This window comes from Cupriavidus sp. OTU4054 (assembly GCF_038440175.1).
Taxonomy (GTDB): Bacteria; Pseudomonadota; Gammaproteobacteria; order Burkholderiales; family Burkholderiaceae; genus Cupriavidus; species Cupriavidus pauculus_D.
In genome coordinates, this window is record NZ_JASATF010000034.1 from 1 (window position 1) to 56,132 (window position 56,132).

Annotated in this window: 50 protein-coding genes and 1 tRNA gene (1 of these 51 running past the window's edge); 11 read left to right on the forward strand and 40 right to left on the reverse strand. The window is 66.0% G+C overall.

The genetic code is table 11. From position 1 onward, the window contains the following. The 5 genes from AAHB16_RS28385 to ugpB all read right to left on the reverse strand — a co-directional run. On the reverse strand, positions 1 to 279 hold a 279-nt coding region (locus tag AAHB16_RS28385), incomplete at its 3' end, for a glycerophosphodiester phosphodiesterase family protein (RefSeq protein WP_342052570.1). After that, the gene (locus tag AAHB16_RS28390; RefSeq protein ID WP_342052571.1) at positions 276 to 1,397 is read right to left on the reverse strand and encodes a sn-glycerol-3-phosphate import ATP-binding protein UgpC; all 1,122 of its coding nucleotides are present in this window, start codon (positions 1,395 to 1,397) and stop codon (positions 276 to 278) included. The genes AAHB16_RS28385 and AAHB16_RS28390, both read right to left, overlap by 4 nt. Positions 1,398 to 1,418: 21 nt before the next feature. Beyond that, positions 1,419 to 2,267 (reverse strand): sn-glycerol-3-phosphate ABC transporter permease UgpE, encoded by an 849-nt coding sequence (gene ugpE, locus AAHB16_RS28395; RefSeq protein ID WP_150371354.1) that lies wholly within the window; start codon positions 2,265 to 2,267, stop codon positions 1,419 to 1,421. 7 nt (positions 2,268 to 2,274) lie between these two features. Beyond that, positions 2,275 to 3,156 carry a sn-glycerol-3-phosphate ABC transporter permease UgpA gene (ugpA, locus tag AAHB16_RS28400; RefSeq protein WP_109580759.1) on the reverse strand — a complete coding sequence of 294 codons (882 nt, stop codon included), beginning with the start codon at positions 3,154 to 3,156 and terminating at the stop codon, positions 2,275 to 2,277. An 86-nt stretch (positions 3,157 to 3,242) separates the two neighbouring features. Then, entirely contained in the window at positions 3,243 to 4,553 is a 1,311-nt protein-coding gene (gene ugpB, locus AAHB16_RS28405; protein WP_150371353.1) for a sn-glycerol-3-phosphate ABC transporter substrate-binding protein UgpB, read from the reverse strand. Positions 4,554 to 4,768: 215 nt separating this feature from the next. Between ugpB and AAHB16_RS28410 the strand changes: the two genes are divergently transcribed. Continuing rightward, entirely contained in the window at positions 4,769 to 5,557 is a 789-nt protein-coding gene (locus tag AAHB16_RS28410) for an HAD-IIB family hydrolase (protein ID WP_150371352.1), read from the forward strand. A gap of 30 nt (positions 5,558 to 5,587) precedes the next feature. On the opposite strand, the gene ntrC is transcribed toward AAHB16_RS28410, so the two are convergent. From ntrC to AAHB16_RS28430, 4 genes are all read right to left on the reverse strand, one after another. Continuing rightward, a complete protein-coding gene (gene ntrC / locus AAHB16_RS28415; RefSeq protein ID WP_150371351.1) occupies positions 5,588 to 7,135 on the reverse strand; it encodes a nitrogen regulation protein NR(I) in 1,548 nt (515 codons plus the stop codon). A 119-nt stretch (positions 7,136 to 7,254) separates the two neighbouring features. Beyond that, positions 7,255 to 8,442 carry a nitrogen regulation protein NR(II) gene (glnL, locus tag AAHB16_RS28420; protein ID WP_342052572.1) on the reverse strand — a complete coding sequence of 396 codons (1,188 nt, stop codon included), beginning with the start codon at positions 8,440 to 8,442 and terminating at the stop codon, positions 7,255 to 7,257. 4 nt (positions 8,443 to 8,446) lie between these two features. Further along, positions 8,447 to 8,899 (reverse strand): DUF4124 domain-containing protein, encoded by a 453-nt coding sequence (locus tag AAHB16_RS28425; RefSeq protein WP_342052584.1) that lies wholly within the window; start codon positions 8,897 to 8,899, stop codon positions 8,447 to 8,449. 279 nt (positions 8,900 to 9,178) lie between these two features. Beyond that, positions 9,179 to 10,594: a 3-hydroxylaminophenol mutase gene (locus AAHB16_RS28430; RefSeq protein WP_109580754.1), complete on the reverse strand. Its 1,416-nt coding sequence runs from the start codon at positions 10,592 to 10,594 to the stop codon at positions 9,179 to 9,181. 433 nt (positions 10,595 to 11,027) lie between these two features. Between AAHB16_RS28430 and AAHB16_RS28435 the strand changes: the two genes are divergently transcribed. Next, on the forward strand, positions 11,028 to 11,492 hold the full coding sequence (locus AAHB16_RS28435; RefSeq protein WP_150371349.1) for a rhodanese-like domain-containing protein: 465 nt from the start codon (positions 11,028 to 11,030) through the stop codon (positions 11,490 to 11,492). Here AAHB16_RS28435 and AAHB16_RS28440 read toward each other — a convergent pair whose 3' ends face one another. The 6 genes from AAHB16_RS28440 to hrpA form a co-directional block, all read right to left on the reverse strand. Beyond that, positions 11,493 to 12,296, reverse strand: a complete 804-nt coding sequence (locus tag AAHB16_RS28440; protein ID WP_150371348.1) for a competence/damage-inducible protein A — start codon at positions 12,294 to 12,296, stop codon at positions 11,493 to 11,495. 13 nt (positions 12,297 to 12,309) lie between these two features. Further along, positions 12,310 to 13,185, reverse strand: coding sequence for an EI24 domain-containing protein (locus tag AAHB16_RS28445; RefSeq protein ID WP_150371347.1), 876 nt, complete (start codon positions 13,183 to 13,185; stop codon positions 12,310 to 12,312). 27 nt (positions 13,186 to 13,212) lie between these two features. Next, positions 13,213 to 14,208 (reverse strand): sterol desaturase family protein, encoded by a 996-nt coding sequence (locus AAHB16_RS28450; RefSeq protein ID WP_150371346.1) that lies wholly within the window; start codon positions 14,206 to 14,208, stop codon positions 13,213 to 13,215. Next, positions 14,208 to 15,044 (reverse strand): polysaccharide deacetylase family protein, encoded by an 837-nt coding sequence (locus AAHB16_RS28455; protein ID WP_342052573.1) that lies wholly within the window; start codon positions 15,042 to 15,044, stop codon positions 14,208 to 14,210. The genes AAHB16_RS28450 and AAHB16_RS28455 overlap by 1 nt, the downstream gene beginning before the upstream one ends. A 10-nt stretch (positions 15,045 to 15,054) precedes the next feature. After that, positions 15,055 to 16,059: a YVTN family beta-propeller repeat protein gene (locus tag AAHB16_RS28460; RefSeq protein WP_150371344.1), complete on the reverse strand. Its 1,005-nt coding sequence runs from the start codon at positions 16,057 to 16,059 to the stop codon at positions 15,055 to 15,057. A gap of 112 nt (positions 16,060 to 16,171) precedes the next feature. Continuing rightward, positions 16,172 to 19,993 (reverse strand): ATP-dependent RNA helicase HrpA, encoded by a 3,822-nt coding sequence (hrpA, locus tag AAHB16_RS28465; protein WP_342052585.1) that lies wholly within the window; start codon positions 19,991 to 19,993, stop codon positions 16,172 to 16,174. 875 nt (positions 19,994 to 20,868) lie between these two features. Here hrpA and argA point away from each other — a divergent pair. The 3 genes from argA to AAHB16_RS28480 all read left to right on the forward strand — a co-directional run bounded on the left by argA (position 20,869) and on the right by AAHB16_RS28480 (position 24,181). Then, positions 20,869 to 22,320: an amino-acid N-acetyltransferase gene (gene argA, locus AAHB16_RS28470; protein WP_150371343.1), complete on the forward strand. Its 1,452-nt coding sequence runs from the start codon at positions 20,869 to 20,871 to the stop codon at positions 22,318 to 22,320. A 74-nt stretch (positions 22,321 to 22,394) separates the two neighbouring features. Further along, positions 22,395 to 22,670 carry an oxidative damage protection protein gene (locus AAHB16_RS28475; RefSeq protein ID WP_150371342.1) on the forward strand — a complete coding sequence of 92 codons (276 nt, stop codon included), beginning with the start codon at positions 22,395 to 22,397 and terminating at the stop codon, positions 22,668 to 22,670. Between the two features lie 218 nt (positions 22,671 to 22,888). Beyond that, complete coding sequence (locus AAHB16_RS28480; RefSeq protein ID WP_150371341.1) at positions 22,889 to 24,181, forward strand: hypothetical protein; 1,293 nt, start codon at positions 22,889 to 22,891, stop codon at positions 24,179 to 24,181. Between the two features lie 37 nt (positions 24,182 to 24,218). On the opposite strand, the gene rpiA is transcribed toward AAHB16_RS28480, so the two are convergent. Continuing rightward, on the reverse strand, positions 24,219 to 24,905 hold the full coding sequence (rpiA, locus tag AAHB16_RS28485) for a ribose-5-phosphate isomerase RpiA (protein ID WP_150371340.1): 687 nt from the start codon (positions 24,903 to 24,905) through the stop codon (positions 24,219 to 24,221). A 175-nt stretch (positions 24,906 to 25,080) separates the two neighbouring features. On the opposite strand from rpiA, the gene tal reads away from it, so the two are divergent. Then, the gene (gene tal, locus AAHB16_RS28490; protein ID WP_150371339.1) at positions 25,081 to 26,037 is read left to right on the forward strand and encodes a transaldolase; all 957 of its coding nucleotides are present in this window, start codon (positions 25,081 to 25,083) and stop codon (positions 26,035 to 26,037) included. 4 nt (positions 26,038 to 26,041) lie between these two features. On the opposite strand, the gene AAHB16_RS28495 is transcribed toward tal, so the two are convergent. The 3 genes from AAHB16_RS28495 to rnr all read right to left on the reverse strand — a co-directional run bounded on the left by AAHB16_RS28495 (position 26,042) and on the right by rnr (position 30,273). Continuing rightward, complete coding sequence (locus AAHB16_RS28495) at positions 26,042 to 26,770, reverse strand: SIR2 family NAD-dependent protein deacylase (RefSeq protein WP_150371338.1); 729 nt, start codon at positions 26,768 to 26,770, stop codon at positions 26,042 to 26,044. Positions 26,771 to 26,784: 14 nt separating this feature from the next. Further along, complete coding sequence (rlmB, locus tag AAHB16_RS28500; RefSeq protein ID WP_150371337.1) at positions 26,785 to 27,528, reverse strand: 23S rRNA (guanosine(2251)-2'-O)-methyltransferase RlmB; 744 nt, start codon at positions 27,526 to 27,528, stop codon at positions 26,785 to 26,787. 126 nt (positions 27,529 to 27,654) lie between these two features. After that, on the reverse strand, positions 27,655 to 30,273 hold the full coding sequence (gene rnr / locus AAHB16_RS28505; RefSeq protein ID WP_150371336.1) for a ribonuclease R: 2,619 nt from the start codon (positions 30,271 to 30,273) through the stop codon (positions 27,655 to 27,657). A 67-nt stretch (positions 30,274 to 30,340) separates the two neighbouring features. On the opposite strand from rnr, the gene AAHB16_RS28510 reads away from it, so the two are divergent. The 3 genes from AAHB16_RS28510 to AAHB16_RS28520 all read left to right on the forward strand — a co-directional run bounded on the left by AAHB16_RS28510 (position 30,341) and on the right by AAHB16_RS28520 (position 31,826). Continuing rightward, a tRNA-Leu gene (locus AAHB16_RS28510) sits at positions 30,341 to 30,427 on the forward strand. Positions 30,428 to 30,699: 272 nt separating this feature from the next. Next, positions 30,700 to 31,134 (forward strand): Rrf2 family transcriptional regulator, encoded by a 435-nt coding sequence (locus AAHB16_RS28515; protein ID WP_150371335.1) that lies wholly within the window; start codon positions 30,700 to 30,702, stop codon positions 31,132 to 31,134. A 62-nt stretch (positions 31,135 to 31,196) separates the two neighbouring features. Then, positions 31,197 to 31,826, forward strand: a complete 630-nt coding sequence (locus AAHB16_RS28520; protein WP_342052574.1) for an NAD(P)-dependent oxidoreductase — start codon at positions 31,197 to 31,199, stop codon at positions 31,824 to 31,826. A 5-nt stretch (positions 31,827 to 31,831) separates the two neighbouring features. Here AAHB16_RS28520 and AAHB16_RS28525 read toward each other — a convergent pair whose 3' ends face one another. From AAHB16_RS28525 to ndk, 16 genes are all read right to left on the reverse strand, one after another. Next, the gene (locus AAHB16_RS28525; protein WP_150371333.1) at positions 31,832 to 32,401 is read right to left on the reverse strand and encodes a phosphoribosyltransferase; all 570 of its coding nucleotides are present in this window, start codon (positions 32,399 to 32,401) and stop codon (positions 31,832 to 31,834) included. 151 nt (positions 32,402 to 32,552) lie between these two features. Then, on the reverse strand, positions 32,553 to 33,896 hold the full coding sequence (locus tag AAHB16_RS28530) for an adenylosuccinate synthase (RefSeq protein ID WP_150371332.1): 1,344 nt from the start codon (positions 33,894 to 33,896) through the stop codon (positions 32,553 to 32,555). 172 nt (positions 33,897 to 34,068) lie between these two features. Next, the gene (locus tag AAHB16_RS28535; RefSeq protein ID WP_342052575.1) at positions 34,069 to 35,220 is read right to left on the reverse strand and encodes an ATP phosphoribosyltransferase regulatory subunit; all 1,152 of its coding nucleotides are present in this window, start codon (positions 35,218 to 35,220) and stop codon (positions 34,069 to 34,071) included. Positions 35,221 to 35,330: 110 nt separating this feature from the next. Then, positions 35,331 to 36,233, reverse strand: a complete 903-nt coding sequence (gene hflC / locus AAHB16_RS28540) for a protease modulator HflC (protein ID WP_150371330.1) — start codon at positions 36,231 to 36,233, stop codon at positions 35,331 to 35,333. 14 nt (positions 36,234 to 36,247) lie between these two features. Beyond that, positions 36,248 to 37,606: an FtsH protease activity modulator HflK gene (hflK, locus tag AAHB16_RS28545; RefSeq protein WP_150371329.1), complete on the reverse strand. Its 1,359-nt coding sequence runs from the start codon at positions 37,604 to 37,606 to the stop codon at positions 36,248 to 36,250. A gap of 60 nt (positions 37,607 to 37,666) precedes the next feature. Continuing rightward, positions 37,667 to 38,890 (reverse strand): GTPase HflX, encoded by a 1,224-nt coding sequence (gene hflX, locus AAHB16_RS28550; RefSeq protein WP_150371328.1) that lies wholly within the window; start codon positions 38,888 to 38,890, stop codon positions 37,667 to 37,669. A gap of 129 nt (positions 38,891 to 39,019) precedes the next feature. Next, on the reverse strand, positions 39,020 to 39,259 hold the full coding sequence (gene hfq, locus AAHB16_RS28555) for an RNA chaperone Hfq (RefSeq protein WP_109580730.1): 240 nt from the start codon (positions 39,257 to 39,259) through the stop codon (positions 39,020 to 39,022). 240 nt (positions 39,260 to 39,499) lie between these two features. Next, on the reverse strand, positions 39,500 to 40,843 hold the full coding sequence (gene der, locus AAHB16_RS28560) for a ribosome biogenesis GTPase Der (protein WP_150371327.1): 1,344 nt from the start codon (positions 40,841 to 40,843) through the stop codon (positions 39,500 to 39,502). A 255-nt stretch (positions 40,844 to 41,098) separates the two neighbouring features. Further along, positions 41,099 to 42,280 carry an outer membrane protein assembly factor BamB gene (gene bamB, locus AAHB16_RS28565; protein ID WP_342052586.1) on the reverse strand — a complete coding sequence of 394 codons (1,182 nt, stop codon included), beginning with the start codon at positions 42,278 to 42,280 and terminating at the stop codon, positions 41,099 to 41,101. A gap of 83 nt (positions 42,281 to 42,363) precedes the next feature. Beyond that, a complete protein-coding gene (locus tag AAHB16_RS28570) occupies positions 42,364 to 42,996 on the reverse strand; it encodes a YfgM family protein (RefSeq protein WP_150371326.1) in 633 nt (210 codons plus the stop codon). An 11-nt stretch (positions 42,997 to 43,007) separates the two neighbouring features. Continuing rightward, positions 43,008 to 44,363, reverse strand: a complete 1,356-nt coding sequence (hisS, locus tag AAHB16_RS28575) for a histidine--tRNA ligase (RefSeq protein ID WP_342052576.1) — start codon at positions 44,361 to 44,363, stop codon at positions 43,008 to 43,010. Positions 44,364 to 44,391: 28 nt separating this feature from the next. After that, positions 44,392 to 45,693: a flavodoxin-dependent (E)-4-hydroxy-3-methylbut-2-enyl-diphosphate synthase gene (gene ispG / locus AAHB16_RS28580; protein WP_150371324.1), complete on the reverse strand. Its 1,302-nt coding sequence runs from the start codon at positions 45,691 to 45,693 to the stop codon at positions 44,392 to 44,394. 59 nt (positions 45,694 to 45,752) lie between these two features. Beyond that, positions 45,753 to 46,853, reverse strand: coding sequence for a RodZ domain-containing protein (locus tag AAHB16_RS28585; protein ID WP_342052577.1), 1,101 nt, complete (start codon positions 46,851 to 46,853; stop codon positions 45,753 to 45,755). Then, a complete protein-coding gene (gene pilW, locus AAHB16_RS28590) occupies positions 46,846 to 47,625 on the reverse strand; it encodes a type IV pilus biogenesis/stability protein PilW (protein WP_150371322.1) in 780 nt (259 codons plus the stop codon). Before pilW ends, AAHB16_RS28585 begins: the two co-directional genes overlap by 8 nt. Further along, on the reverse strand, positions 47,622 to 48,776 hold the full coding sequence (gene rlmN, locus AAHB16_RS28595; RefSeq protein ID WP_342052578.1) for a 23S rRNA (adenine(2503)-C(2))-methyltransferase RlmN: 1,155 nt from the start codon (positions 48,774 to 48,776) through the stop codon (positions 47,622 to 47,624). Before rlmN ends, pilW begins: the two co-directional genes overlap by 4 nt. A gap of 46 nt (positions 48,777 to 48,822) precedes the next feature. After that, entirely contained in the window at positions 48,823 to 49,248 is a 426-nt protein-coding gene (gene ndk / locus AAHB16_RS28600; protein WP_150371320.1) for a nucleoside-diphosphate kinase, read from the reverse strand. Between the two features lie 356 nt (positions 49,249 to 49,604). Here ndk and AAHB16_RS28605 point away from each other — a divergent pair, with 356 nt between their 5' ends. Continuing rightward, positions 49,605 to 50,312, forward strand: coding sequence for a Bax inhibitor-1/YccA family protein (locus AAHB16_RS28605; protein WP_342052579.1), 708 nt, complete (start codon positions 49,605 to 49,607; stop codon positions 50,310 to 50,312). Between the two features lie 55 nt (positions 50,313 to 50,367). Here AAHB16_RS28605 and rlmD read toward each other — a convergent pair whose 3' ends face one another. Continuing rightward, complete coding sequence (rlmD, locus tag AAHB16_RS28610; RefSeq protein ID WP_263364771.1) at positions 50,368 to 51,672, reverse strand: 23S rRNA (uracil(1939)-C(5))-methyltransferase RlmD; 1,305 nt, start codon at positions 51,670 to 51,672, stop codon at positions 50,368 to 50,370. Between the two features lie 192 nt (positions 51,673 to 51,864). On the opposite strand from rlmD, the gene AAHB16_RS28615 reads away from it, so the two are divergent. Next, positions 51,865 to 52,731 (forward strand): endonuclease/exonuclease/phosphatase family protein, encoded by an 867-nt coding sequence (locus AAHB16_RS28615; RefSeq protein ID WP_150371317.1) that lies wholly within the window; start codon positions 51,865 to 51,867, stop codon positions 52,729 to 52,731. A gap of 10 nt (positions 52,732 to 52,741) precedes the next feature. Here AAHB16_RS28615 and AAHB16_RS28620 read toward each other — a convergent pair whose 3' ends face one another. The 4 genes in view from AAHB16_RS28620 to AAHB16_RS28635 are tightly spaced (at most 8 nt apart) and all read right to left on the reverse strand, a layout consistent with a single transcriptional unit that may run on beyond the window. Next, positions 52,742 to 53,584: a 3'-5' exonuclease gene (locus tag AAHB16_RS28620; protein WP_150371316.1), complete on the reverse strand. Its 843-nt coding sequence runs from the start codon at positions 53,582 to 53,584 to the stop codon at positions 52,742 to 52,744. After that, entirely contained in the window at positions 53,581 to 54,750 is a 1,170-nt protein-coding gene (gene rpoS, locus AAHB16_RS28625) for an RNA polymerase sigma factor RpoS (protein WP_150371315.1), read from the reverse strand. The genes AAHB16_RS28620 and rpoS overlap by 4 nt, the downstream gene beginning before the upstream one ends. A 6-nt stretch (positions 54,751 to 54,756) precedes the next feature. Next, positions 54,757 to 55,662, reverse strand: coding sequence for a peptidoglycan DD-metalloendopeptidase family protein (locus AAHB16_RS28630; protein WP_150371314.1), 906 nt, complete (start codon positions 55,660 to 55,662; stop codon positions 54,757 to 54,759). Positions 55,663 to 55,670: 8 nt separating this feature from the next. After that, a protein-coding gene (locus AAHB16_RS28635) for a protein-L-isoaspartate(D-aspartate) O-methyltransferase (RefSeq protein WP_150371313.1) crosses the window boundary here: on the reverse strand, positions 55,671 to 56,132 show its final stretch. It continues 504 nt past the right edge of the window; the window shows 462 of its 966 coding nt (coding positions 505-966); its start codon lies off the right edge, out of view; it ends in the stop codon at positions 55,671 to 55,673.

A 56,132-nucleotide genomic window follows, 5' to 3' on the forward strand; every position in this document is an offset into this window, starting at 1 on the left:
GCTGTGCCAGCTGCCGGCGTCCAGGGCGGCGATCTCGCCCAGCGTCAGCGCATCGACGCGACCGTGGCCCGAGGTCGTGCGGTCCAGCGTGGCGTCGTGCATGAGCACGGGCTTGCCGTCGCCGGACAGCTTGACGTCGAACTCGAACATCCGGTAGCCGAACGAGGCGCCGTGACGAAACGCGGCCAGCGTGTTCTCGGGCGCGAGCTTGCCCGCGCCGCGATGCGCGACGTGGCGCGGATACGGCCAGTTGGCGAAGTCGACCTTGGGCGTGCTCATGCCAGCGCCTCGATGCGCTTGCCCGACGCGATATCGAAGAAGTGCAGATGCTCGGCCGATGCCGTGATCGGCAGCTTGTCGCCGGCGCGCACGGGCATGTGACTCTCCAGCCGCACGACGAGCGGCTGACCGCCAAGCGAGCCGTACGCGAACGAATCCGCACCGAGCGCTTCCACCACGCGCACGTCCACCTCGGCAATCGCCTCGTGGGCCGCGCAGGGCTCGATATGCTCGGGACGCAGGCCCATCAGCGCCTGCTCGGGCAGGTGCAGGCCCATCGGCAGGTGGCCCAGCGTGGCCGTGCCCTGCCCCGCGCCTTCCTTCGGCGTGACGCGCATCTGCGCCTCGCCGTCGTTGGTGCCGGCGCCCGTGCCGTTGCGCGTGACCGGAATCAGGTTCATCGGCGGCGAACCGATAAAGCCGGCCACGAACGTGCTCGCCGGCTTCGCATATACCTCGAGCGGCGTACCGATCTGCTCCACCTTGCCGCCGCTCAGCACCATCATGCGGTCGGCCAGCGTCATGGCCTCCACCTGATCGTGCGTCACGTACATGCTCGTGGTGCCGAGGCGGCGATGCAGGTCCTTGAGTTCCAGGCGCATCTGCACGCGCAGCTTGGCATCGAGGTTCGAGAGCGGTTCGTCGAACAGGAACACGGCCGGCTCGCGCACGATCGCGCGGCCCATCGCCACACGCTGGCGCTGGCCGCCGGACAGCTGGCGCGGCTTGCGATCGAGCAGCGACGCGAGTTCGAGAATGCCCGCGGCGTGCTTGACGCGCTGGTCGATCTCGGCCTGGCTCATCTTGCGAATGCGCAGGCCGTAGGCCATGTTCTCGTACACGCTCATATGCGGGTACAGCGCGTAGTTCTGGAACACCATCGCGATATCGCGCTCGGCCGGTTCCAGGTCGTTCACGACCTTGCTGCCGATGTGGATCTCGCCACCGGTCACCGTCTCCAGCCCCGCCACCATGCGCAGCAGCGTGGACTTGCCGCAGCCCGACGGGCCGACGATCACGATGAACTCGCCGTCGGCGATTTCCATGTCGATGCCATGCACGACCTGCGTGCCGCCGGCATAGGTTTTCTGAACGTTACGAAGGGACAGACTTGCCATGAGTAATTTCCTGCCGCGATGTTATTTCTCGGTTTCCACGAGGCCCTTGACGAACCAGCGCTGCATCAGCAGCACCACCAGTGCCGGCGGCACCATGGCGAGCATCACGGTCGCCATCACGAGATTCCAGTCGGTTGCCGCGTCGCCCGAGCGCGAGATCATCTGCGTGACGCCCACCACCACCGGCGTCATCGACTTCTGCGTGGTGATCAGCAGCGGCCACAGATACTGATTCCAGCCGTAGATGAACTGGATGACGAACAGCGCCGCGATGCTCGTGCGCGAAAGCGGCAGCACCACGTCCCAGAAGAAACGCAGCGGGCCCGCGCCGTCGATGCGCGCGGCCTCGGCCAGCTCGTCCGGAATGGTCAGGAAGAACTGGCGGAACAGGAACGTCGCGGTCGCCGAGGCGATGATCGGAATCGTCAGGCCGAAGTAGCTGTCGAGCATGCCGAGGTCCGACACGACCTTGTAGGTCGGCAGGATCCGCACTTCCACCGGCAGCATCAGCGTGATGAAGATGAGCCAGAAGAACAGCTTTCGCATCGGAAAGCGGAAGTACACGATCGCGAACGCCGAGATGATCGAGATGGCGATCTTGCCGAGCGCGATGCCGAGCGCCATGATCAGGCTGTTCTTCATCATGGTCGTGACCGGCGAAGCGGACTCGCCCACGCCGGAGAACAGGACCGTGCGGTAGTTGTCGAAGAAGTGGCTGCCTGGCAGCAGCGTCATCGGTGCGTCCAGCACCTGTTCCGGCGTGAGCGTCGATGCGACGAACGTCACGTAGACCGGGAACGCGACCACCGCGATGCCGAGGATCAGCACCACGTGGGTCAGGATATCGAGAATGGGGCGTCTTTCTACCATGGCGACCTCAATACTGAACCTTGCGCTCGACGTAGCGGAACTGCACTACCGTCAGCGCGATCACGATCACCATCAGCACCACCGACTGCGCGGCGGAGCCACCGATGTCCATGCCGCGGAAGCCGTCGTGGAACACCTTGTACACGAGCGTGTTCGTCGAGTTGAACGGACCGCCGTGCGTCACCGCGTCGATGATCGCGAACGTGTCGAAGAACGCGTACACGACGTTGATCACGAGCAGGAAGAACGTGGTCGGCGAGAGCAGCGGGAAGATGATGGACCAGAAACGCTTCCACGGACCGGCGCCGTCGATCGCGGCCGCCTCGATCAGCGAGCGCGGAATGCTCTGCAGGCCGGCCAGGAAGAACAGGAAGTTGTAGCTCACCTGCTTCCACGCGGCGGCGAGCACCACGAGCAGCAGCGCCTGATGGCCGTCGAGCAGGAAGTTCCAGTTCACGCCCATCGCGCGCAGGCCGTACGACACGATGCCGAGCGTGGGATTGAACATGAACATCCACAGCACGCCGGCCACGGCGGGGGCTACCGCGTACGGCCAGATCAGCAGTGTCTTGTAGGCCGTGGCGCCGCGCAGCACGCGATCGGCGAAGTACGCGAGCAGCAGTGCCGTGGAGAGACCCACCAGCGTCACGCCGATCGCGAATACGGCGGTGATCTCGAACGACTCGATATAGAGCGGGTCGTTCCAGAGCACCATGAAGTTGTCGAGCCCGACGAACTCCAGGTTGATGCCGAAGGCATCCTGCTGCAGCATGGACTGGTACAGCGCCTGGCCGGCGGGGAGGAAGAAGAAGATCAGCGTGATGGCGATCTGCGGCAACACCAGCAGATACGGCAGCCACGGCGAGCGGAAAACGACGCGTTTTTCCATCGGGAGTCTGAATCTGAAACCGAAACTAACAGGGCGAATCGGGCCGCGCGAGGCGGCCCGACCGTACAGCGAGGACGACGGGAACCTTATTCCTTGACCGTCTTCTGGAAGCGTTCGAGGAGCTCGTTGCCGCGCTTGACGGCATTGTCGAGCGCCGCCTGCGGTTCCTTCTTGCCCGCCCAGACGGCTTCCAGTTCCTCGTCGACCACCGTGCGGATCTGCACGAGGTTGCCGAGGCGCACGCCGCGCGACTTGTCGGTGGTCTTCACGACCATCTGCTGCACGGACACGTCGGCACCCGGGTTCTTGTCATAGAAGCCCGACTTCTTCGTCAGCTCGTAGGCGGCCATCGTCACCGGCAGGTAGCCCGTGGCCTGGTGCCAGTCCGACTGGATTTCCGGACGCGACAGGTACGTGAAGAACTTCGCCACGCCCTTGTACTCTTCCGCCTTCTTGCCGCCCATCACCCACAGCGAGGCGCCGCCGATGATCGTGTTCTGCGGCGCGCCCTGGACGTCCGGGTAGTACGGGAGCGTGGAGACGCCGAACTGGAACTTCGCGTTGCGGCGGATGTTGGCCAGCGATGCCGACGAACCCGTGAACATCGCGCACTCGCCGTTATAGAACTTGGCCTGCGACTCCGCCTTGCGGCCGCCGTAGCTGAAGTAGCCCTTCTTGACCATGTCCTGCAGGTTCGTGATGTGCTTCACGTGCAGCGGGCTGTTGAAGGCCAGGCGTGCATCGGTGCCACCGAAACCGTTGTTCTTGGTCGCGTACAGCGTGTTGTGCCAGGCCGAGAACGACTCCAGGTGTACCCAGCCCTGCCAGTCGGTCGTATACGCGCAATTCACGCCCGAAGCCTTGAGCTTGGCCGAGAACTGCATGACTTCCGGCCACGTCTTGGGCGGATGGTCGAGGCCGGCCTTCTTGAAGGCGTCCTTGTTGTAGTAGAACACCGTCGTCGAGCTGTTGAACGGGAACGACAGCATCTCGCCCTTCGACGAGGTGTAGTAACCGGCCACGGCCGGGATGTAGGCGGACTGGTCGAACTTCTCGCCCGCATCCTTCATCACTGCCGATACGGGCTTGATCGCGCCCTTGGCGCTCATCATCGTGGCGGTGCCCACTTCGAACACCTGCAGGATCGCGGGCGCGCTGCCGGCACGGAACGCTGCGATCCCCGCGGCCATCGTCTCGTCGTAGTTGCCCTTGTTCACAGGGACGACCTTGTACTCGGACTGGCTCGCGTTGAACTTGTTGGCGATATCGTTCACCTTTTCATTGAGGGCACCCTCCATGGCGTGCCACCACTGGATTTCCACGGCGGCATGGGCGGTGCCTGCCACAGCCATTGCGGCCACGGCAGCGAACTTCAAGATATTGCGCGGGAAGGACATCTGCGACTCTCCTAAGGCTGTCATCAATCGGCGAAAAGCGACTGAATCTATGCATTTTTTATGTCAGCGGGATGTTACGCCGGTCGCCTCGCGGGGGAAACCGGACAAACCCGGTTTGTGACGGAAATATTGCAGCTTTTTTGCGACACGGCACGCTTGACGCCGCAGAAAAACGGTCGCGCCATGCGCGCACGGTTTGCGTACAATGCGCGGCCATGCAACCAATCGCCTCCCTGTCTGCCGCGGCCCTGCGCCGCGTTCGTGGCGTGCTGACCGATATCGACGGCACGCTGACCACCGATGGCGCCCTGCCCGCCGCCACCTACGCCGCGCTCGACCGCCTGAAACGGGCCGGCCTCCACGTGATTCCGGTCACGGGACGCTGTATCGCGTGGGCCGAGATCCTGACCCGGCTATGGCCCGTGGACGCGATCATCGGCGAGAACGGCGCGTTCTACTGTCATCTGCGCGCGGGCAAGCTGGTCACGCGCTATCTCGACGACCCCGAGACCCGGGCGCGCAATCTCGCGCGCATCCGCGCGTTGGGGGAAGCGATCGTGCGCGAGGTGCCCGGCTGCGCGCTGGCCTCGGACCAGGCCTGGCACGCGGCGGACCTCGCCGTGGATCATGCGGAGGACGTGCCGAAGCTGCCGCCGGAGGCGGTGGCCCGGATTGCGGCGATGATGACCGAGGCCGGCATGACCGCGACGGTCAGCTCGATCCATGTGAATGGCTGGTTCGGCGCGCACGACAAGCTGTCGATGAGCCGGACCTGCGTGCGGGAATTGCTGGGCGGGGATATCGACGACGGCCGCGACGAGTGGCTGTTCATCGGCGATTCGGCCAATGACGCCGCGATGTTCGGGCACTTTCCGCTGTCGGTGGGCGTGGCGAACGTGCGCGAGGTCCTGCCGTCGCTGCCCGTCGCACCGGCCTACGTGACCGATGCCGCGGGCGGCGAGGGATTCGCGGAAATGGCGGAGCGGCTGCTGGCGGCACGCTGAGCGCGCCGCCGATCGCCCTCCCGCCCGCGATCAATCGAAGCCCAGTTCCTGCAGCTTGCGCGTGATCGTGTTGCGCCCGATGCCAAGGCGCGTCGCCGCTTCCACGCGGCGGCCGCGGGTGACGCCGAGCGCGGCTTCCAGTACGGACTTCTCGAACCGGCGCGTGAGCGCGTCCATCACGTCCGGCTGGCCGGCCTCGAGCATGGCCTTGGCTTCGGCGGCCAGCAGCGTTTCCCAGCTGGCCGAGACCGCCGCGGCCGACGCCGGCACGACGAGGCCCGGCATGACATTGACGGGACGCGTGGCCACCATCGTGTCGCCGTCGCCCGACAGGCCCATGGCATAGTCGCCGGACTCGATCGCCTCGTACTCGCCCCCACCCACGCGCTCCGGCGTGCGCGCCGGCGCGCCGCTCTCGGGCAGGCCGCCGCCGATCATCTCGCGCGGCAGGTCCTTGACCTCGATGGTCTGCGCGGGCGCCATCACGGTCAGCCAGTTGCAGAGGTTTTCCAGCTGGCGCACGTTGCCGGGGAACGGCAGCGTGCTGACATAGGCCAGCGCCTCGTCCGACATGCGCTTCGGCTCCACACCGAGTTCCTTCGCGCTCTTCTGCAGGAAATGGCGCGCCAGCAGCGTGATGTCTTCCGGCCGTTCGCGCAGCGGCGGCAGGCGCAGGCGAATCACGTTCAGGCGGTGGAACAAGTCCTCGCGGAACAGCCCCTCCTTGACGCGCGTCTCCAGGTTCTGGTGGGTGGCCGCGATCACGCGCACGTTCGCGCGCAGCGGGTTGTGGCCGCCCACGCGATAGAAGTTGCCGTCCGACAGCACGCGCAGCAGGCGCGTCTGGAGGTCGAACGGCATATCGCCGATTTCATCGAGGAACAGCGTGCCGCCCTCGGCCTGCTCGAAGCGGCCGCGGCGCATGGTCTGCGCGCCCGTGAACGCGCCACGCTCGTGGCCGAACAGTTCGGACTCGAGCAGGTCCTTCGGAATCGCGGCCGTGTTCAGCGCGATAAAGGGACCGCTCGCGCGCGGGCTGTGCTTGTGCAGCGCGCGGGCAACGAGTTCCTTACCCGTGCCCGACTCGCCGGTGATCATCACCGTGACGTTCGATTGCGAAAGACGGCCGATCGCGCGGAACACGTCCTGCATCGCCGGTGCCTGCCCGAGGATCTCGGGTGCATCGACGAGGCGGTCGTCCATCTCTTCCTCGCGCAGGCTCTCTTCGAGCGCGCGGCGAATCAGCTCGACGGCCTTGTCCACATCGAACGGCTTCGCGAGATATTCGAACGCGCCGCCCTGGAACGCCGCCACCGCGCTGTCGAGATCCGAGTACGCGGTCATGACGATCACGGGCAGGCCCGGATGACGCGCCTTGATGGCCTGCAGCAGGTCGAGGCCGGAGCCGCCCGGCATGCGGATATCGGAGATGAGGACCTGCGGCTCGTCGTCCTCCAGCGCCGCGAGCACGTCGCGCACGTTGGTAAAACTGCGGGAGAGCAGGCTTTCACGGGCAAGGGCCTTTTCCAGGACCCAGCGGATTGATTGATCGTCGTCGACTATCCAGATCGGCTTCATGTGCGTCGCTTGTCTGCTCGGTGTCATGTGGTCTCCCGTATCCCCGCTGGTAGCGGGCCCCTGCTGGCGAGCCCCTGTTGTTGGACCCGCTCTGCCCGCACGACACGCCGAACGGGCGACTAATGCAGCGGCAGCAGAATACGGAAGTCGGTAAAGCCCGGCCGGCTCTCGCATTCGATCAAGCCCTCGTGCTGCTGCACGAAGGTTTGAGCGAGTGTGAGACCGAGTCCGCTGCCGCCATCCCGTCCCGATACCAGCGGATAGAAGATGCGTTCGCGTATGTCCTCGGGAATGCCCGGGCCGTTGTCTGTCACATGCAAGTCCAATGCCAGCTTGTACAGACGCTTGGCAATCGTGACCTGGCGCGCCACACGCGTTCGCAAAATGATCTGTGCATCGCCGCGCGCAATGCGCTCGTGGAGCGCCTGCGCCGCGTTATGAACGATGTTCAGCACGGCCTGGATCAGTTGCTCCATGTCGCCACGCAACTCGGGCAGGCTCGCGTCGTAGTCCCGCACGATATCGAGCCCGTTCGGAAACTCGGCCAGCACCACCGAGCGCACGCGCTCGAGCACCTCGTGGATATTGAGCTCGGACACGATATGCGGATGGCGATGCGGCTCCAGCAGCCGATCGACGAGCGTCTGCAGCCGGTCCGACTCCTTGATGATCACCTGCGTGTACTCGCGCAGCGAACGCTCCGGCAGCTCGAACTCGAGCAACTGCGCCGCGCCGCGAATGCCGCCCAGCGGGTTCTTGATCTCGTGCGCGAGATTGCGGATGAGCTCCTTGTTCGCGGAGGTCAGGTCGATCAGGCGCTCCTCGCGGTCGCTGCGCAGCTTCTGCTCGTTGTGCATGAGCTCGACCAGCACCGTGGACGGATGGCCCTCGATCGCGCCGATGACCACGTGCGCGTGCAGCGGCTCCTGCAACGGCGGGCGCAGCAGCAGATCCTGGCGCCGCACATCGACCTGCCGCGCGGTCACGCTCTCGATCATGCTGCGCACTTCCTCGGACTCGCCGAACAGGTCCGGCAGCGTCAGCTCGACCATCGCGCGCCGCGACATCGCGAACGCGGCCTCGGACGCGGGATTGGCGTACACGACATGCAGGCCCGGCCCGCGCACGAGCAGCACCGGGTTGGCAATCACGTCCAGCCCGGGGTGGAACGTCACGTCGCCCAGCGGTACGACGTTTGACGCCTGCTCGGGGCTCGCCTGTGTCGCGGGATCCTGTACCGCGGGATCGTTCTTGGCGCGGTCGGCCCCGGTTACCTTCCGTGAAACACCGCGAATCAGGCGACGCATGAGATCAGTCCTTCAGGTTGGATAGCTCGCGGCGCAGCGACGCGAGATTCGCTTCGCTACGCGCGATGTCGTCGCGCAGCGCAGCCGTGCGATCGAGATATTTCTGATAGTTGCGCTCGTTGCCCTGACGTTCCGGCTCGCCGTTGTTGTACTCGGCGCGCAGGGCCGCCAGCTTGGCCTCTTCGCTCTGCAACTCCTGCTCCAGCACGCCGCGGCGCTCGCCGTCGCGGCTCTTCTGCGTGGCACCGTCCACGCGCGGGAACGACGTCGGCGACGCCGCGCCCGCCGTGCCCCGGCTCGTCTGCGGACGCGCGCCACCGGGCACCGTCACCACGTCGGGCAGCGTCAGCTTCTTGCAGCCCTTGCCCGCATTGCCGTTCCGGTACTCGGGCACGCCGTTCGGGCCCGTGCACACATACACGTCGGAAGACTGCGCGGCGGTCGGCGAGTTCCACATCGACAGCACCAGCGCGAGCCCCACAATGGGGAAAGCAACACGAAGATGGTGCGTAGCCGCGCGCCCGGACCGCGCCGCGCCACGGTGCGCGACGTCGTCGCCGGCGGCTTCCCAGATATCGTTCATGGACATTGACCCCGTTATTATGAAAAGAGCCCCATTCTAGCGAGCATCCCGCGCCGCCAAACAAAAAGGGACAGCCGAGGCCGCCCCTTTCTGGTGCTACTGTTGTCCGGTCACAACCCGGCAAGCCAGGTCACAATCCGGAGCGATCTCGCTTTACAGCGAGTAGTACATGTCGAACTCGATCGGGTGCGTCGTCATGCGGAAACGCGTGACTTCTTCCATCTTGAGCTCGATGTAGGCGTCCAGCATCGAGTTCGAGAACACACCGCCGCGGGTCAGGAACTCGCGATCGTTGTCGAGGTGTTCCAGGGCCTGGTCGAGGCTCGCGCAGACGGTCGGGATCTTCGCGTCTTCTTCCGGCGGCAGATCGTACAGGTTCTTGTCGGCAGCTTCGCCCGGGTGGATCTTGTTCTGCACGCCATCGAGACCGGCCATCAGCAGCGCCGAGAAGCCCAGGTACGGGTTGCACAGCGGATCCGGGAAACGGGTCTCGATACGACGGCCCTTCGGGTTCGCGACGTACGGAATACGGATCGACGCCGAACGGTTACGTGCCGAGTAGGCCAGCTTCACCGGAGCTTCGAAGCCCGGCACCAGACGCTTGTACGAGTTGGTACCCGGGTTCGTGATCGCGTTCAGCGCGCGAGCGTGCTTGATGATGCCGCCGATGTAGTACAGCGCGAATTCCGACAGGCCGGCGTAGCCGTTGCCCGCGAACAGGTTCTGGCCGTCCTTCCACACGGACTGGTGAACGTGCATGCCCGAACCGTTGTCGCCAACGACCGGCTTCGGCATGAACGTGGCCGTCTTGCCGTAGGTGTGCGCGACGTTCTGGATCACGTATTTCTGCAGCTGCGTCCAGTCGGCGCGTTGCACCAGCGTGCTGAACTTCGTGCCGATTTCGTTCTGGCCCTGGCCAGCCACTTCGTGGTGGTGCACTTCGACGGGGATGCCCAGCGATTCGAGAATCAGGCACATCTCCGAACGCATGTCCTGGAACGTGTCGATCGGGGCAACCGGGAAGTAGCCGCCCTTCTTGCCCGGACGGTGACCGCTGTTGCCGTGCTCGAATTCCTTGCCGGCCGACCACGGGGCTTCTTCGGACTGGATCTTCACGAAGCAGCCTTGCATATCGACGTTCCAGGTCACGCCGTCGAAGATGAAGAATTCGGGTTCCGGACCGAAGTAGGCGGCGTCGCCCAGGCCGGAGCTCTTCAGGTAGGCTTCCGCGCGGCGCGCGATCGAACGCGGGTCGCGGTCGTAACCCTTGCCGTCGGACGGCTCGATCACGTCGCAGGTGAGCACCAGCGTCGGCTCTTCATAGAACGGATCGATGTGAGCGGTGTTCGAATCCGGCATCAGCAGCATGTCCGAAGCTTCGATACCCTTCCAGCCGGCGATGGACGAACCGTCGAATGCATGGCCGCTTTCGAACTTGTCTTCATCGAAGTGCGACGTCGGCACCGAGACGTGCTGTTCCTTGCCTTTGGTATCCGTGAAGCGGAAATCGACGAACTTGACGTCGTTTTCCTTCACGAGCTTCATTACATCTGCAACGCTTTGGGCCATGCCTATCTCCTGGAAATTCGGCTGAATCTGAGCAGCAATCTGAGAAAGCCATTATTGAGACGGTCCCGCGCCAGCCCTGTGGAAACCGCCCCAAAAGGGACGAGGAATGTTAGCAGAAAGCATGCCAACAAAAACCAACTTTGCACCTGCAAGTCCCGAAAAATGTGCACCTGCGCGCGAGCCCGCACCGCGACGCGCCATACCGGATTGCATGCAATCGGCAAAGTGCCGCAAGCGCGATTCATGCACCGCTACCCGGCGTCGCGCCGCCTTACCCATCAAACACCAACATGGTGCAAGAGGCAAGAGAAAGCACTTGTTTGGTGCCAATGCACCGTAACGATGCGCGGTCGCAATTTCGAGGAACGAGAGCGCTAGAATAGCGCCCATTCCTTTCATCCCCCCTTCCTTCACCCCCATACCGACATTCGCGATGACCACCCGAGACGATCTCCTTCAGGCCGCCAAGGCGCGCCAGCAGCAAAACCAGCTTGCCTACTTCGGCGCCCTGACGCCGCAGGAATCCTATGCGCTGCTGCAGGCCGACCCGACGGCGGTGCTCGTCGACGTCCGCACGCAGGCGGAACTGGACTGGGTGGGTGGCGTGGACCTGCCCGACGCGCAGTTCGCGCATGTCGAATGGTCCACTTATCCGGGCGGCACGCAGAATCCGAACTTCGTGACCGAACTGCGCGCCCGCGTCGGCGAGGACACGCCCGTGCTGTTTCTGTGCCGCAGCGCCGCGCGCTCGAAGCACGCCGCGCGCGTGGCGACGGAAGCCGGTTTCAAATACGCGATGGACGTGCTGGAAGGGTTCGAAGGTCCGCGCGACGACCACTATCACCGCAAGACCGTGGAAGGCTGGTGCTTCCGCGGCCTGCCGTGGCACGGCGCCTGATCAGCCCTGCTCCACGATCTCGAAGCCCATGGCCCGCACGCCGTCCAGCAGCATCGCGTAGGCCGGGCCCACGAGTGCCTCGGGGCCCTTGACGCCCAGGTCGATATGGCGCCGCGCAAAGCGGTCGCCGCGGCTGACGTCGCCGACCGACGGCAGGCTGAACACGCGAATGCCCTCGAACGCCGATTCCACCTGCTCCATGAGCGGCGTCAGCGTGGACTCGGGCGCTTCGAACACGTAGAACGCGCGTGACTGTTCGCGCGCGAGGTGAAACAGGTGCGAGTAGTAGTGGTCGAGCACCCACTCCATCATCGGCCACGCCATCACCGGGAAGCCGGGCATGAAGTGATGGTCCGCCACCGAGAAGCCCGGAATGCGGTTGTAGCTGTTCGGGATGATCCGCGCACCGACCGGGAACTCGCCCATCTTGAACCGGTGCCGGTTCTCCGGAAGGTCGAGGTTGGCCTTGACCGGATCGCCGTTGGCCGTCTCCACGATCCGTTGCGCGATCAGCTCGCGCGCCTCCGGATGCAGGGCCAGCGGCACGCCCAGCGCCGCCGCCGCGCACTGGCGCGTATGGTCGTCGGGGGTTGCACCGATCCCGCCCGTGCAGAACACCACGTCGCTGCCCGCGAGCGTGCGGCGCAGCGTGGCCGTGATGCGCTCGCGATCGTCGCCGATATACTCGGCCCACTCCAGCGCCAGGCCCCGCGCGCCCAGGAACTCGATGGCACGGCGCATGTGCTTGTCCTCGCGCCGCCCCGACAGAATCTCGTCACCGATGACGATCAGGCCGAAACCCATGTTTGCCCCCGCTTCAGGATGGTTCAATGCGCCGGATATCGGACGGCGCAAGATCGATGATGTCGCCGCCCGGCGGCGCCGGCGGGGCCGCGCCCACCCGCTCCGCGCGCAGTTGTGCGAGCGCGCGCAGGCAGAAGTGCCCGAACCACAATGCCGAGAAGATAAAGATCAGCACGTAGAGCCATAACGTCCCCACGAGCACGACCGGAAACAGGAAGATGATCATCGCCGACCAGACCCACAGCAGCGTGGGCGCGGAGCCCAGCAGGCCGACGGCGATGCCGATCATCAGCAGCGCGCCGCGATGGCGCTTCATCAGCGTCTTGCGCTCCTCCGCCGTCGCATGCTCGGCCAGCGCGTCGTAGGTCATCACGCGGTAGGTCAGCCAGCCCCACAGCACCGGCGGAATCAGCGCGAAAAACGGCGGTACCAGCCACAGCGGCAGCGTGACGATCACGAGCAGCAGGAACACGAACGTATTGCCGAACGACGCGACGACGCTGCCGAACACACTGCCGCCGTGCGACTTGGCAAGATCGGGATAGCTGCGTTCGAGGTGCCGCACCACGGCCGGCACCGAGCACAGGCTGATAAAGACCAGCATCGACGCGATGACGAGCGGCACGGCGATCATCAGCACGAACAGCGGCGCCACCACGGAACGCAGCGACTGCAGGTTCAGCCAATCGAGCGCCGCGTAGATCCAGCTCGTGAACACCGAGCCTTCCAGCAGCAGGCGCGTGGTGTTCATGATCGGCTCCCACCCCCACCACAGCAGCCCGCCCCAGAGCACCGTGGCCAGCACGAACGGCAGCACGGTGAGCGCGAGCATGCGGGGGTGGAACTGACTGACGAGGGCGCGTCCGAAAGCGCGGAGGATATCGTTCATGGCAAGGAGCCTAGCACAGGCCGCTGCTCAATTGATACGCAGCAGCCGCTTGACGCCATACCACTGCTGCGCGAGGAAACCGCGGCCATAGTCGCGGTTCTTCCCCGCCGGCGGCGGCATCTGGTCGCGCACGCCGGTCGGGTAGTACCGGTCCGTGAACACGGCCGTGCCGAACATCATGTCCCACCACGGAAACAGCACGCCGAAATTGCAACCGCCGAGGCGCATGGGCTTGCCGCCCTTGCCCGGCGTCTCGTGGCCGAGCCCCACCGCGTGATGCGTGCGATGGAAGCGCGGCGACACCAGCAGCCGCTCGCCGAGCCAGCCAAAGTGCAGGCGCAGGTTCGCGTGCTGGAGGCTCTGCAACAGCTGCGACAGCGCCACCAGGAGGATGTACTGCGACGGTTCCACGCCGACCGCCAGCGCGATGACCGCGAATACGGTGTCGCGCAGGATATCGTCGAGCAGGTGATTGCGGTTGTCGCTCCAGAGCGTCATCTGCCGCTGGCTATGGTGCAGCGCATGCAGGCTCCACCACCAGCGGTAAGTGTGCGAGAAACGGTGATACCAGTAGTCGACGAGGTCGAACAGCATCAGGTAGATCAGGAAGCTGACGATGGGCGACGACGTGACCGCGGGCCACCAGTCCTCGACGTTGATGCGCTGCCAGCCGAGCAGCCGCAGATGCCCTTCGATCAGGTCGCTGAGCGGGTCGAGCACGAAGAACATCGCGAGCCGGAACAGCCCGAGCCGATGGATCATCGTGTACAGGATGTCCACGCGGACCGCGGGGCGGTCCGTCACCGGCTCCACCGGCCGCAGCTTCTCGAGCGGGCCGAGGATCAGGATCATCACCGCGATCTGCACGATGCCCGCGAGCAGCCATTCGGTGCCCGTGAACGCCTCTTCCGCGTAGCCGCCGAAGCCGAGATCGTAGACCACGGGCAGCACGACGTTCTGGAACACCGAGCCCTCGATCTGGCCGATCCAGCCCGACATCCAGTTGGTGAACGCGTCCCACATCAGCGTGCGCCCTCCTTCTTCTGCTGCGCGAACCACGCCTTGTACGCGGGATGCTCGCGCAGCGTCGCAAAGCAGAAGCCCTTCTGCTCGAGCCCCGTGATCAGCGGGTCCAGCACCGCCGGCGCCCACGGGTCCCTGCGCGACCAGATACCGAGGTGCGCCATCGTGATGTCGCCATCGCGCAGGTCGCGCAGCGCGCGGGCCAGCAGCTTGTCGTTCGGGAAGCGTTCCGACGACAGCTCGTCACCGAGAAAGCCGGCCGGCGCCCAGGCCACGTGTTTGAAACCGCACTGCTCCGCCCACTGCAGCGTCTGCGGCGACGTATGGCCGCCGGGCGCGCGCCACAGCGGCGCCATCGGCTGACCGGTCATCGATTGCAACGCCTGCGCGCTGCGGCGCAACTCCCCGCAGAACGTCTCGGCCGTCATCGCCACGTCCCTGCCGCCTTCGGCGCCGAACTGCGGACGCATGATCACCTTGCCGTCGCGCACCGCGCGAAAGTAGACGTGATCGAACGTGTGCGTGCCGAACACATGCCCATCGGCCGCCAGTGACTTCCAGTATGGCGCCCAGCTCGGGTCGAGGGAACTGTCGCGATGGATCGTGGGCTCGTTGGCCAGGAAGAACGTCGCGCGGATATGGTGCTTGCGCAGCGTGCGCGCGATGAGTTCGGCCTGGCTCATGCTGCCCGTGTCGAACGTCAGGTACAGCGTGCCCGCGCGGCAGGCGGCGTTATCTGTCGCCGGGGCCGCGATGGCCGGCGCGGCCGCCATCCATGCGGCCGCGCCCGCGGCAACCGCCACGGCCGAAGCCAGCACCGTCAGGATCTTGCGCATGATGGTTCGTTCAGTAGAGCGGCGCGCGCGTGCGGAAATAGATACCGTGCGGAGACTTGCCGACGCGAATCGTCTTCACGACCTTGCGCGTGGCGACATCGACGAGGGCCACCGAACGCGCCCAGCGGCACGATACCCAGAGCGTCTTGCCGTCGGCGGTCAGTTCCATGTCGTCGGGACCGGGCGGCAGGCCCGTGATGTCCCCTACCTTCGACAGCGTCTGCTGGTCGATGATGCTGATGGTGCCGGACACGCGATTGGTCAGGAACAGATGGCGGCGGTCGCCCACCGCGCGGAAATTATGCGCGCCCTTCCCGGTCTGGATCTGCTTGACCACGGTACGCGTATGCCAGTCGATGACGGCGACATAGTCCGCCCCGGTCATGCCCACGAGCAGGTATTTCTGGTCCGGCGTGACCCAGACGCCCGCGGGCGCGGAGCCCGCTTCCATGACCCACATCACGTTGAGCGTGGTCAGGTCGATCGCGGCTATCTGGTTCGAGTCCTGCAGCGTGATGAACGCGATCTTGCTGTCCGCCGTGAACGCGATGTGGCTCGGCGTGCGGCCGAGCGGGAACTGCTTGGCGATCTTGAGCGCGTGGCCATCCCAGCGGTAGACATCGACGCGGTCGAGCCGGTTGCCCGTGGCCACGAACCACTTCTGGTCCGGCGAGAAGCCGATCTGATACGGGTCGTCGATATTGGGCACACGCTGCTGCACCTTGCCCGTGACCGGATCGACGAACACGAGGTCGTTGCCGACCGCGTTCGCCACGATCAGCGACTTGTCGTCGGGCGTGGCAATCAGGTGGTGCGGCTCCTTGCCGACCGGAAAGGTCTCGAGGACCTTTTGCGTATCCTTGTCGATCAGCGTGACGGTAGCGTCACCCGAATTGAGCACTACGACGACCTCGGCCCGCGCGGGCGCGGCGAGGGCCAGTCCCAAACCCAGACCGAGGGCCGCGGCGCCAATCGCGCCAGCCACTCCACGACTCCAACGAGTCACACGACGCATTCCGACGAGCATAAGACCGTTCACTGATGACGAATCGCGCATTCTAACGTTTGGGCGCCACTTTTCGATGACGCCACATAATTTCTTACCATCGCGTGTCCCTGTCGCCGCTTCAGCGCTGCATGGACTCCCAGACCTTCTGGAGTCGTTTGACCGACATGGGCACAGGGGTTCGCAATTCCTGCGCAAAAAGTGCGATGCGCAACTCCTCCAGCATCCACCGGAATTCGTCGAGCCGCGCGTCGGCGGCGCCGCGGCCCTGCGTGCGCAGCTGCTTTTCGGCGCGCTGCCACTGCTGGATGAGCGGCGTCATCTCCTGCAGCCGCTGCGCATCGCGCGCGGCATCGCCCTTGAGCTTGTCCACGCGCATCGCCATGCCTTTCAGGTAGCGCGGATAGTGCACGAGCTGCGTGTACGGCGTATCGATGACGAACGATTTGTGCATCAATCGCCCGAGCTGCGCCTCCATGTCCTGATAGGTTGCGCCATACGGCTTGGCCTGCAGCAGCTTGCGCGGCAGGCCCGCGTACTCGGCCAGGATGCTGCCGACGAGCCGCGCGATTTCCTGCGCGAGCAGCGACAGCCGCGCGCGACCCTCGTCCTTGCGCGTGTTGAACTCGGCCTCGTTGCGCGGCAGCGGCGCCTGCAGGCACGCGCGGTCCAGCGCCACCTGCACGATCTGCTCGCGCAACTGTTCCTGCGTGCCCAGCGTCATGTACTGCATGGCCATCTGCTGCAGGTTCGGCACGTTCTTCTCGATGAACTTGACCTGCTCGCGCAGCTGCAGTGCGAACAGCCGGCGCAGGCCCGCATGGTGCACGCGCGCGGCCTCCTGCGGATCGTCGAAAACCTCGACGTCGCAATGATCGCCGTGATCGACGAGCGCGGGGTAGCCGAACAGCGTCTGGCTGCCCTTGCGGATCTCGAGCAGTTCCGGCAGTTCCCCGAACGACCATGACGTGAGGTTCTCGTACTGGCCGGCTTCGGCCGCCGGCACATCCCGCGCCGCGATGGTCTGGAACGACTGCTGCGCCTGCCCGCCGAACTCCGCGCGCAATTGCGCGAGGTTGCGGCCCATGTCGAGCTGGCGGCCGTGTTCGTCGATGACCTTGAAGTTCATCGCATGGTGCGCGGGCAGCGTTTCCAGCTTGAAGTCCGCGCGCTTGATCATCGTGCCCGTCTGTTCGCGGATATCGGCAATGAGCACGTCGAGCAGATCGCCCTCGCCGAAGGGCTGGCGCGCGACGAAGCCCGCCGCATAGTCGGGCAGTGGCACGCAATGGCGGCGCAGCTTCTGCGGCAGCGACTTCAGCAGCAGATGCACCTTCTCCTTGATCATGCCGGGCACGAGCCATTCCGCGCGCTCGGGGCGTACCTGGTTCAATGCGTACAGCGGCACGGTCAGCGTCACGCCGTCGCGATGGCTGCCAGGCTCGAAATGGTAGGTGAGCCCCATGTCCACGCCCGCGACCGCCATCGTCTTCGGGAAGAGGTCCGTGGTGATGCCGGCGGCCTCGTGCCGCATCAGCTCGTCGCGGTTCAGGTACAGCAGCTTGCGATCCTTCCCGGACTCGGCTTCGTACCACTTCTCGAACGACACCTGGTTGTAGATGTCGGCCGGCACCGCGCGGTCGTAGAACGCGTAGATCAGTTCGTCATCGACCAGCACGTCCTGCCGGCGCGACTTGTGCTCGAGGTTCTCGATCTCTCGCACGAGCCGCTGGTTATGCGCGTAGAACGGTAGCCGCGTGTCGAACTCCCCTTCCACGAGGGCGCGCCGGATAAATAGCTCGCGCGCTTCCGCCGGGTTCATCGGCCCGTAGTGGATGCGCCGGTGCTGGTAGACGACGAGTCCGTACAGCGTGGCGCGCTCGAGCGCGAGCACCTGGCCGGCCTTCTTCTCCCAGTGCGGATCGCTCCAGCTGACCTTCAGCAGATGCTTGCCCACCTGTTCCAGCCATTCGGGCTCGATGCGCGCGAGCGTGCGCGCGAACAGGCGGCTAGTCTCGACGAGCTCGGCCGCGATGATCCAGCGGCCGACCTTCTTCGCGATCAGCGAGCCCGGCCACAGGTGGAACTTGATGCCGCGCGCGCCAAGATACTCGCGCCCGCGCGAATCGCCTTCGTCCAGCTTGCAGCCGATATTGCCGAGCAGGCCCGTCAGCAGCGCCTTGTGCACCTGCTCGTACGTGGGCTCGCTCTCGTTGAGGCGCCAGCCCTGCTCCGTTACCGTCGTCATCAGCTGCGAATGGACGTCGCGCCATTCGCGCAGCCGCAGATGCGAAAGGAAGTTGGCGCGGCACTGGTCCTGCAGCTGCTTGTTGCTCTTCTTGTGCGCGACGGCGTCCTCGAACCACTTCCACAGCTTGACCCAGCCGAGGAATTCCGAAGGGAGGTCGGACCGGTCGTCGAAGAACTTGCGGTGGGCCTGATCGGCGGCTTCCTGCGCCTCCTGCGGACGGTCGCGCGGGTCCTGCACGGACAGCGCGCTCGCGATGATCAGCACTTCGCGCAGGCAATGCTGCTCACGCGCGGCCAGGATCATGCGCGCCACGCGCGGGTCGAGCGGCAGCTTGGCCAGCTGGCGGCCCGTGGCGGTCAGCTGGTTCGCGTCATCGACGGCACCGAGTTCCTGGAGCAGCTGGTAGCCGTCGGCCACCGCGCGGCCCAGCGGCGGCTCGATGAACGGGAACGACTCGATGTCCGTGAGCCGCAGCGCCTTCATGCGCAGGATGACGGCCGCGAGCGACGAGCGCAGGATTTCCGGATCGGTGAAGCGCGGGCGGCCCGCGAAGTCGCTCTCTTCGTACAGGCGGATGCAGACGCCGTCCGCCACGCGGCCGCAGCGGCCCGCGCGCTGGTTGGCCGCGGCCTGCGAGATGGCTTCGATCTGCAGTTGCTCGACCTTGTTGCGGTACGAATAGCGCTTGACGCGCGCGAGGCCCGTGTCCACCACGTAGCGGATGCCGGGCACCGTGAGCGAGGTCTCGGCGACGTTCGTGGCCAGCACGATGCGGCGCGCGCCCGAGGGCTTGAACACGCGCTCCTGCTCCTGCACGGACAGTCTTGCAAACAGCGGCAGGATCTCGGTGTGGGGCGGGTGGTGCTTGCGCAGCGCCTCGGCGGTTTCGCGGATCTCGCGCTCGCCGGGCAGGAATACGAGCACGTCGCCCGGGCCCAGGCGGCACAGTTCGTCGACGGCATCGACGATGCCGTCGTAGAGGTCGCGCTCCTTCGCCTGTGCGGATTTCGGCGTCGGGGGCGTGCTCCCGTTGGGCGCGGCGTCCTCCCGGATCGGGCGGTAACGCACCTCCACCGGATACAGGCGGCCGCTGACCTCGATGACCGGCGCGGGCTTGCCGTTGTGCGCGAAATGCTCGGCGAAGCGTTTCGCGTCGATCGTCGCCGAGGTGATGATGATCTTGAGGTCGGGACGCTTCGGCAGGATCTGGCGCAGGTAGCCGATCAGGAAGTCGATGTTGAGGCTGCGTTCGTGGGCCTCGTCGATGATGATCGTGTCGTATGCGCGCAGCAGCGGGTCGTTCTGCGTCTCCGCCAGCAGGATGCCGTCGGTCATCAGCTTGATGGACGCGCCCGGGGACATCGTGTCGTTGAAGCGCACCTGGTAGCCGACGTGCTCGCCGACTGGCGAGCCGAGTTCCTGCGCGATGCGCTTGGCGGTGGAGGTGGCCGCGATCCGGCGGGGCTGGGTGTGGCCGATGAGGCCGCCGGTCTTGCCCGGGGGGTCGCCGGCGCACACGGGGCCGCGGCCGATCGACAGGCAGATCTTGGGCAACTGCGTGGTCTTGCCCGAGCCGGTCTCGCCGGCGACGATCACGACCTGGTTGGCCAGCAGCGCGGCGGCGATCTCGTCGCGGCGCGCCGAAACCGGTAGCGCTTCCGGGAATGTGATGGGCGGCAATGGGTTCGCCATCCGCGGCGGCCGCGGGGGCCGGCCGTCACGCCCGGCCGACGGCTCACGCCCCGACTGCGCCTGACGCCCCGACTGCGCCTCGCGCCCCGACTGCCCGCCTCGCGCCGGACGACCGCCGTCGGCCGACTGCCCATCGCGCACGGGCTGCCCGTCTCGCGCCGGACGACCGCCGTTGGTGGACTGCGCCTCTAGCGCGGCCTGCCCCTCTCGCGCCGGACGGCCGCCATCGGCCGACTGCCCCTCGCGCACGGGCTGCCCGTCTCGCGCCGGACGACCGTCGCGGGCCGACTGGGCCTCACGCGCGGCCTGCCCCGCTCGCGCCGCACGGCCGCCATCGGCCGACTGCCCCTCGCGAGCCGACTGCGCCTGACGTGCGCGCTGCCCCTCTCGGGCCGGACGACCGTCGCGGGCGGACTGCCCGTCGGGTGCGGGCTGGCCGTCTCGTGGCGGACGACCGTCGCGGGCGGATTGCCCATCGGGTGCGGGCTGGCCTTCGCGTGGCGGGCGAGCGTCGCGGGCGGACTGCCCATCGGGTGTGGGCTGGCCTTCGCGTGGCGGGCGAGCGTCGCGGGCGGACTGCCCATCGCGCGCGGACTGGCCTTCGCGTGGCGGGCGGGCGTCGCGGGCGGATTGCCCATCGCGCGTGGGTTCGCCGTCGTGGGACGGGCGCGGTGCGCCTGCGGCGGGCGGCGATTGTGCCGGGCGGGACGGCCCCGGCGGCCGTTCGGGCGCATTGCGAGGCGCGTTCCCTTGCCCCGGCGCGGGCACCGATTCGCGGGTCGTTCGAGGAGTAGGCTTGCCGCCGGGCTGCGATGGCTTGCCGGGAGGCTGGGCAGGACGTTGTGCTGACATTGGCGGGGATTATAATCCGCCGCATGAACGCACGAACCGACACATCCCCCGACGCAGCGGAGCCCCCCGCAGAGCCCCCCGCCGCGCTGTCCCCCGTATTGCCCGTGAGCGCGCCCGCGACGCCGATCCCGTCATCGGCCGCCAGCGCCGACACCGACGCCTCCGGCCCCGACCGCCAGCAATTCGTCGACTGGCTCCGCGCCGTCGCGCCCTACATCCACTCGTTCCGCGGCAAGACCTTCGTCATCGCCTTCAGCGGCGAACTGGTCAAGGCCGGCGTGCTGACCGCGCTCGTCAACGACGTAGCCCTGCTCCACGCCATGGGCATGCAGATCGTGCTCGTGTTCGGCTCTCGCCCCCAGGTCGAGGAGCAACTCGCGCTGCGCCACGTGGAGTCGCGCTACGCCGATGGCGTGCGCATTACCGACAACGCCGCGCTCGAATGCGCGAAGGAAGCCGCCGGCGAACTGCGGCTCGACATCGAAGCCGCCTTCAGCCAGGGCCTGCCGAACACGCCGATGGCCGGTGCCCAACTCTCGGTGATCTCCGGCAACTTCATCACCGCGCGCCCCGTCGGCATCGTCAACGGCGTCGATTACCAGCACACGGGCCTCGTCCGCAAGGTAGACGGCGAATCGATGCGCATGTCGCTGTCCCACGGCAAGGTCGTCCTGCTCTCCCCGCTGGGCTTCTCGCCCACCGGCCAGGCGTTCAACCTCTCGATGGAAGACGTGGCCAGCGCCACCGCAAGCGCGCTCCGCGCCGACAAGCTGATCTTCATCACCGAGGTGCCCGGCGTGCCCGATCCCGTCGGCAAGCTGATGCCCGAGATGTCGCTGCGCACGGCCGTCGAACGGCTCCAGAACAACCATCTGCCGCCCGACGTCGCCTATTACCTCCAGCATCTGGTCAAGGCGCTCAAGGGCGGCGTGCCCCGCGCGCACCTGATCCCGTTCGCGCAGGACGGCTCGGTGCTGCTGGAACTGTTCCTGCACGACGGCGTGGGCACGATGATCTCCGACTCCGACCTCGAGAGCCTGCGCGAAGCGACGCTCGACGACGTCGGCGGCATCCTGCAACTGATCGCGCCGCTGGAAGCGGACGGCACGCTGGTACCGCGCGGCCGCCACCTGATCGAACGCGATATCGGCAACTTCTCGGTCATCGAGCACGATGGCGTGCTGTTCGGCTGCGCGGCGCTGTACGAATTCCCGCGCGAGAACATGGGCGAGATGGCATGCCTGACCGTGTCCTCCGAAGCCCAGGGCACCGGCGACGGCGAGCGCCTGCTCAAGCGCATCGAGCGCCGCGCCCGCGCGCTGGGTCTCGAGCGCCTGTTCGTGCTCACCACGCGTACCGAACACTGGTTCCTCAAGCGTGGCTTCGTCCATGCCACCGTGGACGACCTGCCCGAGGACAAGCGCAAGCTGTACAACTGGCAGCGCAAGTCGATGGTGCTGATGAAGAAACTGTAAGGCGCGCAGGGGCAAGACCGGTCTTCGCCCGCCTTGGCTACAATACCGCCACACGAAAAAAACTGGAGTCCCTTATGGCCCGCATGGTCCATTGCATCAAGCTGAACAAGGAAGCCGAAGGCCTCGACTTCCCGCCGCTGCCGGGCGAACTCGGCAAGAAGATCTGGCAAGGTGTCTCGAAGGAAGCCTGGGCCGGCTGGCTCAAGCATCAAACGATGCTGATCAACGAAAACCGCCTGAACATGGCGGACGTGCGCGCGCGCCAATACCTGCTCAAGCAGACCGAAAAGTATTTCTTCGGCGACGGCGCCGATCAGGCCGTCGGCTACGTGCCGCCGCCGTCGGCATAAGCCGCTGGCGCACCGCCTGACGAGAGGTGTCTTCGGACACCTCTTTTTTTGGCCATTTTCTGGCCGCAACGCGATGTCCCGCCTACGCGGAAGTCATCCTTTTCCGAAAGCGCTCCGACGGCACGCCGGACCTTTACGCTTCTTGAGAAACATCAAGGTCAGAAACCTCTGACGCTCGCTACGCTGGCGCTCCTTTCCACACATGAAGGAGTGCGAACGTGACGCTAGCCTCGAAACTCGCTGCGGGAATGCTGTCGGCCGTGGCCACCGCAGGCACTGCCCTGGCGCAGGGCGCCGCCGAAACAAAGCCCGTCACCTATCGCGGTCCGCTGTCGTTCGGCGGCACCGCCGTGGTCACCGTGGACGCCCCGAGCGCCGGCAAGGTCCATGTGCGCTTCGAAGACGCCCCTTCCGGGCTGCGGGGCGCGATCGTCGGCAGCTATACGGTCCGGCACGGCGAATACACGGCCCGGCAGTTCGTGGCCGACAACGACGCGCCGCCGCCAGAGACCATGACCGCGCGCCTGCGCGGCGTCACCTTCCGCTTTACGCGTGACGCGGACAAGCTCAGCGGCGGACTCTCCGGCCTGCCCAATGCCGACGCTGCCGGCACGGCGACATCGCGCGGGACGCGACTGGCGGGCGTGCTGCACGCATCGGCCGCCACCGAACTGCCCGCCGTGGCTTCCATTGCCGGGGTCTACTACTACGTGCGGCATCGCGAAGGGGCGGCGCCGGTCCGGACATCGCCGGGCGGCCTCGACGCGGGCCAGCTCCGCATCGAGCGGTCGGGCGCCATCTGGGAATGCCAGGGCAAGGACTGCCTCGCGGCTGCGGCAGGGGCGAGCCAACCCGCGCGAAAGCTGGAGCCCGCGGACCAGACCCGCTGGCCGGGCGTCTTCACGGTCATCGCCGACGGCAGGCCCGCGGGCCGGCTCCATGTGTCGGGCAAACCCGGCGACCTCGCGCTCTATATGGGGGATGTCGGTCGCCCTGACGGCGCAACGCTCCCGGCAACGGATGGCGCCTCGGGCATCGTCGTCATGCGATCGGCGGAGCATGTGCCCGCCGCGCTGCCGGACGGCCGGTGGCGGTGCCAGCATCCGAACATGCGGCTCGATCCGCAAACCGGTGGCCAGGTCCATCGCGGCACGCTGCATACGGAGACGCTGGATATGACGGGACCATCGGTCCGCAACCGGCATCTCAACCGGCCCGTGCGGACGTTGCCCGATAGCGCGCAGGGTCTCCCGGGCGGCGCTGCGCCAGCCGAGGCGAACGGACTGCAATGGGTGCGGTGGACGCCGCAGCGGGACCAGGTGTTCCTGCCGCTGGCGGCCGACACGATGGCGTATCAGCTACGCTCGACGGCGCCGGCGTCGTTCGCCGACCAGATGGGCGTATGCCATCGCCAGCGCGCCGGGGCGTCGCGCGCCACGAAACGCTCGGCCGATCGGAAAACGAAAGGATCTTCAGGCCGGGCCGCCGCGAGAACGCAGATTCAGCGCTGAACCCGCGCTGATTGCGGCGCCGACCCGGACGTTGCGATCAGTAATCGGTGCGGCGCACGCCGTCCGCGGTGCCGAGCAGCAGCACATCGGCGCCGCGGAGCGCGAACAGGCCGACCGTGACCACGCCGGGCAACTGGTTGATCTGCTCTTCCAGCGCCTTGGGCTGCGTGATCTTCAGGCCCGACACGTCGAGAATCACGTTGCCGTTGTCGGTCTTGTAGATGCCGCCTTCCTTGGTCATGCGCAGACGCGGCTGGCCGCCCAGCGCCGCCAGCTTGCGGGCCACGGCCGCGCGTGCCATCGGCACCACTTCGACGGGCAGCGGGAACGTGCCCATCGTCTCGACGAGCTTGCTGCCATCGGCGATGCACACGAATCGCGCGGCCACCGAGGCCACGATCTTCTCGCGCGTGAGCGCGCCGCCACCGCCCTTGATCATCGCGCCCGACGCGTCGATCTCGTCGGCGCCGTCGACGTAGACGGGAATCTCGTCGACCTCGTTGAGGTCCAGCACCTCGAAGCCATGCTGTTGCAGGCGGCGCGTGGACGCCTCGGAGCTCGAGACGGCACCCGAGAAACGCTCCTTGAACCCGGCCACGGCGTCGATGAAGAGATTCGCGGTGGAACCGGTGCCGACGCCGAGTACCGCGCCGACGGGCACTTCCTGCTTCACATAATCCGCGGCGGCCTGGGCCACCAGCGCCTTGAGTTCGTCCTGAGTCATGACAACTGCCGGTTGCTTGAGGGAAAACGCGTAGTGTAGCGGATCGCGAAGTCCTGCCCGTGTCGGACGGCACCCTCTGTTGGACGGAGGTCACGCGACGGTACAATGAGCCGTTCCCCGGGAGCCGGTTCGCATGCGCTCCTGCCCGTTACCCCGCAGTTCATCCCGCACGATCATGACCCAGCTCGAACAACTGAGGCAGTTCACGACGGTGGTGGCCGACACCGGCGACTTCCAGCTGATGAAGCAGTACAAGCCGCAGGACGCGACGACGAATCCGTCGCTGATCCTGAAGGCCGTGCAGAAGCCCGAGTACCGCCCGCTGCTCGAAGCCGCGGTGCGCGATCACGGCGGCTCGGGCAAGGACGCCGTCATGGACCAGTTGCTGATCGCGTTCGGGCTCGAGATCCTCGCGATCGTGCCGGGCCGCGTGTCCACCGAGGTCGATGCGCGGCTGTCGTTCGACACCGCCGCCACCGTGGAAAAGGCGCGCCATCTGATCACGCTGTACGAGCAGCGCGGCATTGCGCGCGAACGCGTGCTGATCAAGATCGCCTCGACGTGGGAAGGCATCCGCGCGGCGGAGGTGCTCCAGCGCGACGGCATCCGCTGCAACATGACGCTGCTGTTCTCGCTCGCGCAGGCGGTGGCATGCGCGGAGGCCGGCGCCCAGCTGATCTCGCCGTTCGTCGGCCGTATTCTCGACTGGTACAAGAAGCAGGCCGGCGACAAGTGGGATGCCGTGGCGAATGGCGGCGACAACGACCCGGGCGTGCGATCGGTGCGCCAGATCTACGAGTACTACAAGAAGTTCGGCCACGAGACCGAGGTGATGGGCGCGAGCTTCCGCAGCACCGCGCAGATCCTGTCGCTCGCGGGCTGCGACCTGCTGACCATCAGCCCCGACCTGCTCGAACAGCTCAATGTGGAAGGCCCGGCGGTCGAGCGCAAGCTCTCGGTCGGCCACGCGCATGCGGCAAATATCGCGCGCATCGCCGCCGACGAGGCCGCGTTCCGCTGGCAACTCAATGAAGATGCGATGGCCACCGAAAAGCTCGCCGAGGGCATCCGCCTGTTCGCGGCCGATGCGGTCAAGCTCGAAGCATTGATCGGCGAAATGGCGCGCCAGTAACGCGTTATTCCGCCCACAGCAGCGGCAGGGTCTCCCCTGCCGCGCCCGCCAGCACGATATCCGCGGTCTGATCGAGCACCGATGGCTGCGGATTGACGACGATCACCGTGGCACCGTTGTCCTTCGCCACGCCCGGCAGCGCCGCCGCCGGATAAACCATCCCCGACGTTCCCACCACGAGGCACAGGTCGCTGTGTTCGGCCGCGTATTCGGCGCGATAGCGCGCCACGCGCGGCAGATCTTCGCCGAACCACACCACGCCGGGCCGCATCAGCGCCCCGCACAGGGCGCAGCGCGGCGGCTCGCCGGGCGTGGGCTCGACCGTATCGCACCGGCCGCAGCCGTCGAGCCACTTGTTGGCGAAGAGGTTGCCGTGCAGCTCGACCACATGCTCGCTGCCGGCCCGCTGGTGCAGCCCGTCAACGTTCTGCGTGACCAGCGTCACCGGCTTGCGCGCGGCCAGCCACACCAGCGCGTCGTGTGCCGGATTGGGATGCGTCGCCGCAACCAGCGCGCGCCGGTGCTCGTACCATTGCCATACGAGCGCCGGCTGGCGCCGGTATGCGGCTTCGGTAGCGAGTTCCTCGGGATCGAACCGGGCCCAGAGCCCGGTCAGCGCATCGCGAAACGTCGGCACGCCGGACTCGGCGGAAATCCCCGCCCCGGTCAGCACGAAGACGTTGCGCGCCTGCGCGATCCGCGCGCGCGCCTCGGCCAGCGCGTTGGCATCCATCGCGTGCTCGACGCTTACTTCGGCAAGCGCCGCTGGCGCACCGCCTCGTACAGGCACACGCCGCTGGCGACGGACACGTTGAGGCTTTCCACACCGCCGGCCATCGGAATGCCGACCAGCTCGTCGCAGGTCTCGCGCGTCAGGCGGCGCATGCCCTCGCCTTCCGCGCCCATCACGATCGCCATCGGTCCCTTGAAGTCGATGTCGTACAGCGACTTGTCGGTGCCGTCGGCGGTGCCGACCACCCAGATGCCGCGTTCCTGCAGTTCGCGCAGCGTGCGCGCGAGATTGGTCACGGTGATATAGGGCACGGTTTCGGCAGCGCCACTGGCCACCTTGGCCACGGTCGCGTTGAGACCGACGCTGCGGTCCTTCGGCGCGATCACGGCGTGCGCGCCCGCGCCATCGGCCACGCGCAGGCAGGCGCCGAGGTTATGCGGGTCCGTCACGCCATCGAGAATCAGCAGCAGCGGCGTGCCCTCGATACCGTCGAGCAGCTCGTCGAGGTTCAGCGCGAGGGATACCTCTTCCGCGCGGGCGACCACGCCCTGGTGACGGTCGGTGCCCGCCATGCCACGCAGGCGGTCGGCATCGACGGGATGGAGCCGCACGCCGAGGCTTTCGGCGAGTTTGACGAAGTCCTGCATGCGCCGGTCACGGCGCGAGGCTTCGATATAGACATCGGAAACACCCTTCGCGTCCTGGCGAAGGCGTGCAGTGACGGCATGAAAGCCGATCAGGAGTTTTTGCTTGGCCATGGCGGGATTGTAGGGGATATCCCGGGGCGCAAGAAAAAACCGCGGGCAAACGACCACCCGCAACAGGAGACTCGCGCTGCCGCCGGCGCCCTCTCGAGGAAGGCGCCTCGCGGCAGCGGGCTCACGCTAGCGCTTGCGTGCCGCGCGCGGGCCCTTGGTCGCCGTCTTGGCGCCGCGGGCCTTGGTCGCCGGCTTGCGCGGCTTCTCCAGATGCGCGGGCTTGGGCTTGGCCGCGCGCTTGGCGGGCTTGCCGCCCGGCGTCTTGTGCGTGGCATGGCCGCCATGCGCGACGTTCGGCTTCATCGGCGTGATCACGGCCTCGAACACCGGCTGCTCCTCGATCACGCGATCGAGCGTCTCGTCGAACGATTCCTCGGGCTTCGACGTGCCGCCGAGCAGTGCCGCAAGCTGGCGCCCCTTCTTGCGCGCCGGCACCGCATGCGCCGCCGGCACGCGCGGTTGCGCCTCGGGACCCGGCACGCGCGCGCGCAGCGACTTGGCCGACGGCTCTTGCACCAGACGGAAGTCGATCTTGCGCGCATCGAGGTCCACGCGCGACACCTGCACGCGCACGCGATCGGTCAGCCGGTAACGGATGCCCGTGCGTTCGCCGCGCAACTCGTTGCGTGCCTCGTCGAACTGGAAGTAATCGCTGCCGAGTTCGGTCACGTGCACGAGGCCCTCGACATACAGCTCGTCGAGCTGCACGAAGATGCCGAACGACGTGACGGCGCTGACCGTGCCTGCGAAATCGCTGCCGAGCTTGTCGCGCATGAAGTAACACTTGAGCCACGCCTCGACGTCGCGCGATGCCTCGTCGGCACGGCGCTCGTTGGCCGAGCAGTGCAAGCCCAGTTCGTCCCAGATGGCCTCGTTGCGGCGCGCGCGCGCGGCCGTGGCCTCGGCACGCTGCTCGGCATCCTTGGCCTGCATGCGGCGGGCCTTCGGGGAGATCGAGGTATTGAACTCGGTGCCCGGCGCAAAGGCCGGCTGGTACTTCGTATGCGCGAGCACCGCCTTGATCGCGCGATGCACGAGCAGATCCGGATAGCGCCGGATCGGGCTCGTGAAGTGCGCGTAGGCTTCGTACGCGAGGCCGAAGTGGCCGATATTGTCGGGACTGTAGACGGCCTGCTGCATCGAGCGCAGCAGCATCGTCTGCAGCATCGGCGCATCGGGACGCGACTTGATCTTGTCCATGACCTCGGCGTAGTCGGACGCCTGCGGCTTGTCGCCGCCGCCGAGCGACAGGCCCGCGGTCTTCAGGAACTCGCGCAGGTTCTTGAGCTTCTCCTCGCCCGGCCCCGCATGCACGCGATAGAGCGTCGGATGCTTGAACCGCTCGAGGAAGTCGGCCGCGCACACGTTGGCCGTGAGCATGCACTCCTCGATCAGGCGGTGCGCATCGTTGCGCGTGCGCGGCAGGATCTGCTCGATCTTGCCCTGCGCGTTGCAGACGATATAGGTCTCGGTCGTGTCGAAGTCGATCGCGCCGCGCTCGCGGCGCGCCTTCAGCAGGACCTGGAACAGTTCGTACAGGTTCTGCAGATGCGGCACGAGTTCGCCACGCTTGTGGGCCTCGGGGCCCTTAGTGTTCGACAGCACGGCCCAGACCTCGTTATAGGTCAGGCGCGCGGCCGAATGCATCACGGCGGGATAGAACTGGTAGCCCTTGACCTCGCCCTTGCTCGTGATCACCGCATCGCAGACCATGCACAGACGGTCCACCTGCGGGTTGAGCGAGCACAGTCCGTTCGAGAGCTTCTCCGGCAGCATCGGAATCACGCGGCGCGGGAAGTAGACCGACGTCGCGCGATCGAGCGCGTCGGCATCGAGCGGCGAGCCCGGACGCACGTAATGCGACACGTCCGCGATGGCCACGATCAGGCGCCAGCCCTTCGTGCGACCGATCTTCACGGGCTCGCAGTACACGGCATCGTCGAAGTCGCGCGCGTCCTCGCCGTCGATCGTGACCAGCGGCACATCGCGCAAGTCGATGCGGTGATCGAGGTCCGACTGGCGCACCACGTCGGGCAGCGCCTGCGCTTCCTTGGCGGCGGCATCGGAGAATTGATGCGGCACGCCGTACTTGCGCACCGCGATCTCGATCTCCATGCCCGGATCGTCGATATCGCCGAGCACTTCCACCACGCGGCCCACGGGCTGCACGTAGCGGTCCGGCCATTCGACGAGCTCCACGCTCACCACCTGGCCCACACGCGCCTTGCCCTGCGACTTCGGCGGAATGAGGATGTCCTGGCCGATGCGCTTGTCCTCGGGCGCCACGACGAGCACGCCGTTCTCCGATAACAGGCGGCCGATCACGTAACGGTTCGCGCGTTCGACGATTTCGACGATCTGCCCTTCCGGACGTCCGCGGCGGTCGTAGCCGATCACGCGCACCTGCGCGCGATCGTTGTGCATGGCCTTCTGCAGTTCGCGCTCGGGCAGGAAGACATCGTCCTCGCCATCGTCGCGGATCAGGAAGCCGAAGCCATCGCGATGGCCCTGCACACGGCCGAGCACGAAATTCGGCTGGTGCGCGAGTTCGTAGCGGCCTTTTCGGTTCAGTTCGATCTGACCGTCGCGCTCCATGGCCGCGAGGCGCTTCTGAAAGCCGTCATGCTCCTTGCGCGTGACGGAGAGGGCCTTGGCGATATCGCCGGCCGACTGCGGCGACCCCGAAGTTCTGAGCACGCCGAGGATTTCTTCCCGGCTTGGGATCGGATAGTTGTTCTGATTCAATTTTTGGAAACTATTTGACAAACGTTATACGGTCGCTATAATGGCCGCTTCGGTTGTTTCGACACCTGCCCAGGTGGCGGAATTGGTAGACGCACTAGGTTCAGGTCCTAGCGGTGGCAACACTGTGGAGGTTCGAGTCCTCTCCTGGGCACCAAGGATATTCCTGCAAAGAACCCGCAACGCTTTCGAGCTTGCGGGTTTTTTGTTGTCCGCGCGGTTATCTCTGCGACGCCAGCAATCCCTGATCAATCGAAACTCCCTTCTTCTCTCTTATATCGGTCTGCACTCGGGACACCTGAATCCAACACCTGAATGCATCGTGAATGAGTGTATCAGCAAACAGTGGCGATTCCGGCATTATCTTGTACCGGCTTGACATACCCCGCCATCTGTAACTACCATAGTTTCACATCAAGACATTTCAGCATGAGCACCAGCAGCCGTTTCGCCGTCGCGGTCCATATCCTCACTCTGCTCGCGCAGGCCGAGGAACCGCTGCCCTCGTCGCTGATCGCGGGCAGTGTCGGCACGAACCCCGCGTTGATCCGGCGCATGATCGGCGCGCTGACCGACGCCGGCTTCGTCTCGACCACGATGGGCAGCACGGGCGGCGCGATGCTGGCGCGCCCCGCCGCGTCGATCACGCTGCTCGAGGTATTCCGGGCCGTGGAGACCAGCGCGCTGATCACGCTGCACCAGAGCGCGCCGAATCCCGCGTGCCTGGTCGGGCGCGAGATCACGGGCGCGCTGCGCAATGTCGCCGACCGTGCGCAGGCGGCCATGGACGCGGCGCTCGCGGAAGTCACGATTGCAGGCATGCTCGCCGATGTCGAGCGCGCCGGCCAGCGCCGCAAGCGCTGATTTTTTTACCCTGATGTGTAACTACTTTAGTTTCACATTTTTTTGACGCGACAAGGAAGACCATGAATATCGCCATTCTCGGTGCCACCGGCAACGTCGGCACCCGCCTCACCGATGAAGCGCTGCAACGCGGCCACCGCGTGACCGCCCTCGCCCGCAGCGCCGAAAGTCTGCCCGCGCGCGCGGGCCTGACCGCGAAGAATATCGACGTCGCACAGGCCGACGCGCTCGCGCGGGCCCTCGCGGGACACGACGCCGTGATCAGTTCGCTGAAGTTCCACGGCAACGACCCCCGCCGCATCATCGAGGCGGTCAAGGCCGCGGGCCAGGCGAGCGGAGGCGAGACGCCGCGGCTGCTGGTCGTCGGCGGCGCGGGCAGCCTGTTCGGCGCGCCCGGCGTGCAGATCGTCGATACGCCGGAATTCCCGGCCGCGTACAAGGCCGAAGCGCTTGCGGGCCGCGAGTTCCTGAACACACTAAAGGGCGAGACGACGCTGGACTGGACGTTCCTGTCGCCGTCCGCGCTGCTGGCGCCCGGCGAACGCACGGGCAAGTTTCGCCTCGGCGAGGACGACCTGCTGGTCGATGCCGCAGGCAACAGTTCGATCTCGATCGAGGACTACGCGATCGCGATGATCGACGAAGTGGAAACGCCGCGGCATACGCGGCGGCGTTTCACGGTCGGCTATTGAGTGGCTCAGGTCGCGCTATCGTCGTCCAGCAGACTCGCGCGCCTGCCTCGCTTGAGCCAGGCCGCGAGGTTGTGCGGACGCAGCGTGTCGTACTCCTCGAACGGCTGGTGAATCCAGGGGTTCGAGGGGAGGAACGTCACGTGATAGTCGGGCTCGACCTTCGAGCACGCCTTGTACCAGATGACTGCCGAGCGCACCTCGGTCACGGCCGGGTAGCGCTCCTTCAGATGCTTGCCCACGCGCTCGAGCGTGATGCCCGAGTCGACGAGGTCATCGACGAGCAGGATCTTGCCCGACAGCTCGCCGCGCGTCATCGTGATGTATTGCGCGATATCGAGCTCGCCCTGCTGCGTGCCCGCGGCTTCGCGATAGCTGCTGGTCGCGAGGATGGCCAGCGGCACATCGAAGATGCGCGACATCTGGTCGCCCACGCGCAGGCCGCCACGGGCCAGGCAGAGGATCTTGTCGAATTTCCAGCCCGACTCGTGCACGTTCAGCGACAGGCGCGCGATCAGCCGGTGGTATTCGTCCCACGAGACCCAGAGGTTCTCGTCGTCGTTGGTAGGGAGGTTCATGTTGTGCTGTGCTCTTTTTATTCAGTCGTGGTCTGACCGATAAAGCTTTCGGCCCGCGATAGCGGGCCGAGGGAATTGCCGCGACGCTCGTGTCGCCGCGGTCATTATGTGCGGCCGCCCGGGTATGTCCCCGTTCGCGGCCGTCATGCCGTTACGCCACCTGATAGGGGTGACGCAGCAGAATGGTCTCGTCACGGTCGGGACCGGTCGAGATCATGTCGATGGGAATGCCAACCACGTCCTCGACGCGCTTGAGGTAGTTGCGTGCCGCTTCCGGCAGCGCATCCCAGCTCTTCACGCCGAAGGTCGACTCGTTCCAGCCCGGGAATTCCTCGTACACGGGCACGCAGGCGGCCACGGCATCGGAGCCGCGCGGCAGGATGTCAACGGTCTTGCCGTCGAGCGTGTAGCCGACACACAGCTTGAGGGTCTCGAGACCGTCGAGCACGTCGAGCTTGGTCATGCACAGGCCCGATACGCCGTTGATCTGCACCGAACGCTTGAGCGCGGCGGCATCGAGCCAGCCCGTGCGGCGCGGACGGCCGGTCACCGAGCCGAATTCCTTGCCCACGTTGGCCAGGCGAACCCCCACGGGGTCCTGACGCGCGGGATTGTCGTTGTCGTACAGCTCGCTCGGGAACGGACCCGAACCCACGCGCGTGCAGTACGCCTTGGTAATGCCGAGGATGTAGTTCAGACGGCCCGGACCCACGCCCGCGCCCGCGGCGGCCGCACCGGCCACGCAGTTGCTCGACGTCACGAACGGGTACGTACCGTGGTCGACGTCCAGCAGCGTGCCCTGCGCGCCTTCGAACATGAGGTTGCCGCCGGCGGCGTTCACCGCGTACAGCTCGGCCGACACGTCGGCGACCATCGGCTTCAGGCGCGGCGCGTAGGCCAGCGTTTCGTCGAGGATCTGCTGATAGTCGAGCGCCTCGGCACCGAGGTACTGCGTCAGCATGAAGTTGTGGAAGTCGAGGTTCTCGCGCAGGCGCTCGGCGAACGCTTCCGGATTGAACAGGTCCTGCACGCGTAACGCGCGGCGGGCCACCTTGTCCTCGTAGGCCGGGCCGATACCGCGGCCGGTCGTGCCGATCTTGGCGGCGCCACGGCGCGCTTCACGCGCCTTGTCGATGGCGACGTGATACGGCAGGATCAGCGTGGTGGCTTCGGAGATGCGCAGGCGATTTTGCACCTGCAGGCCGGCGGCCTCGAGCTCCTCGATCTCGCGGAACAGCGCTTCGGGCGACAGCACGACGCCGTTGCCGATGTAGCAGACCGTACCGTCGCGCATGATGCCCGACGGAATCAGTCGAAGAATGGTCTTTTTGCCGCCGATGATCAGCGTGTGGCCTGCATTGTGACCACCCTGGAACCGCACCACGCCCTTTGCCTGGTCGGTAAGCCAATCGACGATTTTCCCTTTGCCTTCGTCACCCCACTGGGTTCCGATCACGACGACGTTGCGTCCCTGGCTTACTGCGGATGCGGACATGTTGAATTGGTCAGAAGGTTAAAAACGTATTCTACTCTCGTTGCGGAACAGTGCCCGTTTTTTGGGCGCCAAACTGGTCCGTTCGAGACAAATCGCGGCATGCGGAAGCAGACCGCGAACGCATGCCGGCACCGGCCGCGAAGCCGGTCCCGGCATCGGAATCAGCAGATATTCAGCGCGGCACGACGACCCAGGCGTTGCCCTGGCGGACCAGCTGGCGGTCGCAATTGAATTCGTCGAGCTCGTGCGTGTGGCCCGGCAGCGACTGGATCACGATCTCGCCATTGCCGCGCAGGGCCGCGATGGCCGCACGCAGCGCGGGATCGGCATCCCACGGGGCGAAAACGGCCAGCGCGCGCACTTTCACGGGCGACAGGGCCGCCACTTCGCGCAGGTCGAGCGAGAAACCCGTCGCGGGACGGGCGCGGCCGAACGCTTCGCCGACCTTGTCGTAGCGGCCGCCACGGGCCACGTAGTTCGGCAGGCCGGCCACATAGGCCGTGAACATCACACCGCTGTGGTAGTGATACCCACGCAGGTCCGCAAGGTCGATATTGACGCTCGCGCCGCTCACGCGCGCGGCCAGCGCGGCCAGCTCGTCCAGCGCGCGGCCGATGGTCGGGCTCGAGGGCAGCGTCGCGCGCGCGCGATCGATCACGTCCACCCCGCCATACAGCGTCGGCAGCGCCAGCAGCGCGTCGCGCTCGGTCTCGGGCATCCCCGCCGTCAGCTCGCGCAGTGCGGAAACGTCCTTGGTTTCCAGCGCCGCGAACAGCGCATCCTCGATCTTGCGAATGGACGGCAGCCCTTCCAGCACCGCGCCGAGAATGCCCGCGTGGCACAGATCCAGCCGCACGTCGGTCAGCCCCGCCACCTGCAGCGCGGCCAGCATCAGTTCCTGGATCTCGACGTCGGCCTCGAGGCCCGCATGGCCGTAGATTTCGGCGCCGAGCTGAATCGGCTCGCGCGTCGCATGGAAGCCCGCCGGACGCGCGTGCAGCACGTTGCCGGCATAGCACAGGCGCGTCACGCCCGGGCGGTTCAGCAGGTGCGCGTCGATCCGCGCGACCTGCGGCGTGATGTCGGCGCGCAGGCCCAGCGTGCGGCCGGACAGCTGGTCGACGAGCTTCAGCGTGCGCAGGTCCAGATCGTGACCCGTGCCCGTCAGCAGCGACTCGAGGTACTCGAGCATCGGGGGCATGACCAGCTCGTAGCCGTAGGTGCGGAACAGATCGAGCATGCGGCGGCGCAGTTCTTCGATCTTGCGCGCTTCCGACGGCAGGACGTCGGCGATGTTTTCAGGCAGGAGCCAGTGGTTGGACATGGTGCTTCTCATAACTGTCATACGTTTGCCGGGCGAATGGTACACCGGTAGCGTACAAAACCCCGGCAAGCCGGGGTTTCGTAGTCGATGGCCGGGAACTGCCGGCTACCCTACTTCTTGCTCGGCGCGGGTGCCGGGGCGCTGCTGCCGCCCGACGACCGCATATAGCGGAAGAAATCGGAACTCGGTTCCAGCACGATCAGGTCCCGCTTGTCGCGGAACGTGTTGCGGTAGGCTTCCATGCTGCGCCAGAACTGCGCGAAATTCGGATCGCGGCCAAACGCGTCGGCGTAGAGCATCGAGGCCTTCGCATCGCCATCGCCCTTGATGACCTGCGCATCGCGATACGCCTCGGCGAGCACGACCTCGCGCTGACGATCGGCATCGGCGCGGATCTTCTCGCCCTCGGCGGCACCGGTCGAACGCAGTTCGTTGGCCACGCGCTTGCGCTCGGCCTCCATGCGGCGATACACCGATTCGCTGATGGCGGGCAGCAGGTCCACGCGCTTCAGTCGAACGTCCAGAATCTCCACGCCCACGGACTGCGCGTACTCGCTCATGCCGGTGCGGATGTTCTGCATGACCTTGTCGCGCTCGCCGGCGACGACATCCGCCACCGTGCGCTTGCCGAACTCCTCACGCGCCACGGAATCGATACGCTGCGTCATGCGGTCCTGTGCGCCGCGCACGTTGCCGCCGAAGGCGACGAAGAACTTGCGCGGATCGACGATGCGCCATTTGACGAACCAGTCCACCACCATGCTCTTCTTCTCGGCGGTCAGGAAGCGCTCGTTGGCGGCCACGTCGATGGTCTGCAGGCGGCGGTCCATGAAGACCACGTTCTGCAGCGGCGGCGGCAGCTTGAAGTGCAGGCCCGGCTCGCGCACGACCTGCTTGATCTCGCCGAAGGCGAACACCACGGCGTACTGGCGCTGATCGACGACGAACAGCATCGACGACGCCACGGCCAGCACGATGAAGATACCAATCGCGAAGGAAATCAGTCGGTTCATGACGGTCTCCTCCCTTAGCGCGAATCGCGGTCGCGATTACGCATCGCTTCACGCGAACGGATATCCGACGATGCATCGGGCACCGAAGGCACGGCCGCGCCTGGCGCCGCCGCGGGCGACGACGGGGCAACCCCGCCCTGCGTCTGCGAGACGAGCTTGTCGAGCGGGAGGTACAGCAGGTTGCTGCCCTGGCGCACATCCACGAGCACCTTGCTCGTGTTGGAGTAGATCTGCTGCATGGTCTCCAGATAGATACGGTCGCGCGTCACCTGCGGTGCCTTTGCGTATTCGGCCTGCACGGAGCGGAAGCGCGAGGCATCGCCCTCGGCCTGCGCCACCACGCGGGAACGGTAGCCCTCGGCCTCTTCCTTCAGGCGCGCGGCGGTACCCTTGGCGCGCGGAATGACGTCGTTGGCATAGGCCTGCCCTTCGCTGATTGCGCGTTCGCGATCCTGGCTGGCCTTGTTCACGTCGTCGAACGCGGCCTGCACCTGCTCGGGCGGCTGCACGCTCTGCACGTTGACGGAGATCACGCGGATACCGGTCTTGTACGCGGTCAGGATGGCCTGGATCGACTTCGCCAGCCCCTGCGCGATCTGTTCGCGGTTCTCGTACAGCACCGAGTCCATCCGGTTGCGGCCCACGATCTCGCGCACCGAGGTCTCGGCGGCCTGCGTCACCAGTTCTTCGTCGCCACCGCGGTCGGTCTTGTTGAAGAACAGATATTCGCTCGCGTCCTGAATGTCGTACTGGACCGTGAACCGGACGTCGATGATGTTCTCGTCCTGCGTGAGCATCGACGAGTCCTTGAGGTTCGTGTCCTTGATCGACGTCGCGCGGCCCACCTCGACCGAACGCACGGCCGACAGGTTGACCACTTCGGCCGACTGGATCGGCCACGGCCAGCGCCAGTTGATACCGGGGCCGGCGCTGTACTTGTACTTGCCGAACTGCAGGATGACCGCGGTCTGGCCTTCCTGGACCATGAAGAAGCCGCTGGCCAGCCAGATACCGGCAATCGCGGCGATCAGCACGCCGACGCCGATGCCCGAGCCCTTGCCCGGTGTGCGGGGACCGCCAAAGTTCTGGTTGCCGCCACCGCCGTTGTCCTTGCGGCCCAGCAGGCCGCTCAGGCGGCGGTTGAAATCGCGCCAGAGCTCGTCGAGATCGGGCGGACCGTCCTGTGGCCGCTGGTTCTGCTGGCGGTTGTTGTCCTTGTCCTTGTCTTCGTCGTCCTGACCGTTGCGGCCCCAGCGGGGGTCGTTCAGCGAGAAGATGGCACGCAGGCGTTGCCAGCCCGCGCGCAGCGGCGCGTGGGAGTGCCTGGCGCCTGGCGCGTAGCGCGAGTCAGGATTCCGGGAGAACTGGGGCATGAAGTGCACGGGTCCGGGAAGTTGTGAACAGGTGGATTCTAGCAGCCATCCTGATCACATTTACGCAATATCGCCATGATCTTCGCCATCGGCGCGCGCGTCGGGCGAAATTTCCGCCTGAACCTCGTCGAGGCGCGGGTCGTGCTCCGGGGGCATCGGGGGCCGCGAGGCCAGCCACTGGGCCACCTCCACCACGGCCTCGCGCAGGCCATCGAGGCCCAGCCCTTCACGCGCCGACAGAAACACGCGCGTGGGCACGCCGTCCTCGTCGCGCTCGATGCGCGGCCCGGCCTCGAGCAGTTCCGGCGCCGCGTCGATCTTGTTCATGACGATGATCTGCGGGATATCCGAGGCATCGATTTCGGCGAGCACGCGGTTCACCTGTTCGATCTGCTCGTGCCGCACGCCGCTCGAGGCATCGACGACATGGAGCAGCAGGTCCGCATGCACGGTCTCGTCGAGCGTGGCGCGGAACGCTTCGACGAGCTGTGTCGGCAAATCGCGAATAAATCCGACGGTATCGGACAACACCACGTTGCCCAGCCCCTCGAGGAACAGCCGGCGCGATGTCGTGTCCAGCGTCGCGAACAGCTGGTCGGCCGCGTAGGCCCGGGCCTTGGTCAGCGCGTTGAACAGCGTCGACTTGCCCGCGTTCGTATAGCCGACCAGCGAAATACTGAGCGTTTCGTTACGGGCGCGCGCGCGACGCTGCGTGCTGTGCTGGCGGCGCAGCCGCGCGAGATCCGTCTTGAGCCGCTTGGCGCGGTCGTCCAGCATCCGGCGGTCGAGCTCGAGCTGACGCTCGCCCGGACCGCCCCGCATCCCGATACCGCCCTTCTGCCGCTCCAGATGGCTCCACGCGCGAACCAGCCGCGACGCCTGGTACTGGACCTGCGCGAGCTCCACCTGCACCTTGCCCACATGGCTCTGCGCACGCTGCGCGAAGATGTCCAGGATCAGCCCGGTGCGGTCGATCACATGCCGGTTCAGAAAGCGCTCGAGGTTCCGCTGCTGCGCGGGGCTCAGCGCGTGGTTGAACACGATCACGTCGGCATCGAGCGCGTCCGCGGCCTGCCGCAGCTCTTCGGCCTTGCCGGATCCGATGAACAGCGACGGATCGGGACGCGGCCGCTTGCCTGTCAGCGTATGAACGGGCACGGAGCCGGCGGTCGTCACCAGCAGCGCGAGTTCGGACAGGCTTTCCTGGAAATCATGCTTGCCGAAATCCACGCCAACCAGGATGGCGCGCGACGGCTCGGTATTGGAGGTAGCTTTGGGTTGCAAACGGGGTGGACGCGAAGCGTCTAGAGGAGAGGCGACGGTCGGGATGACCGTGGACGGCGGAAGATCTGAAAGCAGGCACAACCATGCGACCGCACCGGAATGCGGCCGCACATGACGGAATCGTCGGGATTAACCCTCGGAAGCGTCATCCACGCGGAAATTGACCGCGCGGGCCGGCACGACGGTGGAAATCGCATGCTTGTACACCATCTGCGTCACCGTATTGCGCAGCAGGACGACGTACTGGTCAAACGACTCGATATTGCCTTGCAGCTTGATGCCATTGACGAGGTAGATGGAAACCGGCACGTGCTCTTTGCGCAGCGCGTTCAGGAACGGGTCTTGTAGCAATTGCCCTTTGTTGCTCATGGCACACTCCAAATTTATAGATTTAGTGATGGATCATGGGGACGGAAGCCCCCGGTTCAAGTCATCGGCACAAGATCGCGCCAAAAAAAGATCAAAGCAAAGATGAAAGCGGTACCAGCTTGGCCTCAACACACGCAGGGGGCGAACCCCCTGCTATCCGTGAATTTAGCCGCAGTTCCAAACGAACGCAAACGAATCTTGCCCGCGCCGAAAAAGCCGAGCCCCAGGCACCATCGAGGCTCATTCCTTCGAGTCGACGTACGGGTTTTTGTTCGTGCGAAATTCGATTCGAAGGGGGGTGCCTTTGAGCTTGAATGCGGCGCGGAACCGGTTTTCAAGGTATCGGCGATAGGTTTCGGCGACGCCCGACAGCGCATTGCCATGCACCACGATGATCGGGGGGTTGGACCCGCCCTGGTGCGCGTAACGGAGTTTCGGGCGTGATGTGCCCACTCGCTTCGGCTGCTGGAACTCCACCGCTTCTTCCAGCACGCGCGTCAGTTGCGGCGTCGGCAGCTTGACCATGGCTGCCGCATAGGCGTCATCGACCGAGCGCAGCAGCGCGCCGATCCCGGTGCGCTCGCGCGCGGAAACGAAATGGAAATTGGCGAAACTGAGGAATTGCAGCTTGCGCTCGAGGTCGTGCTTGATGCGGTCGCGCGTATGCCCGTCCAGGCCGTCCCACTTGTTGACGCCCACCACGAGCGCGCGGCCCGACTCGACGATAAAGCCGGCGATATGCGCATCCTGCTCCGAGATGTCCTGCTGCGCGTCGAGCAGCAGCACCACCACGTTGGCATCGGCAATCGACTGCAGCGTCTTGACCACCGAGAACTTCTCGATGGCCTCGAACACCTTGCCGCGCTTGCGCAGGCCCGCCGTATCGATCAGCGTATAGGGCTTGCCGCCCCGCTCGAACTCCACGTAGATGGCGTCGCGCGTGGTACCGGGCATATCGAACGCGATCACGCGCTCCTCGCCGATCAGCGTATTGACGAGCGTGGACTTGCCCACGTTCGGCCGCCCCACGATCGCGATCTTCACGCCGCGCTGGCCGGCGTCCTCGAGCTCGGCGAGCTCCGGACGCTCCTGCACCGCGATGTCGAGCGCCTCATCGACGAGCTCGCGCACGCCATCGCCGTGTGTCGACGAGATCGCGTACGGGTCGCCCATGCCGAGCTCGTAGAAGTCCGCCGCGACCGACGTGTACTTCATGCCTTCGGCCTTGTTCACGGCCAGCATGATGCGGCGGCCGGTCTTGCGCAGGTAGTCGGCAATCACGCGATCCTGCGGCGCGAGGCCGAGCCGGCCATCGACGAGGAAGATCACGACGTCCGCCTCGACCACGGCCTGGCGCGTCTGCTTGGCCATTTCGGCGACGATGCCTTCCTTGGCCACAGGCTCGAAGCCGCCCGTGTCGATCACGATGAATGGACGGTCGCCGACACGGCCCTCGCCGTAGTGGCGGTCCCGTGTCAGGCCCGGCAGGTCGGCGACGAGCGCGTCGCGCGAGCGCGTCATCCGATTGAATAGCGTCGACTTGCCCACGTTCGGGCGGCCGACGAGTGCGATCACTGGTTTCATGCAATAAACGGAAAATGGGCCGGCACACGCCGCCCCGACTCCGGAGTCATGTTGATCCGACATCCTGCCGCGCACCGGGTATCGGGGCACGGCAGGCAGGTTTTCCTGTCGGGCGCGCCCGGCCAGACGATGCGGGGCGCCACGGTCCAGACCGCGAAAGCGGGCACGACCGGAATCATGCTACCGGATTGGTTCCGTCCGTACGACAGGAGTACGGACGATCAGCGCCACCGAGGCGCTAGCTTTTTTTATATCTTAGTTCGGTACGAAACCGTACACATCGCCATCACGCGTCTGCACCACCAGCGTCTGACCCGCAACCACCGGGGCGGCGCTGATCGCGCTGCCGTCGGTCTTCATGCGGGCCACGATCTGGCCGTCCTCGCGCGAGAGGAAGTGGACAAAACCATCGTAGTCGCCCACCACCACCGAGCGGCCCAGCGCGGTCGGCGCGCCGAGCGTGCGATAGCGAAGCTGGTCGTTCTTCCAGCGTTCGTTGCCGTTCTGGCGGTCGAACGCGTAGACCGTCGACGATTCGTCGCTGGCGAACAGCGTCGTGTCATCCTGCGCGACACCGGTCGGCGACGAGAAATCCTTGCCCCACTGCGGCTGGCCGTTGGTCAGCTCCAGGCAGGCGATACGTCCCTGGAACGTGGTCGCGCACACCTGGCGCCCGTTGACGGCGGGCTGGCCCGTGACGTCGTTCAGGCGCTCGATTTCGGACACGCCCTTCGGATACGACACCGCGGACTCCCAGCGCAGCACGCCATTGCCCGGGGCGAGCACGCCGAGCTTGCCGCCCGGGAAGCCCATCACCACGCCGTCGCCGGCGAACGTCATGCCCATGGCCGCGCGGAGGTTCAGCGGGGTCTGCGAACGCTGGTAGATCCAGCGGCGCTCGCCCGTCTGCGCATCGAGGCCGAGCACGCGCGTGTCCGTGGTACGCACGATCACGAGCCCGTTACCGACCAGCGGCGCGGACAGGACCTCGCCGTTGACCTGTTTCTTCCATACCTGCTTGCCGCTCGCGTCGAACGCGTAGACCACGCCCTTCTCGCCCGCCACGGCCGTGACGCTGCCATCGGAGCCCGGACCCGAGGTCAGGTCGACATCGGTCTTGGCCTTCCACAGCGTGCGGCCGGAATTGCCGTCGATCGCCATCACGTTGCCGCTGCGCGAGGACACGTAGACGTTGTTGCCCGATGCCACGGGCGCCATCACGTACTCGCCGCTCTTGCCCACATCGACGGTCCAGGCCTGCTTGACCGACAGCGTGGCGGCCACCGGCTTCAGCTCGGTAGGCGGATGCTTGTTCTCCTTGCCGAACAGCGAGCAGCCGGCGAGCACGCCCAGGCAGGCCCCGGCGGTCAGCGCACGCGCGACATGGCGGGACACACGGTGGGTCGAACGTTTCGCGGCGGCTTGTTGCAATGACATCATGAGAATGCGTTCCCCTTGTATGGCTCGTTAGCTCGTTGGCTCGGTTAGCTCGTTGGCTCGTTCAGCGCTGCGGGACGGCTTCAGGCCGTGCCCAGCGCATCGAGCTTGAACTGGATGACCTGGCGCATGCCGGCATCGCCGGTGCCCAGCTTGTCCAGCGCGCGGCGATACGCGGCACGCGCATCGTCACGCTTGTCCTGCGCGGCCAGCAGATCGCCACGGCGATCGGCGTACAACGCCTCGAACGGGCCCGGCGGGTCCGTCTTCAGCAGCGCCAGACCCTGGTCGTAGGCCTTCTCGTCGAGCAGCACGCCAGCCAGGCGCACCCGCGCGAGGTGCACGTAATCGCCGTCGCCATGATCGATCGCCCATTGCAGCTGCGCCTTCGCGCCGGCCAGATCGCCCGCGTCGTACAGCGTCTTGGCCGCGACCAGCGCGCTCATCTGGCCGTACGCGGTACGGCCGAACTTCGACTCGAGGTCGGTGGCGGCACGCTTCACGCGATCGGCGTCGCGCGCTTCGGCGGCCTTGGTCACCTGCTCGTACAGCAGCGCCGCGTCGCGCGCCTGCGAGCGCTGCCAGTAGTTCCAGCCGCCCCATGCCGCGAACGCGAGCAGGCCCGCAATCAGGATCCAGGTGACAAAGTTGCCGTACTGGTTCCACCAGGCCTTGAGGCTCTCAAGCTGTTCCTGTTCTTCTAGATCGTAAGCCATGTCGAGATCAATTATTGTTCGTCGCTATCGTCGTCATCGCTCTCGATGGCATTGACCATCCGATCGATCACGAATTCCACGAGGCCCTCTGCCGGCACCGACTCCTGCGCGCCGCCCGTGCCTTCGGCACCCGCGCCACGCAATTCCTTCACCTGCACCACGCCGTTGGCCACCTCGTCGTCGCCGATGATGACCGCGAACGACGCACCGCTGCCGTCGGCACGCTTCATCTGCGACTTGAAGCTGCCGCTCTTGCCGTCGGTCGTGGCATGCAGCACCACGTTGAGGCCCGCATCGCGCAGGCGCTCCGCGGCGATCATCGCCTGCTCGGCGGCCGGCGTGCCCTGGTGCACGACGTACACGTCGCAACCTTCGACGTCCGGCACGAGCTTCTCTTCGCGCATCAGTTCGATGATGCGCTCGATGCCCATGGCCCAGCCGCACGCGGGCGCGGACTTGCCGCCCATCTGCGCGATCAGCGGATCGTAGCGGCCACCGCCGGCGATCGTGCCCTGCGCGCCAAGCTTATCCGTAATCCACTCGAATACCGTCAGATTGTAGTAATCGAGCCCGCGCACGAGACGCGGATTGATCTTGAACGGAATGTTGTTCGCCTTCAGCAGGCGTTGCACGCCGTCGAAGTGCGCAAGCGATTCCTCGCCGAGGAAGTCGATCAGCTTCGGCGCGTTCGCAGCCATCTCCTGCAGCGCGGGGTTCTTCGTGTCGAGCACGCGCAGCGGGTTCGTGTACAGGCGGCGCTTGCCATCCTCGTCGAGGATGTCCTGGAAGCCTTCCAGATACTTGATCAGTTCCTCGCGATGCGCGGCACGCTCGTGCGCCTGGCCGAGCGAATTGAGCTCGAGGCGCACATTGGTCAGACCGAGGTCGTCCCACAGGCGCTGGCACATCAGGATGATCTCGGCATCGACGTCCGGACCGGCAAAGCCGAGCGCTTCCGCGCCAAGCTGGTGGAACTGGCGATAGCGGCCACGCTGCGGACGCTCGTGGCGGAACATCGGACCCGTGTACCACAGGCGCTTGGGGCCGTCGTACAGCAGGTTGTGCTCGATCGTCGCGCGCACCGCCGCCGCCGTGCCTTCCGGACGCAGCGTCAGTTGCTCACCGTTCAGCGAATCGGTGAACGAGTACATTTCCTTCTCGACGATGTCCGTGACCTCGCCGATGCCGCGCACGAACAGCTGCGTGTGCTCGACGATCGGCGTGCGGATCTGCTCGTAACCGTAGGCGCGCAGCATCGACCGCGCGGTGTTCTCGAACAGCTCCCACAGCGGCGCGTCGGCGGGCAACATGTCGTTCATGCCCTTGACGCCTTGCAGCGCCCGCACCTTCTCTGTCTTCTCAGTCATTTCTTCTTGTCTGCATGGCGGCGGCCGCTCAGGCCACCGCACCTTGTTCGGCACGCACGGCATTCGGGCCGTAGTGCGTGCGCACGTACTCGTCCACGATCGCCTGGAATTCCTCGGCGATGCGCTCGCCGCGCAGCGTCTTCACCTTGACGCCGTCCACGAACACCGGCGCCGCCGGTGACTCGCCCGAGCCCGGCAGCGAGATGCCGATATTGGCGTGCTTGCTCTCGCCGGGGCCGTTGACGATGCAGCCCATCACGGCCACGTCCATTTCTTCCACGCCCGGATAGGCCGTCTTCCACACCGGCATCTGCTCGCGCAGATACGACTGGATGCTTGCGGCCAGCTCCTGGAACGTCGTGCTCGTGGTGCGGCCGCAGCCGGGGCATGCGATCACCATCGGCGTGAAGTTGCGCAGGCCCATGGTCTGCAGGATTTCCTGCCCCACGTAGACTTCCTTCTCGCGCGGCGCGCCCGGTTCCGGCGTCAGCGAAATGCGGATCGTGTCGCCGATGCCTTCCTGCAGCAGGACCGACAGCGCGGCCGTCGAGGCCACGATGCCCTTGCTGCCCATGCCCGCTTCGGTCAGGCCCAGGTGCAGCGCGTATTCGCAGCGGCGCGCCAGTTCGCGGTACACCGCGATCAGCTCCTGCACCTGCGAGACCTTGCACGAGAGGATGATCTGATTGCCCGCGAGGCCGATCTCCTCGGCCTTGCGCGCGGACTCGATCGCCGAGGTGATCAGCGCTTCCACCATCACGTTCTGCGCGGCCCACGGCTTCGCGCGTTGCGCGTTCTCGTCCATGATGCGCGCGAGCAGGTCCTGGTCCAGGCTGCCCCAGTTCACGCCGATACGCACCGGCTTGTCGTAGCGGCACGCCATCTCGATCATCTGCGCGAACTGCGTGTCGCGCTTGGCACCCTTGCCCACGTTGCCCGGGTTGATCCGGTACTTCGACAACGCCTGCGCGCACTCGGGATAGTCGTGCAGCAGCGTATGGCCGTTGTAATGGAAGTCGCCGACCAGCGGCACATCGACGCCCATGCGGTCGAGCTGCTCGCGAATCGCCGGCACCGCGGCCGCGGCCTCGGGCGTGTTCACGGTGATACGGACGATCTCGGAGCCCGCGCGCGCGAGTTCCTTGATCTGGATCGCCGTGCCGATCGCATCGACGGTGTCCGTATTGGTCATCGACTGGATGCGCACGGGCGCACCGCCGCCGATCAGAACGACATTGTCGCCCCACACGACGCGCGCCTGGCGCGACTGCCGACGCGGCAACGGGCCCGGAGGAACTGGCTCGACGGGCTGGAAAGCCTCTTCATTCATTGCATCACCACCTTGCATGCTTGACGGTTTGCGGGGACCGCGCTTGTCTGACCGACCGATTACGGTAACGTCAGCCGCGCCACGTTGTTGCGGTCCGCGCTCTTGAAATCCACGGGCGCGCCGTTCCGGCGCACCGATTCGACACCCTTCACGTTGCCGATCACGAGCTTGTACGGTGCGGCACCGCCGCCGGTCACGACGTCGCCGGCCTTTGCGGTGCCACCGAGCACCACCTTGCCGTTGCGATCGCGGACCTCGTACCAGGTATCGGCCGAGAAACGCAGTTCCACGTCGCCACCGGCCGCCGCGGCAGCCGCTGCCGCTGCCGTTGCCGCTACCGCTGCCGCCGGCGCGCTCGCCGCGGGGGCTTCCGTCGCGCCCGGCGCCGTCGGCGAAGTCAGGGCGCCACCGGTGGCCAGCGGCATGCCGCTCGCGGTCGTGGCGGTCGCCGTCGTGGCGGTCGCCGTCGTGGCGGTACCCGCCGTGGCCGGCGCCGGCGCCGTGATCGCGGGCGCCTCCGAGGGAGCCGGCGAATCGTTGCCCGTCATCACGGGCGGCAGCGCCGCGGTCACGGTGCCATCGCCGCTGGACTGCGGGGTGGCCTCGTCCGTCGCCGCCGTTTCGGCCGCGTGTTCGTTCTGCTGATTGCGCGCCTCGAGCCACGCCTTGGCATGGTCATAGCCGAACCAGCCGCCCGCGCCGAGCACGGCCACGACGAAGAACAGCCAGACCCAGCGGCCACCGCTGCTTGCCGAGCCGCCCGAACCGAAGCGGTTGCTCGAGCCGAAGCGGTTGCGGTCGTCGAACGTCTGGTTCAGCGAACCCTCGTGCCGGCGCGTGATCTCCGCCACGGGCGTAGTCTGCGCCTGCGCGTGATAGCGGCCCAGCAGCGGATCGATATCGATATGGAGCGTGCGGGCATAAGCACGCATCACGCCCTTGGCGAACGTCACGTCCGGCAGGCTCGACACGTTGCCGGACTCGATCGCCGCGAGCTTGGTCGCCGCCACCTTGAGCCGCGCGCTCACGTCCTCGAGCGACAAGCGCTGCGCCTCGCGCCCCGCCTTGAGCTGTGCGCCGATCTCGCGCGCCACGGCGTCACGATCGGTCTCCACCACGCCCGAAGCAGTCTGGCTTTCGGCACGCTCCTGTTCACTCATCCCATGCTCCCTGTTCAAAGGCGCTCAGCTCGCGCGATTCCGGAAACCGGCTGCGCAATTGCGACACGAGCGCGTTCTGCGTCGTGGCGTCGCCGCGCCGGTGCGCGATGCGCAGCCCGAGCCAGAGCGATTGCGCGCTCGGCGTGCGGCTGTTGTTGACGCGCCCGATATATTGTTGTGCCTGCACGAGGTCGCCACGGCGGTAGTAGACCAGCGCAAGATTGGTGATTGCCGCCTGGTTGTTGCGGTCGTAGCCGAGCGCGCGCAGCAGCGTCTTCTCGGCGCCCTCGCTGTTGCCGGTGCGCATCTCGCACACGCCCAGGCTGATCAGCGGCTTGACTGGGCCGCTCGCCGACGGCGCGTCGACCGCGCGGCGCAGGATCGGCAGACCTTCGCCCGCACGGTTGTTCTGGCACAGGAACCAGCCGTAGTTGTTCAGCACGTCGGCATCGTTGGGCCGCATCGACAGCGCGGTGCGGAAGCTGTCTTCCGCGAGCGCGCGTTCGTTCATGCCCTGATAGGCCAGCGCGCGCATATGGTACGCATCGACCATCGCCGGATCGATCGCGATCGCCTGCTTGCTTTCGTCGAGCGCCACGGAATATTGCCCGGCCTCGAGATAACCCATCGCCAGCTGCAGGCGAATCATCGCCCGGCGACTGACGTCGGTCTGGTCGGAGGCGGTCGGGATACCCTGCGGCTGCGGATTCGGCAGCGTGCAGGCAGACAACATCACCAGCCCGAACAGGGCCGCGACAATCAGACGCATCATGCGGGGCGAGCCTCCCGAGCTTTGCCGGCCGCGTTGACCGGCACCACTGGCACGATCTTGCCGAACTTGCCGCGCTCGGCCAGACGGGTACGATCCATGACTTCGCCGGCCAGCTGGCCGCATGCGGCGTCGATGTCGTCGCCGCGCGTCTTGCGGATCGTGGTAACGATGCCCGCGTCCATCAGCACCTGGGCGAAGCGGCGGATCTGCTCGTTGTTCGAGCGCTTCAGCCCCGATTCCGGGAACGGGTTGAACGGGATCAGGTTGAACTTGCAGGGCACGTCGGCCACAAGCTTCAGCAGTTCCCGCGCGTGCTCGACGCCGTCGTTGACGCCATCGAGCATGCAGTATTCGAAAGTAATGAAATCGCGCGGCGCGAACTCGAGGTAACGGCGGCATGCCGCCATCAGTTCGGCCAGCGGGTACTTCTTGTTCAGCGGCACGAGCATGTCGCGCAGCGGATCGTTCGAGGCGTGCAGCGAGACCGCGAGCGCCACCGGAAGATCCTTCGACAGCCGGTCCATCATCGGCACGACGCCGGACGTGGACACCGTCACGCGGCGGCGCGACAGGCCGTACGCGTTGTCGTCGAGCATCAGCCGCAGGGCCGGCACGACCTGGTCGTAGTTGAGCAGCGGTTCGCCCATGCCCATCATCACGACGTTCGAAATCACGCGTTCGTCCTTGGGACCACGGCCCAGGTGCTCGCGCATCGCGAACTCGGCCATCCAGAGCTGGCCGATGATCTCGCCGGTGCTGAGGTTCCGCGAGAACCCCTGCTTGCCCGTCGAGCAGAAACGGCAGTTGACCGCGCAGCCCGCCTGCGAGGACACGCACAGCGTGCCACGCGTTTCCTCGGGGATATACACGGTCTCCACCGCATTGCCGGCACCGACATCGACGAGCCACTTGCGCGTGCCGTCGGACGACACGTTGTCGGCGATGACGGACGGCGCGCGGATCTCGGCGCGGGTCGCGAGCTTTTCGCGCAGCGACTTGGCGAGATCCGACATGGCGTCGAAACGGCTGGCACCGAACTGGTGGATCCAGCGCTGCAACTGGCGCGCGCGGAACGGCTTCTCGCCGAGCTCGCCGCAATAGGCGGTGAGCGCGTCCGCATCCAGATCGAGCAGATTGACGAGATCGTTCATGACTACAGTTCCAGCGTGGATTTCAGCGTGATGTCAGCAGGGACAATCAGCGGCTGTAAACGTTCAGACCCGCGAAGAAGAATGCGACTTCAGCGGCAGCGGTTTCCGCACCGTCCGAACCGTGCACGGCGTTCGCGTCGATGCTGTCGGCGAAGTCGGCGCGGATCGTGCCCTTGTCGGCCTTCTTCGGGTCCGTGGCGCCCATCAGGTCACGGTTCTTGGCGATGGCGTTCTCGCCTTCCAGGACCTGGATCATCACCGGGCCCGACACCATGAAGTCCACGAGGTCCTTGAAGAACGGACGCTCCTTGTGCACGCCGTAGAACTGCTCGGCTTCGGCGCGCGACAGCTGGACCAGCTTGGCGGCAACGATCTTGAGGCCGGCGGCCTCGAAACGGGCGTAGATCTGGCCGATAACGTTCTTGGCCACGGCATCCGGCTTGATAATCGACAGGGTGCGTTCGATCGCCATGAAAAACTCCGAAAAATGAAGGGGTTACTAAAGGAATAAACGTGCAATTCTAGCACGAGACAATGACGGATTCGAGCGGGGGCAACCGGGGTTGCACTGTGATCGCGTGTAATCTTTTCCCGGTCCCGTCGTGTGGTATTTACATCACACTTGCGGAACAGTTTGCCTTGCGCCACGTCAAATGTGTTCGAATCTGCAAGACAAGCGTTTATATGGGTGGTTGTTAAGACAATCAATGAGATTACATTGCCGTAATACTTGGTGGCCGCCCCTTGCAATTCAACTGACGCGGTGCGACATTCAGACTGTGCCGCGCCGGGGCCACCCGGCCACACCATTTTGAGACAGGAGTCACCATGAACGAAAGGCTCGATACCTATAGCTTCGGCAACAGCGCCTCGGGCGCCAATGCCGCGGTCGCGCGCAACCGGGTCCTGCGCAACACATACTGGCTGCTCGCATTGTCGATGGTCCCCACGGTGCTCGGCGCCTGGCTGGGCGTCGCGATGGGCGGCTTCACACTGATCGCGGGAAGCCCGGGCATCTCCGCCATCCTGTTCATCGCCATCATGTTCGGCTTCTTCTTCGCCATCGAGAAGACGAAGAACAGCGGACTGGGCGTCGTGCTGCTACTGGCCTTCACATTCGTGATGGGCCTGTGGCTGTCGAATCTGATCGGCGTGACGCTGCGCTTCTCGAACGGCCCCGCACTGATCATGTACGCGTTCGGCGGCACCGCGGCGGTGTTCGCGACGATGGCGACCATCGCCACGACGAGCAAGCGCGATTTCTCGGGCATGACCAAGTTCCTGATGGTCGGCGTGATCATGCTGATCCTCGCCTCCATCGCGAACCTCTGGCTGCATCTGCCGGCGCTGATGATCACCGTGTCGCTGATTGCGATCGCGATCTTCTCGGCGTTCATCCTGATCGACGTGCAGCGCGTCGTGAACGGCGGCGAAACGAACTACGTGACGGCCACGCTCGCGATCTACCTCGACGTGTACAACGTATTCGTGAACCTGCTGGCGCTGCTGGGCATCTTCGGCGGCAACCGAGACTGACGGCGACTGCCAACGACTTCGGTCGTTAAAAAAACCGGCCTTCGGGCCGGTTTTTTTATGCGCGATCGAATACCGCGATCGACTCCACGTGCGACGTGTGCGGGAACATATTGACCACACCCGCGCCGCTGAGCCGGTAGCCCGCCTCGTGCACGAGCAGACCGGCATCGCGCGCCAGCGTGGCCGGGTTGCACGACACGTAGACAATGCGCTTCGGCAGCACATCGCTGCCCTGCTGGTGGAGTTCGGCGAGCGCCTTGCTCACGGCCAGCGCGCCCTCGCGCGGCGGGTCCACGAGCCAGCGGTCGAAGCGGCCCAGCTGGGCGATATCCTCCGCGGTCACCTCGAACAGGTTACGGCACGCAAACGACGTCTTGTGCGCCAGCCCGTTGTATTCGGCATTGGCCAACGCGCGCGTGGTCAGCGCCTCGCTGCCCTCGATGCCCATGACCGAGGTCCCCTGCGTGGCCAGTGGCAGCGTGAAATTGCCGATACCGCAGAACAGGTCGAGCAGCCGGTCCGACGGCTGCGCGTCGAGCAGACGCAGTGCGCGGCCGATCAGCACGCGGTTGATCTGGTGATTGACCTGCGTGAAATCCGTGGGCTTGAACGGCATGCGGATGCCGAACTCGGGCAGCGTGTAGGCGAGCTCGCGGTCCGTCGGGTGGAACACGTGCACCGTGTCCGGCCCCTTCGGCTGCAGCCAGAACTGCACGTTGTGCTGGTCCGCGAACGCGCGCAGCAGGTCCTTGTCGGCATCGGTCAGCGGCTCGAGGATACGCAACACGAGCGCCGTCACGTCCTGCCCCACCGCAAGTTCGATCTGTGGCATGCGGTCGCGAATGGACAGGCCTGTCACCAGTTCGCGCAGCGGCATCAACAATGCTGACACATGCGGCGGCAATACTTCGCATGACGTCATGTCCGCCACATAGCTGCTCTTGCGCTCGTGAAAGCCCACCAGCACCCCGCCCTTCTTGGCCACGTAACGCACGGTCAGGCGCGCGCGGAAGCGATAGCCCCAGTCCGGGCCGGCGATGGGACGGAACACGACGTCGGGACGCACCTTCGACAGATGCCAGAGGTTGTCTTCGAGAATGCGCTGCTTGATGGCGAGCTGCGCGCGCGAGTCCAGATGCTGCATCGAGCAGCCGCCGCAAACGCCGAAATACTGGCAGCCCGGCGTGACACGCATCACGGACGGCTGCTTGATCTCGACCAGCGAGGCCTGCTCGTAGCTGGGCTTGCGCTTGAAGCTGCGGTAGCTCACGGTTTCGCCGGGCAGCGCGCCTTCGACGAAGATCACCTTGCCCGGGGTGCCATCCTCGTTGACGAGGCGGCCCACGCCGCGCGCTTCCATATCGAGGGCATCGATGACCACGACTGGCTCGATCTTCGGTTTGGCGGGGGGTGCGGATGGGGATGCGGCGGACGCGGCACCTGACGGCGCGGTCTCCACCTGCTCTGGCTGGACGGACACGGATTGAGACACCTGCGGGGACCTGGCGTATTGTTTTGCGAATGCGCGATTGTATTCCATGGAGACACGACGATGGAGTTGCTGAACTGGAACGTGCAGTGGGGCCGCGGCGCGGATGGCAAGGTGGACCTTGCGCGCACCGTGGGCACGCTGCGAGAAATGGCCGATGCCGACGTGATCTGCCTGCAGGAAATCACGCGCGGGTTCGGCGATATCGCGGGCGGGCCACAGCGCGACCAGGTAGCCGAACTCACGGCCCTGCTTCCCGGCTACCGCATCCTGTTCGCGCCCGGCGTGGACCGGTACGGCAACGATGGCGCGCCGCGCCAGTTCGGCAATGCGATCGCCACGCGGCTGCCCGTGCGCGAGGTCTTCCGGCATGCGCTGCCGTGGCCCGCGGACCCGAGCGTGCCGTCGATGCCGCGCGTCGCGCTGGAGGTGACCGTGGAAACGGGGACCGCCGCCGCGCCGCAGCGCGTACGCGTGATCACGACCCACCTCGAGTACTACTCGGCCTCGCAGCGCGCGGCACAGGCGGAAGCGCTGCGCGTGTGGCATGCGGAAGCCTGCGCCCATGCGCGGCATCCGGGGCGCGACGAGAAAGGTCCGGGGCCGTTCGAACCCGAGCCGCGCCCGACGCAGGCGATTCTCTGCGGCGACTTCAACAGCAAGGTCGATGACGTGGCCTACCGGCACATGCTCGTGCCGTATGGCGACGGCACGCCGAACTGGCGCGATGCGTGGGTGCATACGCACCCCGGCCAGCCGCATGCGCCCACGTGCGCGCTATACGACCGCGAGCAATGGAACGAGCCGCCCTTCGCGTGCGACTTCGTGTTCGTGACTGAGGATTTGCGGGATCGCGTAAAGCGCTGCGAGGTGAATGGCGAGACGCCGCACTCGGACCATCAGCCCATTCACCTGAGCCTCGATATCTAGGCGGACGCCCCTAGAACGACTCGTCGTCCTCGGCCTCTTCGCTGACGGGGCGCAGCTGGAACGCGCGCAGGTATTCCATCCACTGCTCGCCCGGCAGTTCGGCCAGCGATTCCTGCACGAACGCGACCTCATGATCGAATTCGCGCGCGGACAGGCCGCCGCGCATCAGCTGGAAGCGGCAGTACACGAGGTACGTGTTGACGACGTCGGTCTCGCAATACGCGCGAATCGCGTCGAGCTGGCCGCCCTGATAGGCCTCCCATACCTTGCTGCCGTCCATGCCGAGCTTGCCCGGGAATCCGCACAGCTTGGCGAGGTCGTCGAGCGGCGCGCTCGCGCGCGGCTGGTACATCGCCAGCAGGTCCATCAGGTCCAGATGCCGCATGTGATAGCGGCTGATGTAGTTGTTCCACTTGAAGTCGCGGCTGTCGTCGTCGCGGCCTTCGCCCATCTCCCAGTAGCGCGGCGCGGACACGCCGTTGACGAGTCCGCGATAGTGCAGCACGGGCAGATCGAAACCGCCGCCGTTCCACGACACGAGCTGCGGGCTGTAGCGCGCAATCAGTTCGTAGAACTTCTGGATCAGCGTGGCCTCGGTGTCCTCGACGGTGCCGAGCGAGCCCACATGGAAGCTGGCCGAACCGTCGCGCTGCGTCCGGCGCAGCACGCATGAAATCGCGGCCACGCGCTGCAGATGGTGCGGCAGGAAATCGGAGCCGGTCTTCTCCCGGCGGGCGGCAAACGCATGCTCGGCGACTTCGGCGTCGCTCATCGATGCGGGATGGTCATGCAAACGGCGCAGGCCGGCGACATCGGGAATCGTCTCGATGTCGAATACCAGCACAGGTGTCATAAAACAGCGTCCTTCCTTACACCTTGCGAAGCGAAATGCCGCTTGAGCTTGACCAGCGCTTCCTGCTGGATCTGGCGCACGCGCTCGCGCGTCAGGCCCATTTCCTCGGCCAGCTCCTCGAGCGTGGCCGGCTCGATGTGGTTGAGGCCGAAGCGGCGTTCCACCACATAGCGATGCTTCTCCGACAGGCGTGCGAGCCAGAGCTTCATCAGGTTTTCCAGCTCGCGGTGAGCGACCTCCTGATCCGGCGCGGCATTGTGCTCGTCGGAAAGGAAGTCCAGCAGGCTCGAGCCCGGGTCGAGATCGAACGGCGTATCGAGCGAGGTGGTGTGTTCATTGAGTGCCAGAACGTCCTGCACCTCGTCAGGCGTCTTTCCGAGGAGATGTGCGATGTCCTCGAGGCTGGCGTCGCGGCCATCCGTGCCACCCTTTTCGAGGTGGCGCTTGGCGCGCAGGACCTGGTTCAGTTCGCGAATCACGTGCACCGGCAGGCGAACCGTGCGCGCCTGGTTCATGATGGCGCGCTCGATGCTCTGGCGGATCCACCATGTGGCGTACGTGGAAAAACGGAACCCGCGCGACGGGTCGAATTTCTCGATCGCATGCATGAGGCCGAGGTTGCCTTCCTCGATCAGGTCGAGCAGCGGCACGCCCCGATTGAGATAGCCCTTCGCGATGCTGACCACGAGGCGCAGGTTACGCTCGATCATCACCTGCCGCGCGGAGAAATCGCCTTCCTTCGCGAGCGTCGAGAAATGCAGCTCCTCCGGCGCGGACAGCAGCGGCTTGATACTGATGCGATTGAGATAGTGCTGGACCGTATCGGCGGCGAGTTCGGTATGCAGGACCGTCTTGAAGTCGTCGGGTTCGGCGGCGGGTTCGGCTCCGCCCTCTTCTTCCTCGTCTTCTTCGTCCTCGTCGTCGTCATCTTCGGCGACGGGCTCTTCGCGCAAACCCGCACGCGATACCGCGGTAATCGGCTCGTCGGTCGCAGGCACCATCTCGGCGGCGGGGTCGCCGTCGAACATCTCGGGGTCGACCGCGGCCACTACGCCGTCGTCGACTGCGTCGTCAGCCTGCGCCACCACGCCAGCCTTTCCTTCCGGCTGCTTGGGACGACGGGTCCTGCTGACAACTCCGGATGAAACAGTTTTCTGGCGTGGCATGAAACCTCACTGTGGCGGCAGATACCGCATTGGATCGACCGGTTTTCCGTTCTTTCGAACCTCGAAGTGCAGCTTGACCCTGTCAGTATCACTGTTACCCATTTCGGCAATCTTCTGGCCCTTCCGAACCGTTGATTGCTCTGCCACCAGCACCTTGTCGTTATGCCCGTATGCGGTGAGATACGTTTCATTGTGTTTGATGATGACAAGATTCCCGTAGCCGCGCAAGGGGCCTACGTGAATCACCTTACCTTCCTCCGCGGCGAGTACGGGATCCCCCTTCTTGCCAGCAATATCGATGCCCTTGTTGCCCTTTTCATCGAACTTCCCGATCAGCTGACCGGTCGCCGGCCATGCCATCCGCATCGACCCTTCGGCCACTGCGGCCGAGGCTGCCGAAGGCGCGGAAGCCGCCGCCGCGGGCGGCGTCGCCACCGGTGCCGCGGCAGTCGTCGCGGGCGCGCTGGCGGCCGATGCGGCCGACATCGGCGTGCCCACCGGACGCGATGCGTCGATCGGCTGCGCCTGCACGTTGCCGGCATTGATCGGCACCGTCGCCACGCCCGCCGCCGCGTTCGGATCCGCGCTCGGCGGCACCACGCGCAACAGCTGGCCGACCTCGATCTGGTTAACGTTGCCGAGATTGTTCCAGCCCGCGACATCGCGATACGACTGACCGTTCTCCAGCGCGATGCGATACAGCGTATCGCCACGCTTGACGCGATAGTACCCCGGCGGCGCCGGTTCGGTCGTTGAAGCGCCAGGCGTGCCGGCGGTGGATGTGCGGTCGACCACAGGCGCGGGGGCCGGCATGGGCGAATTGGCGCATGCGCCGAGCAGCGCGGCCATGGCGGTGACGACGAGAACCTGTCCTGCGCGAGCGAAATGATCCGATTTCACGTTGTTGTGCATAGTTCGACTCAGATGGTGCCCGATTTTAAGGGCACAAAGAAAACAGCTTCAAGCGCGGTCCGATGAAAGCGATGCCGGTTGAGGCGCTCGATAAGCAGCAACTGCTGCGCGCCGCCCTGGCCGCCCGCCCCCGCGGGCACCGCCACGGGCGCGATGAGCCTGCCGCCGATCGCGAGCTGCTCCAGCAGGGCTTCGGGCACCTCCATGCCCGCGGCCGCGAGAATGATCGACGAAAACGGCGCCGCCTGAGGCAGCCCCAGCATGCCGTCGCCGTAATGCAGCCGCACGTTAGGCAGGCGCAACGGCCGCAGGTTCGCCTTGGCCTGCTCGTGGAGCGGGCGAATTCGTTCGATCGAGAAAACTTCTTCGGCGGCGAGGCTCAGCACGGCCGCCTGATAGCCGCAGCCGGTACCGATCTCGAGCACGCGCGCGAGCGGCTGTTCCGGCGGAAGGCCGTCGCGCAGCAGCTC

What these genes read in the sequence shown, in the direction of transcription:
- AAHB16_RS28440 (WP_150371348.1), bottom strand. Translation starts at nt 12,296, where the DNA reads ATGGGTTTCGGCCTGATCGTCATCGGTGACGAGATTCTGTCGGGGCGG.
- AAHB16_RS28410 (WP_150371352.1), top strand. Translation starts at nt 4,769, where the DNA reads ATGCAACCAATCGCCTCCCTGTCTGCCGCGGCCCTGCGCCGCGTTCGT.
- AAHB16_RS28435 (WP_150371349.1), top strand. Translation starts at nt 11,028, where the DNA reads ATGACCACCCGAGACGATCTCCTTCAGGCCGCCAAGGCGCGCCAGCAG.
- AAHB16_RS28455 (WP_342052573.1), bottom strand. Translation starts at nt 15,044, where the DNA reads ATGCGCAAGATCCTGACGGTGCTGGCTTCGGCCGTGGCGGTTGCCGCG.
- AAHB16_RS28585 (WP_342052577.1), bottom strand. Translation starts at nt 46,853, where the DNA reads ATGAGTGAACAGGAGCGTGCCGAAAGCCAGACTGCTTCGGGCGTGGTG.
- rpoS (WP_150371315.1), bottom strand. Translation starts at nt 54,750, where the DNA reads ATGCCACGCCAGAAAACTGTTTCATCCGGAGTTGTCAGCAGGACCCGT.
- ugpE (WP_150371354.1), bottom strand. Translation starts at nt 2,267, where the DNA reads ATGGTAGAAAGACGCCCCATTCTCGATATCCTGACCCACGTGGTGCTG.
- ndk (WP_150371320.1), bottom strand. Translation starts at nt 49,248, where the DNA reads ATGGCGATCGAACGCACCCTGTCGATTATCAAGCCGGATGCCGTGGCC.
- pilW (WP_150371322.1), bottom strand. Translation starts at nt 47,625, where the DNA reads ATGATGCGTCTGATTGTCGCGGCCCTGTTCGGGCTGGTGATGTTGTCT.
- AAHB16_RS28620 (WP_150371316.1), bottom strand. Translation starts at nt 53,584, where the DNA reads ATGACACCTGTGCTGGTATTCGACATCGAGACGATTCCCGATGTCGCC.
- ugpA (WP_109580759.1), bottom strand. Translation starts at nt 3,156, where the DNA reads ATGGAAAAACGCGTCGTTTTCCGCTCGCCGTGGCTGCCGTATCTGCTG.
- AAHB16_RS28495 (WP_150371338.1), bottom strand. Translation starts at nt 26,770, where the DNA reads ATGGATGCCAACGCGCTGGCCGAGGCGCGCGCGCGGATCGCGCAGGCG.
- AAHB16_RS28530 (WP_150371332.1), bottom strand. Translation starts at nt 33,896, where the DNA reads ATGTCCGCATCCGCAGTAAGCCAGGGACGCAACGTCGTCGTGATCGGA.
- AAHB16_RS28390 (WP_342052571.1), bottom strand. Translation starts at nt 1,397, where the DNA reads ATGGCAAGTCTGTCCCTTCGTAACGTTCAGAAAACCTATGCCGGCGGC.
- AAHB16_RS28605 (WP_342052579.1), top strand. Translation starts at nt 49,605, where the DNA reads ATGAACGAAAGGCTCGATACCTATAGCTTCGGCAACAGCGCCTCGGGC.
- AAHB16_RS28525 (WP_150371333.1), bottom strand. Translation starts at nt 32,401, where the DNA reads ATGAACCTCCCTACCAACGACGACGAGAACCTCTGGGTCTCGTGGGAC.
- ugpB (WP_150371353.1), bottom strand. Translation starts at nt 4,553, where the DNA reads ATGTCCTTCCCGCGCAATATCTTGAAGTTCGCTGCCGTGGCCGCAATG.
- hrpA (WP_342052585.1), bottom strand. Translation starts at nt 19,993, where the DNA reads ATGGCGAACCCATTGCCGCCCATCACATTCCCGGAAGCGCTACCGGTT.
- rlmD (WP_263364771.1), bottom strand. Translation starts at nt 51,672, where the DNA reads ATGGAAGCGCGCGGCGTGGGCCGCCTCGTCAACGAGGATGGCACCCCG.
- rlmB (WP_150371337.1), bottom strand. Translation starts at nt 27,528, where the DNA reads ATGGCCAAGCAAAAACTCCTGATCGGCTTTCATGCCGTCACTGCACGC.
- tal (WP_150371339.1), top strand. Translation starts at nt 25,081, where the DNA reads ATGACCCAGCTCGAACAACTGAGGCAGTTCACGACGGTGGTGGCCGAC.
- AAHB16_RS28450 (WP_150371346.1), bottom strand. Translation starts at nt 14,208, where the DNA reads ATGTGGGACGCGTTCACCAACTGGATGTCGGGCTGGATCGGCCAGATC.
- AAHB16_RS28570 (WP_150371326.1), bottom strand. Translation starts at nt 42,996, where the DNA reads ATGGCTTACGATCTAGAAGAACAGGAACAGCTTGAGAGCCTCAAGGCC.
- bamB (WP_342052586.1), bottom strand. Translation starts at nt 42,280, where the DNA reads ATGTCATTGCAACAAGCCGCCGCGAAACGTTCGACCCACCGTGTGTCC.
- rlmN (WP_342052578.1), bottom strand. Translation starts at nt 48,776, where the DNA reads ATGAACGATCTCGTCAATCTGCTCGATCTGGATGCGGACGCGCTCACC.
- AAHB16_RS28430 (WP_109580754.1), bottom strand. Translation starts at nt 10,594, where the DNA reads ATGGCCCAAAGCGTTGCAGATGTAATGAAGCTCGTGAAGGAAAACGAC.
- hflK (WP_150371329.1), bottom strand. Translation starts at nt 37,606, where the DNA reads ATGCCCCAGTTCTCCCGGAATCCTGACTCGCGCTACGCGCCAGGCGCC.
- AAHB16_RS28520 (WP_342052574.1), top strand. Translation starts at nt 31,197, where the DNA reads ATGAATATCGCCATTCTCGGTGCCACCGGCAACGTCGGCACCCGCCTC.
- AAHB16_RS28515 (WP_150371335.1), top strand. Translation starts at nt 30,700, where the DNA reads ATGAGCACCAGCAGCCGTTTCGCCGTCGCGGTCCATATCCTCACTCTG.
- AAHB16_RS28425 (WP_342052584.1), bottom strand. Translation starts at nt 8,899, where the DNA reads ATGTGGAACTCGCCGACCGCCGCGCAGTCTTCCGACGTGTATGTGTGC.
- hfq (WP_109580730.1), bottom strand. Translation starts at nt 39,259, where the DNA reads ATGAGCAACAAAGGGCAATTGCTACAAGACCCGTTCCTGAACGCGCTG.
- hflC (WP_150371330.1), bottom strand. Translation starts at nt 36,233, where the DNA reads ATGAACCGACTGATTTCCTTCGCGATTGGTATCTTCATCGTGCTGGCC.
- AAHB16_RS28475 (WP_150371342.1), top strand. Translation starts at nt 22,395, where the DNA reads ATGGCCCGCATGGTCCATTGCATCAAGCTGAACAAGGAAGCCGAAGGC.
- AAHB16_RS28535 (WP_342052575.1), bottom strand. Translation starts at nt 35,220, where the DNA reads ATGTCCAACCACTGGCTCCTGCCTGAAAACATCGCCGACGTCCTGCCG.
- hisS (WP_342052576.1), bottom strand. Translation starts at nt 44,363, where the DNA reads ATGACTGAGAAGACAGAGAAGGTGCGGGCGCTGCAAGGCGTCAAGGGC.
- AAHB16_RS28630 (WP_150371314.1), bottom strand. Translation starts at nt 55,662, where the DNA reads ATGCACAACAACGTGAAATCGGATCATTTCGCTCGCGCAGGACAGGTT.
- AAHB16_RS28615 (WP_150371317.1), top strand. Translation starts at nt 51,865, where the DNA reads ATGGAGTTGCTGAACTGGAACGTGCAGTGGGGCCGCGGCGCGGATGGC.
- ntrC (WP_150371351.1), bottom strand. Translation starts at nt 7,135, where the DNA reads ATGAAGCCGATCTGGATAGTCGACGACGATCAATCAATCCGCTGGGTC.
- AAHB16_RS28445 (WP_150371347.1), bottom strand. Translation starts at nt 13,185, where the DNA reads ATGAACGATATCCTCCGCGCTTTCGGACGCGCCCTCGTCAGTCAGTTC.
- rpiA (WP_150371340.1), bottom strand. Translation starts at nt 24,905, where the DNA reads ATGACTCAGGACGAACTCAAGGCGCTGGTGGCCCAGGCCGCCGCGGAT.
- AAHB16_RS28460 (WP_150371344.1), bottom strand. Translation starts at nt 16,059, where the DNA reads ATGCGTCGTGTGACTCGTTGGAGTCGTGGAGTGGCTGGCGCGATTGGC.
- glnL (WP_342052572.1), bottom strand. Translation starts at nt 8,442, where the DNA reads ATGCGTCGCCTGATTCGCGGTGTTTCACGGAAGGTAACCGGGGCCGAC.
- argA (WP_150371343.1), top strand. Translation starts at nt 20,869, where the DNA reads ATGAACGCACGAACCGACACATCCCCCGACGCAGCGGAGCCCCCCGCA.
- ispG (WP_150371324.1), bottom strand. Translation starts at nt 45,693, where the DNA reads ATGAATGAAGAGGCTTTCCAGCCCGTCGAGCCAGTTCCTCCGGGCCCG.
- der (WP_150371327.1), bottom strand. Translation starts at nt 40,843, where the DNA reads ATGAAACCAGTGATCGCACTCGTCGGCCGCCCGAACGTGGGCAAGTCG.